This is a genomic window from Mesorhizobium liriopis (genome assembly GCF_024053505.1).
Taxonomy (GTDB): Bacteria; Pseudomonadota; Alphaproteobacteria; order Rhizobiales; family Rhizobiaceae; genus Mesorhizobium_B; species Mesorhizobium_B liriopis.
The window spans coordinates 169,520-225,671 of the sequence record NZ_JAMXQS010000005.1 but is presented as its reverse complement, the minus strand read 5'-3'; the positions used below and the strand labels follow the sequence as shown (position 1 = coordinate 225,671).

General features: G+C 60.6%; 59 protein-coding genes, 1 tRNA gene and 2 pseudogenes (2 of these 62 cut by a window edge). 28 read left to right on the top strand and 34 right to left on the bottom strand.

From position 1 onward, the window contains the following. The 6 genes from NGM99_RS11100 to NGM99_RS11075 form a co-directional block, all read right to left on the bottom strand. Positions 1 to 136, bottom strand: partial view of a DUF1684 domain-containing protein gene (locus NGM99_RS11100; RefSeq protein WP_252818889.1) — the start only. It extends 647 nt beyond the left edge of the window; only the first 136 of its 783 coding nucleotides appear in the window; it begins with the start codon at positions 134 to 136; its stop codon lies off the left edge, out of view. Continuing rightward, the gene (locus tag NGM99_RS11095) at positions 133 to 891 is read right to left on the bottom strand and encodes an ABC transporter ATP-binding protein (protein ID WP_252818887.1); all 759 of its coding nucleotides are present in this window, start codon (positions 889 to 891) and stop codon (positions 133 to 135) included. Before NGM99_RS11095 ends, NGM99_RS11100 begins: the two co-directional genes overlap by 4 nt. Next, positions 888 to 1,697 carry an ATP-binding cassette domain-containing protein gene (locus NGM99_RS11090; protein ID WP_252818885.1) on the bottom strand — a complete coding sequence of 270 codons (810 nt, stop codon included), beginning with the start codon at positions 1,695 to 1,697 and terminating at the stop codon, positions 888 to 890. The genes NGM99_RS11095 and NGM99_RS11090 overlap by 4 nt, the downstream gene beginning before the upstream one ends. Continuing rightward, positions 1,694 to 2,542 carry an ABC transporter permease gene (locus tag NGM99_RS11085; RefSeq protein ID WP_252818883.1) on the bottom strand — a complete coding sequence of 283 codons (849 nt, stop codon included), beginning with the start codon at positions 2,540 to 2,542 and terminating at the stop codon, positions 1,694 to 1,696. Before NGM99_RS11085 ends, NGM99_RS11090 begins: the two co-directional genes overlap by 4 nt. Beyond that, positions 2,539 to 3,480 carry an ABC transporter permease gene (locus NGM99_RS11080; protein WP_353937413.1) on the bottom strand — a complete coding sequence of 314 codons (942 nt, stop codon included), beginning with the start codon at positions 3,478 to 3,480 and terminating at the stop codon, positions 2,539 to 2,541. Before NGM99_RS11080 ends, NGM99_RS11085 begins: the two co-directional genes overlap by 4 nt. A gap of 86 nt (positions 3,481 to 3,566) precedes the next feature. Continuing rightward, a complete protein-coding gene (locus NGM99_RS11075; RefSeq protein ID WP_252818881.1) occupies positions 3,567 to 5,057 on the bottom strand; it encodes an ABC transporter substrate-binding protein in 1,491 nt (496 codons plus the stop codon). Positions 5,058 to 5,243: 186 nt separating this feature from the next. Between NGM99_RS11075 and NGM99_RS11070 the strand changes: the two genes are divergently transcribed. After that, a complete protein-coding gene (locus tag NGM99_RS11070) occupies positions 5,244 to 5,762 on the top strand; it encodes a gluconokinase (RefSeq protein WP_252818879.1) in 519 nt (172 codons plus the stop codon). Between the two features lie 122 nt (positions 5,763 to 5,884). Further along, a complete protein-coding gene (locus NGM99_RS11065; RefSeq protein ID WP_252818877.1) occupies positions 5,885 to 6,718 on the top strand; it encodes an MBL fold metallo-hydrolase in 834 nt (277 codons plus the stop codon). A 60-nt stretch (positions 6,719 to 6,778) separates the two neighbouring features. Here NGM99_RS11065 and NGM99_RS11060 read toward each other — a convergent pair whose 3' ends face one another. From NGM99_RS11060 to NGM99_RS11040, 5 genes are read right to left on the bottom strand one after another with little or no spacing between them, the layout of a single operon-like run. Next, complete coding sequence (locus NGM99_RS11060) at positions 6,779 to 8,293, bottom strand: ABC transporter substrate-binding protein (RefSeq protein ID WP_252818875.1); 1,515 nt, start codon at positions 8,291 to 8,293, stop codon at positions 6,779 to 6,781. Positions 8,294 to 8,318: 25 nt separating this feature from the next. After that, entirely contained in the window at positions 8,319 to 10,031 is a 1,713-nt protein-coding gene (locus tag NGM99_RS11055) for a dipeptide ABC transporter ATP-binding protein (RefSeq protein WP_252818873.1), read from the bottom strand. Next, the gene (locus tag NGM99_RS11050) at positions 10,028 to 10,879 is read right to left on the bottom strand and encodes an ABC transporter permease (RefSeq protein ID WP_435371422.1); all 852 of its coding nucleotides are present in this window, start codon (positions 10,877 to 10,879) and stop codon (positions 10,028 to 10,030) included. Before NGM99_RS11050 ends, NGM99_RS11055 begins: the two co-directional genes overlap by 4 nt. Beyond that, the gene (locus NGM99_RS11045) at positions 10,876 to 11,814 is read right to left on the bottom strand and encodes an ABC transporter permease (RefSeq protein WP_252818871.1); all 939 of its coding nucleotides are present in this window, start codon (positions 11,812 to 11,814) and stop codon (positions 10,876 to 10,878) included. The genes NGM99_RS11050 and NGM99_RS11045 overlap by 4 nt, the downstream gene beginning before the upstream one ends. Before the next feature lie 45 nt (positions 11,815 to 11,859). Then, positions 11,860 to 12,750, bottom strand: a complete 891-nt coding sequence (locus NGM99_RS11040; RefSeq protein ID WP_252818869.1) for a proline iminopeptidase-family hydrolase — start codon at positions 12,748 to 12,750, stop codon at positions 11,860 to 11,862. 127 nt (positions 12,751 to 12,877) lie between these two features. On the opposite strand from NGM99_RS11040, the gene NGM99_RS11035 reads away from it, so the two are divergent. Next, on the top strand, positions 12,878 to 13,651 hold the full coding sequence (locus NGM99_RS11035) for a helix-turn-helix transcriptional regulator (protein WP_252818866.1): 774 nt from the start codon (positions 12,878 to 12,880) through the stop codon (positions 13,649 to 13,651). A 68-nt stretch (positions 13,652 to 13,719) separates the two neighbouring features. After that, a complete protein-coding gene (locus NGM99_RS11030; RefSeq protein ID WP_252818864.1) occupies positions 13,720 to 14,616 on the top strand; it encodes a proline iminopeptidase-family hydrolase in 897 nt (298 codons plus the stop codon). A gap of 54 nt (positions 14,617 to 14,670) precedes the next feature. Here NGM99_RS11030 and NGM99_RS11025 read toward each other — a convergent pair whose 3' ends face one another. Further along, entirely contained in the window at positions 14,671 to 15,138 is a 468-nt protein-coding gene (locus NGM99_RS11025) for a hypothetical protein (protein WP_252818862.1), read from the bottom strand. Positions 15,139 to 15,410: 272 nt separating this feature from the next. Between NGM99_RS11025 and NGM99_RS11020 the strand changes: the two genes are divergently transcribed. Together NGM99_RS11020 and NGM99_RS11015 are read left to right on the top strand one after the other, a co-directional pair. After that, positions 15,411 to 16,466: a YdcF family protein gene (locus NGM99_RS11020; protein WP_252818860.1), complete on the top strand. Its 1,056-nt coding sequence runs from the start codon at positions 15,411 to 15,413 to the stop codon at positions 16,464 to 16,466. A 316-nt stretch (positions 16,467 to 16,782) separates the two neighbouring features. After that, positions 16,783 to 16,872 (top strand) — tRNA-Ser (locus tag NGM99_RS11015). Positions 16,873 to 17,238: 366 nt separating this feature from the next. Here the strand turns inward: NGM99_RS11015 and NGM99_RS11010 are convergent. The 6 genes from NGM99_RS11010 to NGM99_RS21765 form a co-directional block, all read right to left on the bottom strand. Continuing rightward, a complete protein-coding gene (locus NGM99_RS11010; protein ID WP_252818858.1) occupies positions 17,239 to 17,424 on the bottom strand; it encodes a hypothetical protein in 186 nt (61 codons plus the stop codon). Continuing rightward, positions 17,421 to 17,666 (bottom strand): hypothetical protein, encoded by a 246-nt coding sequence (locus NGM99_RS11005; RefSeq protein ID WP_252818856.1) that lies wholly within the window; start codon positions 17,664 to 17,666, stop codon positions 17,421 to 17,423. Before NGM99_RS11005 ends, NGM99_RS11010 begins: the two co-directional genes overlap by 4 nt. 148 nt (positions 17,667 to 17,814) lie before the next feature. Beyond that, positions 17,815 to 18,324 carry a hypothetical protein gene (locus NGM99_RS11000; protein ID WP_252818854.1) on the bottom strand — a complete coding sequence of 170 codons (510 nt, stop codon included), beginning with the start codon at positions 18,322 to 18,324 and terminating at the stop codon, positions 17,815 to 17,817. A 162-nt stretch (positions 18,325 to 18,486) separates the two neighbouring features. After that, a complete protein-coding gene (locus NGM99_RS10995) occupies positions 18,487 to 18,654 on the bottom strand; it encodes a hypothetical protein (RefSeq protein WP_252818852.1) in 168 nt (55 codons plus the stop codon). Positions 18,655 to 18,965: 311 nt separating this feature from the next. Further along, entirely contained in the window at positions 18,966 to 19,250 is a 285-nt protein-coding gene (locus tag NGM99_RS10990) for a DUF982 domain-containing protein (protein WP_252818850.1), read from the bottom strand. A 164-nt stretch (positions 19,251 to 19,414) separates the two neighbouring features. Further along, positions 19,415 to 19,723 carry a DUF982 domain-containing protein gene (locus NGM99_RS21765; protein ID WP_353937405.1) on the bottom strand — a complete coding sequence of 103 codons (309 nt, stop codon included), beginning with the start codon at positions 19,721 to 19,723 and terminating at the stop codon, positions 19,415 to 19,417. Between the two features lie 79 nt (positions 19,724 to 19,802). Between NGM99_RS21765 and NGM99_RS10980 the strand changes: the two genes are divergently transcribed. Next, positions 19,803 to 20,063: a hypothetical protein gene (locus tag NGM99_RS10980; protein WP_252818846.1), complete on the top strand. Its 261-nt coding sequence runs from the start codon at positions 19,803 to 19,805 to the stop codon at positions 20,061 to 20,063. Between the two features lie 464 nt (positions 20,064 to 20,527). On the opposite strand, the gene NGM99_RS10975 is transcribed toward NGM99_RS10980, so the two are convergent. The 8 genes from NGM99_RS10975 to NGM99_RS10940 form a co-directional block, all read right to left on the bottom strand. Continuing rightward, positions 20,528 to 20,782 carry a hypothetical protein gene (locus NGM99_RS10975; RefSeq protein ID WP_252818844.1) on the bottom strand — a complete coding sequence of 85 codons (255 nt, stop codon included), beginning with the start codon at positions 20,780 to 20,782 and terminating at the stop codon, positions 20,528 to 20,530. A gap of 453 nt (positions 20,783 to 21,235) precedes the next feature. Continuing rightward, complete coding sequence (locus NGM99_RS10970) at positions 21,236 to 21,904, bottom strand: OmpA family protein (protein WP_252818842.1); 669 nt, start codon at positions 21,902 to 21,904, stop codon at positions 21,236 to 21,238. Then, a complete protein-coding gene (locus NGM99_RS10965; RefSeq protein WP_252818840.1) occupies positions 21,901 to 22,341 on the bottom strand; it encodes a hypothetical protein in 441 nt (146 codons plus the stop codon). The genes NGM99_RS10970 and NGM99_RS10965 overlap by 4 nt, the downstream gene beginning before the upstream one ends. Positions 22,342 to 22,500: 159 nt before the next feature. Next, positions 22,501 to 23,184 carry an AprI/Inh family metalloprotease inhibitor gene (locus NGM99_RS10960; protein WP_252818838.1) on the bottom strand — a complete coding sequence of 228 codons (684 nt, stop codon included), beginning with the start codon at positions 23,182 to 23,184 and terminating at the stop codon, positions 22,501 to 22,503. Positions 23,185 to 23,217: 33 nt separating this feature from the next. Continuing rightward, positions 23,218 to 24,063, bottom strand: a complete 846-nt coding sequence (locus NGM99_RS10955; protein ID WP_252818836.1) for an alpha/beta hydrolase — start codon at positions 24,061 to 24,063, stop codon at positions 23,218 to 23,220. A gap of 6 nt (positions 24,064 to 24,069) precedes the next feature. Then, positions 24,070 to 25,551: an NAD-dependent succinate-semialdehyde dehydrogenase gene (locus NGM99_RS10950; protein WP_252818834.1), complete on the bottom strand. Its 1,482-nt coding sequence runs from the start codon at positions 25,549 to 25,551 to the stop codon at positions 24,070 to 24,072. 16 nt (positions 25,552 to 25,567) lie between these two features. Next, a complete protein-coding gene (locus NGM99_RS10945; RefSeq protein ID WP_252818832.1) occupies positions 25,568 to 26,800 on the bottom strand; it encodes an iron-containing alcohol dehydrogenase in 1,233 nt (410 codons plus the stop codon). 13 nt (positions 26,801 to 26,813) lie between these two features. After that, positions 26,814 to 27,830, bottom strand: a complete 1,017-nt coding sequence (locus tag NGM99_RS10940; protein ID WP_252818830.1) for an Ldh family oxidoreductase — start codon at positions 27,828 to 27,830, stop codon at positions 26,814 to 26,816. Between the two features lie 91 nt (positions 27,831 to 27,921). On the opposite strand from NGM99_RS10940, the gene NGM99_RS10935 reads away from it, so the two are divergent. From NGM99_RS10935 to greA, 17 genes are all read left to right on the top strand, one after another. Then, positions 27,922 to 28,632 (top strand): GntR family transcriptional regulator, encoded by a 711-nt coding sequence (locus NGM99_RS10935; protein WP_289852440.1) that lies wholly within the window; start codon positions 27,922 to 27,924, stop codon positions 28,630 to 28,632. Positions 28,633 to 28,841: 209 nt separating this feature from the next. Further along, positions 28,842 to 29,792, top strand: coding sequence for a substrate-binding domain-containing protein (locus NGM99_RS10930; protein WP_252818828.1), 951 nt, complete (start codon positions 28,842 to 28,844; stop codon positions 29,790 to 29,792). 61 nt (positions 29,793 to 29,853) lie between these two features. Next, positions 29,854 to 30,447: a DJ-1/PfpI family protein gene (locus NGM99_RS10925; RefSeq protein WP_252818826.1), complete on the top strand. Its 594-nt coding sequence runs from the start codon at positions 29,854 to 29,856 to the stop codon at positions 30,445 to 30,447. A gap of 231 nt (positions 30,448 to 30,678) precedes the next feature. Further along, positions 30,679 to 32,202, top strand: a complete 1,524-nt coding sequence (locus NGM99_RS10920) for a sugar ABC transporter ATP-binding protein (RefSeq protein WP_252818824.1) — start codon at positions 30,679 to 30,681, stop codon at positions 32,200 to 32,202. Next, positions 32,199 to 33,203: an ABC transporter permease gene (locus NGM99_RS10915; protein ID WP_252818821.1), complete on the top strand. Its 1,005-nt coding sequence runs from the start codon at positions 32,199 to 32,201 to the stop codon at positions 33,201 to 33,203. The genes NGM99_RS10920 and NGM99_RS10915 overlap by 4 nt, the downstream gene beginning before the upstream one ends. Positions 33,204 to 33,309: 106 nt before the next feature. Continuing rightward, a complete protein-coding gene (locus NGM99_RS10910; protein WP_435371425.1) occupies positions 33,310 to 34,212 on the top strand; it encodes a substrate-binding domain-containing protein in 903 nt (300 codons plus the stop codon). A gap of 605 nt (positions 34,213 to 34,817) precedes the next feature. Continuing rightward, on the top strand, positions 34,818 to 35,582 hold the full coding sequence (locus tag NGM99_RS10905; protein WP_252818817.1) for an SDR family NAD(P)-dependent oxidoreductase: 765 nt from the start codon (positions 34,818 to 34,820) through the stop codon (positions 35,580 to 35,582). 4 nt (positions 35,583 to 35,586) lie between these two features. Further along, positions 35,587 to 36,825, top strand: coding sequence for an enolase C-terminal domain-like protein (locus NGM99_RS10900; protein ID WP_252818815.1), 1,239 nt, complete (start codon positions 35,587 to 35,589; stop codon positions 36,823 to 36,825). A gap of 4 nt (positions 36,826 to 36,829) precedes the next feature. Next, entirely contained in the window at positions 36,830 to 37,945 is a 1,116-nt protein-coding gene (locus tag NGM99_RS10895) for an ABC transporter ATP-binding protein (protein WP_252818813.1), read from the top strand. Between the two features lie 30 nt (positions 37,946 to 37,975). Continuing rightward, positions 37,976 to 39,217 (top strand): ABC transporter substrate-binding protein, encoded by a 1,242-nt coding sequence (locus NGM99_RS10890; RefSeq protein WP_252818811.1) that lies wholly within the window; start codon positions 37,976 to 37,978, stop codon positions 39,215 to 39,217. Positions 39,218 to 39,274: 57 nt separating this feature from the next. Then, on the top strand, positions 39,275 to 40,228 hold the full coding sequence (locus NGM99_RS10885; protein WP_252818810.1) for a carbohydrate ABC transporter permease: 954 nt from the start codon (positions 39,275 to 39,277) through the stop codon (positions 40,226 to 40,228). Continuing rightward, complete coding sequence (locus NGM99_RS10880) at positions 40,228 to 41,106, top strand: carbohydrate ABC transporter permease (protein ID WP_252818808.1); 879 nt, start codon at positions 40,228 to 40,230, stop codon at positions 41,104 to 41,106. The genes NGM99_RS10885 and NGM99_RS10880 overlap by 1 nt, the downstream gene beginning before the upstream one ends. A 10-nt stretch (positions 41,107 to 41,116) precedes the next feature. Continuing rightward, entirely contained in the window at positions 41,117 to 41,878 is a 762-nt protein-coding gene (locus NGM99_RS10875; RefSeq protein WP_252818806.1) for a GntR family transcriptional regulator, read from the top strand. Then, positions 41,871 to 42,884: a hypothetical protein gene (locus NGM99_RS10870; RefSeq protein ID WP_252818804.1), complete on the top strand. Its 1,014-nt coding sequence runs from the start codon at positions 41,871 to 41,873 to the stop codon at positions 42,882 to 42,884. The genes NGM99_RS10875 and NGM99_RS10870 overlap by 8 nt, the downstream gene beginning before the upstream one ends. Beyond that, positions 42,877 to 43,776, top strand: a complete 900-nt coding sequence (locus tag NGM99_RS10865) for an SMP-30/gluconolactonase/LRE family protein (RefSeq protein ID WP_252818802.1) — start codon at positions 42,877 to 42,879, stop codon at positions 43,774 to 43,776. The genes NGM99_RS10870 and NGM99_RS10865 overlap by 8 nt, the downstream gene beginning before the upstream one ends. 14 nt (positions 43,777 to 43,790) lie before the next feature. Next, positions 43,791 to 44,828, top strand: a complete 1,038-nt coding sequence (locus NGM99_RS10860; protein ID WP_252818799.1) for a sterol desaturase family protein — start codon at positions 43,791 to 43,793, stop codon at positions 44,826 to 44,828. 441 nt (positions 44,829 to 45,269) lie between these two features. After that, the gene (gene greA, locus NGM99_RS10855) at positions 45,270 to 45,752 is read left to right on the top strand and encodes a transcription elongation factor GreA (RefSeq protein ID WP_252818797.1); all 483 of its coding nucleotides are present in this window, start codon (positions 45,270 to 45,272) and stop codon (positions 45,750 to 45,752) included. A gap of 157 nt (positions 45,753 to 45,909) precedes the next feature. Here the strand turns inward: greA and NGM99_RS10850 are convergent, their stop codons facing one another. Then, the gene (locus tag NGM99_RS10850) at positions 45,910 to 47,046 is read right to left on the bottom strand and encodes an MFS transporter (RefSeq protein WP_252818795.1); all 1,137 of its coding nucleotides are present in this window, start codon (positions 47,044 to 47,046) and stop codon (positions 45,910 to 45,912) included. Between the two features lie 541 nt (positions 47,047 to 47,587). Between NGM99_RS10850 and NGM99_RS10845 the strand changes: the two are divergent. Beyond that, positions 47,588 to 48,620, top strand: a pseudogene (locus NGM99_RS10845) (IS110 family RNA-guided transposase). Between the two features lie 384 nt (positions 48,621 to 49,004). Here the strand turns inward: NGM99_RS10845 and NGM99_RS10840 are convergent. Continuing rightward, positions 49,005 to 49,271: a hypothetical protein gene (locus NGM99_RS10840; protein ID WP_252818793.1), complete on the bottom strand. Its 267-nt coding sequence runs from the start codon at positions 49,269 to 49,271 to the stop codon at positions 49,005 to 49,007. Beyond that, entirely contained in the window at positions 49,264 to 49,668 is a 405-nt protein-coding gene (locus NGM99_RS10835) for a GFA family protein (protein ID WP_252818791.1), read from the bottom strand. Before NGM99_RS10835 ends, NGM99_RS10840 begins: the two co-directional genes overlap by 8 nt. Before the next feature lie 193 nt (positions 49,669 to 49,861). On the opposite strand from NGM99_RS10835, the gene NGM99_RS21935 reads away from it, so the two are divergent. Beyond that, a complete protein-coding gene (locus NGM99_RS21935; RefSeq protein WP_435371421.1) occupies positions 49,862 to 50,119 on the top strand; it encodes a DUF6894 family protein in 258 nt (85 codons plus the stop codon). 245 nt (positions 50,120 to 50,364) lie between these two features. On the opposite strand, the gene NGM99_RS10830 is transcribed toward NGM99_RS21935, so the two are convergent. From NGM99_RS10830 to NGM99_RS10815, 4 genes and pseudogenes are all read right to left on the bottom strand, one after another. Next, positions 50,365 to 50,673, bottom strand: coding sequence for a hypothetical protein (locus NGM99_RS10830; RefSeq protein ID WP_252818789.1), 309 nt, complete (start codon positions 50,671 to 50,673; stop codon positions 50,365 to 50,367). A 106-nt stretch (positions 50,674 to 50,779) separates the two neighbouring features. Beyond that, a complete protein-coding gene (locus NGM99_RS10825) occupies positions 50,780 to 50,992 on the bottom strand; it encodes a hypothetical protein (RefSeq protein ID WP_252818788.1) in 213 nt (70 codons plus the stop codon). A 65-nt stretch (positions 50,993 to 51,057) separates the two neighbouring features. Continuing rightward, positions 51,058 to 51,449, bottom strand: a pseudogene (locus NGM99_RS10820) (transposase); the annotation flags it as partial. 186 nt (positions 51,450 to 51,635) lie between these two features. Further along, the gene (locus tag NGM99_RS10815; RefSeq protein ID WP_252818786.1) at positions 51,636 to 52,346 is read right to left on the bottom strand and encodes a haloacid dehalogenase type II; all 711 of its coding nucleotides are present in this window, start codon (positions 52,344 to 52,346) and stop codon (positions 51,636 to 51,638) included. Between the two features lie 140 nt (positions 52,347 to 52,486). Between NGM99_RS10815 and NGM99_RS10810 the strand changes: the two genes are divergently transcribed. Both NGM99_RS10810 and NGM99_RS10805 read left to right on the top strand, forming a co-directional pair. Then, positions 52,487 to 53,149 (top strand): HutD/Ves family protein, encoded by a 663-nt coding sequence (locus NGM99_RS10810; protein WP_252819195.1) that lies wholly within the window; start codon positions 52,487 to 52,489, stop codon positions 53,147 to 53,149. Between the two features lie 83 nt (positions 53,150 to 53,232). Further along, positions 53,233 to 53,760 (top strand): methyltransferase domain-containing protein, encoded by a 528-nt coding sequence (locus NGM99_RS10805; RefSeq protein ID WP_252818784.1) that lies wholly within the window; start codon positions 53,233 to 53,235, stop codon positions 53,758 to 53,760. Positions 53,761 to 53,981: 221 nt separating this feature from the next. Here the strand turns inward: NGM99_RS10805 and NGM99_RS10800 are convergent, their stop codons facing one another. Further along, positions 53,982 to 56,152: the 3' portion of an error-prone DNA polymerase gene (locus NGM99_RS10800; protein ID WP_252818783.1), read on the bottom strand. The gene runs 1,135 nt beyond the window's last position; 2,171 of the gene's 3,306 nt are visible here — the last part of the coding sequence; the start codon falls outside the window, past its right edge — the gene reads right to left on this strand; its stop codon occupies positions 53,982 to 53,984.

The following is a 56,152-nucleotide window of genomic DNA, read 5'->3' as shown; positions in this document are numbered from 1 at the left end:
CTTCCGCGCTGCCGACCGACACCGTACCGTTTTCGAGCGGAAAGCGCCCGATGATGTTGATCCAGCCATCGGGCGCGGTGAGCGCCTGCAGACGGCGCGTCTTCCAGTCTTCCCATTCGGCAACGAGATCGGTCATGGCGTTTCTCCAAATGCAAGGCGCGGCACGGCGTCGAGCAGACGCCGTGTATATGGGTGTTGCGGGGTGCTCAGCACCTGTGCCGTATCGCCCACCTCCACGATCCGTCCCTTTTCAAGGATCAGAACGCGGCGACAAAGGGCGGCAACGGCGCCAATATCGTGGGACACGAAAAGCAGGCTCATCGTGTGGCCAAGGCTCTTGAACAGCTCCACGATGCGCAGCCGCGTCGAAAGATCGAGCGCGCTGACCGCTTCGTCCGCCAGAAGCAGGCGCGGGCGGCAGACCACGGCACGCGCGATCGCGATGCGCTGGCGCTGACCCCCGGAGAATTGGTGCGGATAGCGGTCCACCATCCCCGTATCGAGCCCGACCGCATCGAGCGCTTGTTCCACCATCCGGCGATGGTCGCCTGACACACGAAGCGAGCGCAACGGCTCGGCCACGATGGCGCCGACCTTCTGGCGCGGATCGAGCGACGAATAGGGGTCCTGGAAGACGACCTGCACCTGCCTGCGGAACTGGCGCATGGAGCTTCGGTCGCCGGGATCGAGCACCGCGCCGTCGAACCGGATCGTCCCGCCGCTCGGGCGCTGGAGCCCGAGAGCCAGGCGCAGCAGCGTCGTCTTGCCCGAACCGGATTCACCCACCAGCCCGACCGTTTCGCCCTCCTCGACGACGAACGAAAGGCCGGACAGGATCGCGCGTCCGCGCCCGTAGGCGAAATCGACTTGGGCCACATCGAGCAGGCTCATAGCCGCCTCCCGATCGCATCGTCGAAATGCCGTGCGGCCTGGAGCAGGCCCTTGGTGTAATCGTGGCTGGGCGCGGCAAGCACGGTGGCCACCGGTCCGCTTTCGACCGCCACGCCCTGGCGCATCACCACCACGCGGTCGACCGCACTCGCCACCACGGCGAGGTCGTGCCCGATGAAGAGCAGCGCCATGTCGCGCTCGGAAGCCAGACGATCGAGCAGTTGCAGGATTTCGGCCTGAGTCGTCACATCGAGCGCCGTGGTCGGCTCGTCGGCGATCAGAAGGGCAGGGCGGCAGGCGAGCGCCATGGCGATCGCCACGCGCTGGCGCTGCCCACCCGAGATCTGATGCGGAAAAGCGTGAGCCAGCCTTGCGGGATCGGGCAGGGCGACGTCGCGCAAAAGGTCAAGCACCGCAGAAGCGAGGGCACTCCCGCGCAGAGGGGCACCATCGCGCTTTGCACGACGCGCAAGGGGCTCGGCCACCTGCCTGCCGACCGTCATCAAGGGATCGAGGGCCGTCAGCGGTTCCTGGAAGACGATGGCGACGGCGGAGCCCCGCAAGGCGTTCAGCTCACGCTCGGCGGCCCCGATCACTTCACGGCCCGCCAGCCTGATCGAGCCATGGGGCAACAGTCCGCGCGGCAACAACCCGCTGACCGCGAGCGCCGTCAGCGACTTGCCCGAGCCCGACTCGCCGATTAGTCCGACCCGCTCGCGTGGGCCGATGGCAAGCGAAAGGTCTGAGATGAGCCGCCTGCCGCCAGCTTCGACGCTCAGGTCCTCGATGGCGAGAAGCGCGCTCATCGCTCGCTCCGCGCCGGGTCGTTTCGTTCGCGCAGGCCATCGGCCAGCAGGTTGATGCCGATCACCAGCGACACGAGCGCGATGCCCGGCGTGATCGCCCCGATGGGCGCGGAGAACACCGTGCCCTGCGCCTCCTGCAAAAGCCGCCCCCAGGATGCGTTGGGCGGCGGTGCGCCCAGACCCAGATAGGACAGCGAGGCCTCCGCAATGACTGCCAATCCGAATTGCAGAGCGAGATTGACCGACAGGCCGGGCCAGATGTTCGGCAGCACATGAATGCGCACGATGGCTGGCCATGAGGTGCCGGAGGTACGCGCGGCAGTGATATAATCCATCAGCAGCACGCGCTTGGCGAGAATGCGCGCCAGACGCGCGACGATGGGCGAGAGGCCAAGTCCCAGCGCGAGAATCGCCGTCGACAGGTTCGCCCCGTCGCTTGCAGCCACCACCAGCATGGCGATGAGCAGGGTCGGAAATGCGATCAGGATGTCGAGCGCGGCGGCGAGTGCGTCGTCGAGCCAGTTGCTGGCAAAGGCCGCGAGCAGCCCGAGCGTGGTGCCGAGCACCGCTCCGATGGCAACCGCCGCCGTGCCGACGGTCAGGGCGATACGCGATCCGATCATGATCTGGGTGAGTAGGTCGCGGCCCAGCCTGTCCGTTCCCGCAAGGTGAAGGAGGCTCGGTGCTTCCAGCCGCCGTCCGGCGAGTTCGGTCGGGTCGAAAGGCGTCCAGACGAGCGTCAGAAGCGCGACTACGAGGTGCAGGCCGACCAGTGCGAGACCGGCGACCAGCGTCCAGGATCGGGCCTTGCGTGAGAGGATGGCGGTGTCGGCAGGGATCGTCACGACGCCACGCTTTCCCGCAAGCGCGGGTCGAGCAGGCGCTGCACGATGTCGGCGGCGAAGCCCACGAGCAGCACCATCAGCGTCGAGACGAAGAGCACGCCCTGCACGTTCGGATAATCGCGCTGCTGGATGCCGAGCAGAAGCATGGAGCCCAGTCCGGGCAGGTTGAAAACGCGCTCCACGACCACGGCACCGAGAAACGTGCTCGCCAGTTCGATGCCGAGGATCGACACCACCGGCACGGCGCCATTGCGCAGTCCATGGCGGCGGAGGGCTTCCGGCAGGCTGGAGCCCAGTGCGCGGGCCGTGCGGATGTAGTCGCTGTTCAGCACATCGAGGGTGGCTGCCCGCACATAGCGCAGAACGGAGGCACCCATCACGAGGCCGATCGTCAGCACCGGCAGGACCATTGCTGTCAACGCGTCATCCCAATTGCGCCAGCCGCGCAAGGGGAAGTTGCCGGACGGCAGCCAGCGCAGGTTCACGGCAAACAGCGTGACGAGCAGGATGCCCACCCAGAACACCGGTACCGCGACGCCCAACTGCGACACGACCGAGATCATCGCGCCAAAAGGCTTGTCGGCCTTGACCGCTGCCACGATGCCGAGCGGCACGGCGAGCAGGAGGGCCAGCACGAAGCCGGCGAGGGTGAGCGGCAGCGTCACCGACAGGCGGTTCGCGATCTCGCCCAGAACAGGCGCGCGGCTGACGAAGGAGGCGCCGAAATCGAAGCGCGCGAGATTGACCAGGAAAAGCAGGAATTGCGCGAAAAGCGGCTGGTCCGAACCAAGCTGACTTCGCGCCGCCGCGACCTGTTCCGACGTGGCGCCGACGCCCAAGAGCGCATTGGCCGGATCACCCGGCAACAGACGCAAGAGCACGAACAGCACCAGTGCCGCCACGAAAAGCGAGACGACGAGAATGGCCGTGCGGCGGATGAAATAGGAGAGAATGTCTTGTCGTCCTCGAAACGCGAAGCGCCGGCCTATGACTCAAGCCGGCGCCCTGCAATGTGTAGCTCGCGTCAGTCCGCCTTGCGGATGCCCGACACGAAGAACTGCGCGTTGAGCCCGTTCACCGGATAGCCCGAAACCTTGGTGGTGGACACCACGATCTGCGGATAAAGGTAGAGCCAGTTGCTGGCCGCTTCCTCGGCGATGATCTGGTTTGCCTGCTTGAGCTTTTCGGTCTGCTCCCCCTCGCTCGCCGCCGTTTCGGACTGCGCGATCAGGTCCACGACCTTGGGATTGTTGTAGCCCCAGTAGAAGTCGGGATTGCCGTAAAAGACGATGTCGCGGTGGTTCACATGCTCCTGCAGCGTCGCCTGGAAATCGTGCTTCTGGTAGATCTTGGTGTACCACTCGTTCGCCGTGATGATGTTGAGGTTCACCTTCACATTGATCTTGGCGAGCTCGCTTTGCAGGAACTGGGCGACGATCGGGTGTGGATCGTAATCGGGCGTGTCGAGCGTGAACTCGAACCCGTTGGCCAGGCCCGCCTTGGCGAGCAGCGCCTTCGCGCCTGTCGGGTCGTAAGGGTCGATATTGGTCAGATCCACATACCACGGATCGGTCGGCGGCACGAAGGAGCCGATCACCTGCCCGTATGAGCCCCAGATGGATTCGAGCAGCCGCTTCTTGTCCACCGCACGCGCGAGTGCTTTGCGCACCTCGATCTTGTCGAAAGGAGCCACGCGGTCGTTATAAGCCAACAGCTCCTTGGTTGTCGAAGCGCCGTTCGAGACTGTGAATTCCGGGTTGTCGCTGAACTGCTGCAGCGCATCAGGGCTTTGCACCGAGGTGACGATGTCGACCGCATTGGTCAGAAGCGCGTTGGAAAGGGCGGTGGCGTCGGTGAAATACTGGAACACGGCCGCCTCGTTGGAGGGCTTGGTGCCCCAGTATTTGTCGAAGCGCTCCAGTGCGAGTGCCGAACCGCGCCGCCATTCGCTTAGCGTGTAGGGACCGGTGCCGTCTTCCTTGGCAGTGATGTCGCCCGCCGCGTCATTGACGATCCAGACATAGGACAGGTTGTAGGGCAGCGAGATCGAGCGTTGCGAGAGCTTGACGACGACCGTGCGATCGTCCGGCGTTTCGATTCCCGTGATGGTCGCAAGGCTCTTCTTGCGCGAGCTCTTCGAGGCTTCCGCCGTGACGCGCTCGATCGAGGCCTTCACGTCGGCCGAAGTCAGCGGCTCGCCGGAGTGGAATGAAACGCCCTCGCGCAGATTGAAGGTGTATGTCAGCCCGTCGTCGCTTACCTTCGTGTCGCTCGCCAGCACCGGCTCGACCTTGCCGTCGTCCGTCAGCCTGAACAGCGCCTCATAGACATTGCCGTTGAAGGCCTCGTTGATGCCCTGGCCCGCGCCCGCCGTGTTGTCGAGGTTCTGCGGCTCATAAAGCGAGCCGATGTTGACTGTGGCATCGGGATCGAAGTCCTGCGCGAAGGCCAGTGGGGACAGGCTGGTGGCGACCAGAAAGGCGGCGCTGAACAGCAGTTTGCGGGAATGGAGCATCGGCAAGAATCCCAAGTCGTGTGTGGACGCAAAAGTGCGTCGGGACAGGCGCCAAGACAAGCCGGATGGTTTCGCCTTGTCCCACTTTTACGCTAACCCATGCCATAGATTCTTGTGACCCGGGGAACAACGGCCATTCGCGCTGGATGTTTCGCGGCGACCCTCGATCCGCCGAAGGACCATCGCATGCCGGAACCAAGCCCCAAGCGCCCGCCGATCGTCGTGGTCATGGGCGTGACGGGCGTCGGCAAAAGCACGCTCGGCCGCGATCTCGCCGCCCATCACGGCTTCCGCTTCTTCGATGCGGACGATTTCCATCCTGAAGCCAATGTCGCCAAGATGCGCGCGGGCGTGCCTCTTACCGACGAGGACCGCAAGCCTTGGCTTGAGCGGCTGGCGGCACTTCTCGCGCAAGCGAGCGAGCCCACCGTGCTTGCATGTTCGGCGCTCAAGGCGAGCAATCGCGAAACGCTTCGGAATGCGGCACCCGGTCTGCTAGTCGTCCATCTCACCGGCTCGCGCGAAGCCATCACTAAGCGTGTCGGCGCACGGCGCAACCACTACATGCCATCATCGCTGGTGGACAGCCAGTTCGCCACGCTCGAAGCTCCCGCGCCCGAACCCCATGTGCTTGTGCTCGACTGCGACCTGCCGGTGGATGTCATGTCGAAGGCTGTGATGGAGCGGCTAGCCGTCTTGGAATGACCGACGGCCATGGAGCAATCTTCGGCCATTCCTTGCGAAGGGGGCGAGACGCAGCCTCGTCTCAGAAAGAAGGGAACCAGCCGAGGCAGCCGGCGTCAACCGCTGACGATCAGGAGGTTCGCATGACCGTTCAACTGCCGCTCAGCGAAAGTGCGCTTGCGCCTGACACGCAAAGCAAGGCGGAGGCACGTGAGATCGCGCCTGACCTCGCCTATCGCCGGCTCAAAATCGTCAATGTCGTCTTTCTTGGGCAACCGGGCGCGAACAATGACTGGCTGCTGATCGACACCGGCCTGCCGGGATCCAAATCCGATATCGTCTCAGTCGCCGAGGAGCGGTTCGGCAAGGGTGCGCGGCCGCGCGCCATTCTGCTGACCCATGGCCATTTCGACCATATCGGCACGGTGGAGGATTTGGCCGCGGAATGGGATGTGGACGTTTACGCCCATCCGCTCGAACACCCGTATCTCGACGGCACGCTTTCCTATCCCCCTGCCGACACGGAAGCCGGGGGCGGGCTGATGACGCTTCTGGCCCCGCTTTTCCCGCGCTCGCCCATCAACCTGGGGAAAAGGCTCAAACTGCTGCCGGACGATGGATCTGTGCCCTTCACCGAGGGCTGGCGCTGGATCGCCACGCCGGGCCATACGCCCGGCCATGTCTCGCTCTGGCGCGAAAGCGACCGCACGCTCATCGCGGGCGATGCCTTCGTGACGACTGGACAGGAATCGATCTACGAGGCGGCGACGCAGAAGCCCGAAATGCATGGACCGCCGCGCTATTTTACGCCCGACTGGAACGCGGCCGAGGTTTCCGTCAAGACGCTCGCGGGCCTTGAACCGGAACTGGCAGTCTCGGGCCACGGTCGCGCCGTGAAAGGCCCTGTCATGCGCGAGGCGCTGCACCGGCTGGCATCGGCGTTCCGCACGATCGCCGTGCCGGAACATCTGCGCTGAGGAACAGATCCATATTGCCCGATGGCGCCCGGACCAGCCGGGCACCATCAACGGAAAGCCTCAGTTCTTTTTCGTGTCTTCGAGCAGGAAGCGGCCGAGTGGGTTCTGAGTGAAGTTCTCGATGCCCTTGCGCGAGACGTTGATGTAGGGGCTGTAATAGAGGTCGATCCAGTTGACGTCCTCTTTCGCCATCCTCTGCAGGTCCACATACATCGCCTCGCGCTTGGCCGGGTCCATTTCGAGGCGGGCCTTGGCGACGAGGTCCTTTACCGCGTCGTTCTTGTAGCGGGTCATGTAGTTGTTGTTGGCGTCGTGCCCGATCACGAAGGTGGTCTTCTGGTCGGGGTCGAGGATGTCGTTGGTCCAGTAATTGACACCCACATCATAGTCGCCGGCGACCAGCATGTCCCATTCCTGGCTGGGGTCGACCTTCTGGATATTGACGGTGACGCCCGCCTTGGCGAGCTGCTGCTGGAGAAGCACGGCGGTCTGCTCGACCACCTCGTCGCCGGCGCGCACCACATAGTTCAGCGTCAGGTCCGACGCACCCGCATCCGCCAGCATCTGCTTGGCCTTTTCCGGATCGTAGGGGCGCTTGAGGTTGTCGGCGTAATAATAGAGCGCGCCCTTGGGTATGTAGGAATTGGCCACAGTGCCGAGGCCGAAGGTGACGGTGTCGACCACGGCCTGCTTGTCGATCGCCATGTCGAGCGCCTGACGGACTTCCTTTTTGGCGAGCGCGCCGTGCTCGTGGTTGATCAGGAGGTGATCCTCCCGCGTCGAGGGATCGAGATGAACGGTGAGGTTCGCGTCCTTCTGGAGCTCGGCCACGCGCGAGAAGGGGACGAAGATCGCCGCATCCAACTGGCCGGCCTGAACGTTGAGCATGCGGGTGTTGTCGTCGGGTACCGAGATCCATTCGACGCCGTCGAGGCTGACATGATCGGCGTCCCAGTAGTTCGGGTTCTTTTCGAGAATCACACGATCACCGCGCCGCCATTCTTTGAGCGCGAAGGCGCCCGAACCGACCGGCGCTTCGGCGAACGCTTCTTCGCCGACGGATTCGAGCACCTTCTGCGGCAGCACGGAAACGTTGGGTAGCGCCAGCGTCGAAAGGAAGGGGGCGGAGGGTGTTTTGAGCTTGACGACGAGGGTCTTGTCGTCGCTTGCCGTTGCCGTGTCGATCACCTTGTAGGAGTCGCTCCACAGCGAGCCCGGATTGTCGCGCACGCGCAGGAGACTGAAGGCGGCGTCGCCAGCCGTGACCGGTGCGCCATCGGAGAACTTGGCGTCGCGCATCTTGAGGGTGTAGGTGAGCCCGTCCTCCGAGACCGTCCAGCTTTCGGCCAGGCCGGGCACGAGCTTGGTTCCGGTAGGATCGACACGTACCAGCACGTCGAAGATGTTTGAGAACACCCAGTTGTCGATGTTCTGCGCGGTCTTGATCGGATCAAAGGTGGTCGAGTCCTCGCGCCGTCCGATGGTCAAGACGCCGGCCGCTTCCGCGATGCCGGCGCTGACCGACAGGCCGGTCATTACCGTGACCAGACCGATCCGCATCCATTGTTTCAGCATTGTCCTGTTCCCCTTTGTTTGTTGGCTATGTGGACGGTTGAAGAGAAAGCGACGACATTCCCCGCAAGCTATCCGCACGCCGCAAAGGCAGCGCGTGGAGCGGGCGGTCCGGGTCGATGTCGGGAATGGCGCTGATGAGTGCCGCCGTGTAAGCGTGGCTGGGCATGGCGAAGACGTCCGCCGAACGGCCCTCTTCGACGATCTTGCCGTGATGCATCACCACCACGCGCTCGCAAAGATTGCGCACGATGGCCAAGTCGTGGGCGATGAAAAGCAGCGTCAGGTTCATCTTGCGCTGGAGGTCGCGGAACAGGTCCACGATCTGCGCCTGGATGGTGACGTCGAGGGCTGCCACGCACTCATCCGCGATGATCAGCTTGGGATCGACGGCGAGCGCGCGGGCGATGCCGGCGCGCTGGCACTGCCCGCCGCTCATGGAGCGCGGCTTGCGGGTGGCGAAGTCGCGGTCGAGCCCGACGAGATCGAGCAACTCGTCGATGCGCGCCTTGATTTGCGCGGGCTGCACCTTGTTCTGCACGCGCAGGACCTCGGCCAGCGTCTCGCCCACCGTCATGCGCGGGTTGAGCGCGTTGTACGGGTCTTGGAAAACCATTGCCGCGTCCGTGCGCAGCTTGGCAAGCGTCGCGTTGCGCTGCGTGGCGAGATTGCTGCCTTCGAACGCGACATGGCCCGACGCAATCGGGTTGAGGCCCAGAATGGCGCGCGCGAGCGTGCTCTTGCCGCTGCCGGATTCGCCAACGATGCCCACCGTCTCGCCCGGCATCACCCGCAGGCTGACGCCGTTGAGTGCATTGAAGACGCGCGGTTGGCCCGAAAACAGGCCGGCGCCCGACGGGAAGGAGACATGGAGGTCGTCCACTTCGAGGAGGGGGCGCAAGGGGGAGGCAGCTTTGGCTTCCGTTGTCGTGACTGGCGAAAGCCTCGCCGGGATCGACGGATGGCTGGCGATCAGTGCCTTGGTGTAGGCGTGGCCGGGAGCCGCCAGAAGCGCGCGCTTGGTGTTTTCCTCGACGACTCTCCCACCCCGCATCACCGCGATGCGGTCGCAGGTCTGGGCGACCACGCCGAGATCGTGAGTGATCAGGATGATTGACAGGCGCGTGCGGTCGCGGATTTCAGTGAGAAGGCGCAGGATCTGCGCCTGGATCGTCACGTCGAGCGCTGTGGTGGGCTCGTCGGCGATGAGGATGTCGGGCTGGCAACTCAGGGCCACACCGATCATCGCGCGCTGGCGCATGCCGCCCGAGAACTCGTGCGGATAGCTCAGATACTGCCGCTTCGGATCGGGAAAACCCACCTGCGCAAGGATTTCGAGCGCAGCCTCCCGCGCGGCGGCCTTGCCAAGCCCCTGATGGAAACGAATGCCTTCCGCAATCTGGTCGCCCACGCGCATCACGGGGTCGAGATGGCTGGTCGGGTTCTGGAAGATCATGCCGATGCGCCCACCGCGCACGGCGAGCATGTCCGCCTCACTGGCCTGGAGAAGGTCCTGGCCTTCGAGGAGCACCGTGCCGCTGTCGATGACAAGCGCGCGGGAAGGTAGGAGGCGCACCAATGACCGGCAGAACAGGCTCTTACCCGACCCGCTTTCGCCCACGAGACCGAGGATTTCGCCGCGCCCGAGATCGAGTGACACGCGGTCGAGCAGAAGTCGCGGCGCGGCCTCGCTACGTACCGAAACAGAGAGATCGCGGACCGAAAGCAGGGTCGAGCTCATTCGGCCACTCCGAGCCGCTGTCCGAGCCCGTCGCCCAGAAGGCTGAAGCCGAAGGCGAGTGCGACGATGGACAGGCCGGGAAAGAGCGTAACCCACCAGGCGGTCGTCACGAAAGGCTGGCCTTCGGCGACCATCACGCCCCATTCGGCGACCGGCGGCTGAACGCCCAAGCCCAGATAGGAGATGGCCGCACCGTTGAGCAGCACCAGCACCGCATCCGACATCACGAACACGACCGAGCCGGCAATGGCATTGGGCAGGAGATGGCGGAACATGATGCGGAGACGCCCGAAGCCGAGGCTGGTGGCTGCCACCGCATAGTCCTGCGTCTTGAGCACCAGGATCTGCGCGCGCACGAGCCGCGCATAGGAAACCCAGCCGACCAGTGCCATCGCGATATAGAAGCTCGAAAGGCCGGGCCCGAGGATCGCGATGATGGACAGCATCAAAACCAGAAACGGAAAGGCGAGGATGATGTCGATCAGGCGCATCAGAAGTGCATCGACCACGCCGCCGAAAAAGCCTGCGACCGTGCCTACCACCGTGCCGATCAAGAACGGAAAGACCACACCGAAGAAAGCCATCTGCAGATCGATCCGTGTACCCCAGATCACGCGCGAAAGGATGTCGCGCCCGAAATTGTCGGTGCCGAAGGGATGGAGGAGCGAAGGCGCGGCGAGGCGCGCGGCGGCGTCCTGCGCAATCGGATCATAGGGGGCGATGAGCGGGGCAAAGAGGGCCGCGAGCACGAAGAGTGCGAGAATAGCAGACCCTGCGGCGAGCGCGCCGTTGGTGCCAAACGCCTTGCTCCAGCCGGGCGTGAAGGCGGGGCGTGCCAAAACGCTCACAGCTTGATCCTCGGATCGGCGGCAACCGTCGCGAGGTCGGCGAGGAAGTTCACCAACACCGTGGCGCAGGCGAAGGCCATGGCAACGCCTTGCACCACCATGTAATCGCGCGAGAAGATGGCGCGCACCAGAAGCTGGCCCATGCCGGGAATGGCGAACACGCTTTCCACCACCACCGTGCCGCCGATCAGCCAGCCGATATTGACTGCCAGAAGGTTGATGGTCGGCACCAGCGAGTTGGGGAACACGTGACGCCAGAACACGATGCGCTCGGGCATGCCCCGTGCGCGGGCGGCCGTGGCGATATCGGACGACAGCATCGCGATCATCGAAACGCGCAGGCTGCGTGTCAACACGGCCGATAGCGACAGCGCGATGGTGAGGCTTGGCAGCGCGATATGGGCGAGCTTGTCGGCAAGCGTGTTGCCATAGCCCGAAACGGGAAAAAGCGAGAGCTGGACGCTGAGCACGATGATCAGCATCAGCCCGAGCCAAAAGGGCGGAAAGCCGATGCCGAGCGTGGACACGATGCGCACCGCCTGGTCGGCCGCCTTGCCCTGGTTGCGCGCCGCAAGGGCGGCCATGGGGACGGCGATCAGCACGGAAAGCACAACGCTTGCCAGCACCAGAACCAGCGTTGGCTCGACCCGCGTGCCGATCAGGCGCAGCACGTCGATCTTGTAAAGGATCGAACGGCCCATCTGGCCCTGGGCGAGGTTCCTGAGAAAATAGAAGTATTGCGCGATCAGCGGCTCATCGAGGCCGTATTGCGCGCGGATATTGGCAATCGCCGTGGGAGTCGCGCGGGTGCCGAGGATCACGCGCGCCGGATCGCCCGGGATCAGCCGCACCAGAATAAAGGTGATGACGCTGATGCCGAACAGAACAGGCAAGAACTGCAGCGGCCGTGTAAGAACGAACCTATAGCGATGCATCGGTGCGCGATCCGTTGGTCGGATTCTCGAGCGCTTCCTCTAACCTCATTTTGCGCCGTGCCGTTCGAGGAAGTCCAGCAGGATCGGATAGTAGACAGCCGGATTCTCGTAGAACGGCATATGGCTGGCGTTCGGAATGACGTGGAGTTCGGGCGAGGGTAGCGCGAGCTTCATGCGCAGCGCGCAGGCCGGCGTCAGTTCATCATGCTCGCCCACCGTGATTAGCACCGGCGTCGTGATCCGGTGAAGGTCGGGGACGCGGTTCCAGTCTTTCAGATTACCGATGTAGAGAAACTCGTTCGGCCCCTGCATGGTCGCATAAGGGCCCATGTTCCAGTCGTCGAGCGAGCGCTTCACGGGCGCGGGCCATTCGGGTAGCCGGCAGACATGGCGATAGTTTAAGATGGTGACCGCACCGAGGTATTCGGGGTGGTCGTAAGAGCCTTGCGCCTCGTGCTTCTGCATCATGGCGACAGTTTCGGGGCCGAGCGCCGCACGCAGGCGCTCGAGCTCTGAGGCCAGGTGAGGCATGTCCGCCACCGTGTCCTCAAGGATCAGCGTTCTGATGTTTTCGGGGTAGGCCAGAGCATAGTCGATGGCGAGCCAGCCGCCCCAAGAATGGCCGAGCAGGTGCACGCGACCCAGATCGAGCGCCTCTCGCACCGCTTCCGTTTCCTCGACATAGCGTTCGATGGTCCAGAGCGCGGGGTCGGAAGGCCGGTCGGATGCGCCTGTGCCGAGCTGGTCGAAGGCGACCACACGATAGCCTTTGTCGATGAGGCAGGAATGCGCCTCGCGCAGGTAGTCGCAGGGTAGGCCGGGTCCGCCGTTGAGGCAGAACACGGTCTCGATGCCTTCGCCGAACGAATAGGCGACGACTTTGAAGCCGTCGACGACGACCTCGATACGGTCACTGGGAGCGATCTCGCGCCACATGGTCCTTTGTCTCCGCAAAGGTTTCGCCGGCCCCTCGCCGGTTCAGCGAATTGTTAGACGATGAGGCTGTCCAATCCAGCTATAAGAAGTGATAGGGTGCGCCCGACTCTTCTGGCCTGACGTGTGAATGCTGGACGATTTCGACCATTTTCGCCGGCAGTTCGCCGGTGACACGACGCTCGACGCGACGATCGACCATGCGCATGACGCGATGCGGACGATCGGCTTCGAGGCACTGATCTACGACTACACGCCGGTGCGCGCCGACCCGCAAGGCGAGGTCGTCATCCCTTCGCTCCTGAAGTTGCGGAACGTGCCCGAGGACATGCATGAATACTGGTGTGAGCGCGGCTATTTCCGCTGTGACCCGGTGCAGATCGTGGCGACCCGCTCCTCTGCCCCCTTCTTCTGGGACTACGACCCGAGCGCCGACACGGCCATCGGCACGTTGCTCGATGACCGCACCGAGCCCGTTGCGCGCTATTTGCGCGAGCGCGACATGTCGATGGGCGTGACCGTGCCGATCCATCTGCCCCATGGCGGCTATGCGACGGTGACCGGCGTTCGCTTCGGCCGTCCGCGCGACTTCGCGCGTGCGGCCCTGCGCAATGTCGCGGATTTCGGGCTTCTCGCGCATGTCTTCCACGAGCATGCCTGGGCGCTGATCGATGCGCGGCTGAAAGGTGTGGCGGCGCTCAAGCTGACCGAGCGCGAGCGCGAATGTTTGCGCCATTCGGCGCACGGACTGTCCGCCAAGGAAATTTCGCGCCTGATCGAGCGCTCGGTGCCCACTGTCGTGATGCATCTCAACAGCGCCATGAAGAAGCTCGGCGCGCGCAACCGCACCCAAGCCGTGGTGCGCGCCGCCCGATACGGGTTGCTTGAAGCCGATCCCCTATAAGTTCTGATAGCTGCCGCCTCCGCTGCCTCTTCGCTAGGCTTTCCCGAAACAAGAGGGGATTTCGATCGATGACGCCGCCGCAGGAAGGCTTTCTACCGTTTCGCGATTACCGGACCTGGTATCGCATCACCGGTTCGCTCGAGTCGGGCAAGTTGCCGATGGTCGTCGCCCATGGCGGTCCCGGCTGCACGCATGACTATGTCGACAGCTTCAAGGATATCGCAGCCCTCGATGGTCGCGCGGTGATCCACTACGACCAGCTTGGCAACGGCAACTCGACGCGCCTGCCCGAAAAGGGCCCCGACTTCTGGACGGTGGCGCTCTTTCTGGAAGAGCTCGACGCGGTGCTTTCCCATCTCGCCATCCAGGACCGCTACGCGTTTCTCGGCCAGTCCTGGGGCGGCATGCTGGGCGCCGAACATGCCGTGCTCCGGCCAAAAGGTCTCAAAGCGCTGGTAATCGCCAACTCGCCCGCCAACATGCACACCTGGGTCAGCGAGGCCAACCGCCTGCGCCGCGACCTTCCTGCAGAAATCCAGGCCATTCTGCTTCGTCACGAGGAAGCCGGCACGCTCAGCGATCCCGAATACATCGCGGCCTCCCGCGTCTTCTACGACCGCCATGTCTGCCGCCTGACGCCCTGGCCGGCGGAGGTCGCACGCACCTTCGCGATCATGGACGAGGACAGCACCGTTTATCGCAACATGAACGGCCCGACCGAATTCCATGTCATCGGCACGATGAGAGACTGGACGATCGAGGATCGCCTTCATCTGATCGAGGCGCCGACGCTGCTGATCTCCGGTCGCCATGACGAGGCCACGCCCGAAGTGGTGCGGCCCTATCGGGAAAAAGTGCCCGACATCCGCGCGATCGTCTTCGAGAATTCCTCGCACATGCCTCATGTCGAGGAAAAGGATGCGTGTCTCGGAGCCGTGTCGGAATTCCTGCGGGTCTATGATTGACCGTCTGCCGGAGAGCCGTGCCGGTCCACGCGCTCATGCGGGACTACTCCAGTCTCAGTAGTCGTCGTCATAATAGCCATCGTCGTCCCAGTCGCGACGGTGATCGCGTCGGTCATAGTCGTAGTCGTCATCGCTGCGCTCGTAGCGTCTTTCGCGCTGGCGCTGCTCATACTGCTCCTGGTCCCGACGGGCCTGCTCGATACGCCGCTCTTCCTGCCGGCGCTCTTCCCTCCGCTGTGCTTCGCGACGCTCCTGCCTGTCGCGTTGCTCTTCGCGGTCGCGCCGCGCTTCGCGTTCACGCCGCTCCTGACGGTCACGATCCCTGTCGCGCTCGTTCTGGCGGTCGCGGTCGCGATCCCGGTCGTCGCGCCGCTCTTCCCTGTTGCGATACGTGCTGAGCGGCCTGTCCTGACAGACGGAGCCGCCGTCGCGCAACTGCCGCTTCACGCAGGGCTCGGCGGAAAGAGCGGGTAAGGCGGGCAGCATCAAGCCTGCCATGAGTGCGATAAGGCCGCGTTTCATGAGATGCCTCCAGAGGTCATTGCCCTGATATAGGGCGCGCGAACCTGAAGGGGGACTGAACGAAGTCGGCTCGCGTCACGCTCTTGCTGAACCGAGGCTTCGGTCACCGCCGAACCATTCGCCGCGTCGCGGTGCAGGATAGTTTTTGAGCCGTCCGCTCACCTTGGGCCGGACTATCCGGGTTGGCTTTCCCGTCACCATGGGTGGACAGGCCGGCTCCGCTTTGATCTGACAGGGCTCGGCCCAGACCCCCAACCCGCCAGGAGGACACCATGATCCGCAAGCTGCTTGTCGCCCTTTCCGCGACGTTGATCTCGGCCTCCACCCTTTCCCCCGCCTTGGCCTTCGATCCCGCCGATGCCGCGCGCATCAAGACGCTGGTCGACACCGGCATGCAATATTACTGGACCGGCGGCGACGTGAAGAAAGCGGAAGCCGAGGTCTTCAAGGGCATCACGCTTCACGGCCGCTATGATGTGGTGGAGCAGTCGTTCCGGGAGGCCGCCAAGCTCGCGCCCGAGCGGTTGGATTTCCTGTTTGCCGTGGCATCTTCCCAAATCCTGCAGAAGAAAACCGACGAGGCAGCGCAAACCTATCGCGCGATCCTCGCCAAGAATCCTAATTCCTTCGAGGCCCAGGCCTGGCTCGAAGCTTTGGCGCGCGTCGGCGAGGACGAGACGCTGGCGTCACTCTCCCACCAGTCGCTTGCCGGCCTCGACGCGAGCCGCGCCGAGACCTACCGGCGTCGCTTCGTGCGCGTCGAGCAGATCATGGCGGAGAAGCACAACATCGATGTTCCGGTCGTTCCCGGCAAAACCACGATCGTTGTGCTCGGCTATGCGCTGGCGAAGGACGGGACCGCCGAAAAGCCGCTTCTCGACCGCCTCGACCTGGGCCTTAAAGCAGCCCAGGCCAACCCAGAGGCCCGCGTGATGGTGACGGGCGGCCAGCCGCAGGTGGGTGTGACCGAGGGCGACGTGATGATGAAATGGCTGGTGGAGCGCGGTGTGGACCGTGACCGCATCATGATCGAGGACAAGTCCAAGGACACGGTCGGCAATGTGCTCAATGTCGCAAATCTCCTGCGCCGCCACACGGCCGACACCGTGATCCTCATCACCAGTTCCAGTCACATGCGCCGGGCCCGCGCCGTGCTCGAGGAAGCCCTCGATCAGGCCGGCATCGCCGCACCCGTCTTGTCTGTGGTAGCATTGGACGCACCGACCCTCGGAGAGGCGGCGAAGGTAACGCCCGACGAGCGCCTGGTGGTCTATCGCGACCTCATGCGCGTCTCTGGCATGTGGGCCTATCCCGGCCTTCAGCAGTGAGTTCGCGGGGGGCTGGCTTTATCCCCAGGCATTCGCGCAAGGCGTAGAGTGGATCGATGAAGCCGAGCGCGGAAGGTGCCAGATCCGACGGCAAGGTGAGGGCTTCTCGAGCCGAGCCCTTGGCCGTCGGATAAGCTGCCGCCTCCACCGATCCGTGTATCGATGCGAATGGCAGAAGATGTGCCAACGCATGTTGACGGCGCAGCCGAGTTGAGGCTACAGAAGCGCGCGTCCAAGGACGTTCGCCCGCAAGCTGGCCACCAAGCGCGACCTCAACCACCGCGTCTTCCCGGTTTCGCGAACGTTACCAAGGCTTGGAGAGGTGGCTGAGTGGTTGAAAGCACCGCACTCGAAATGCGGCATACTCGCAAGGGTATCGGGGGTTCGAATCCCTCCCTCTCCGCCATTTCCAAGATGCAACAGGCGCAAACGCCGCATTCTTGGGAGTGGGCCGGCTTCAGTTGCACACTTCTACGCACAATCGAGCAGACGCTAGGCTTCTCTGTATCTGGCTCTCCCGTGGCGCGAAGAAATCTTCGTTTCGCCTGACAAATGTAAGTGCGCGCTTATAAATCTGGGGAAAGCATCCGAGAGCTTGGCCAAGGTCCCCCTCCCCAAGCAGCTCAGCGCTCCGGCGCCCATTGAGACTCTACCCCCCACGGAGCGGTGCCGGTCGCTGAGCACTCAATTGAGATGGAAAGGACAGGGGCGATGTTCGGGGGTCCGTCGCCCCAGTCGGCCCGGCACCATCTGCCCGATGTGCCGGGCCGCTTTATGCGACTGCCCCGAACGGAACCCAATCGCAGTTCTCAGGCATATCGCCCTCGTCCCACTCGTACCCGTTGGGCTCTAGGTCTGGGTCGGCATGGAGGCGGTCGAGAATGGCAATCAGCCGCTCAACCTCGTTCTCTATGGCTGCACGGTAGGCGCGCTGTTCGTTGGCGTAAGGCGAAATCATGCCGCCGCCTCCGATGTATTCCTTGGCCGCACTTGCTGCTCGATAACCGCGCCAAGAATAGCCGGCTCAGCCAGCCGCCCCAAGAAACCGACAATGGCGCGGGTCCAAGGCTCGCCCGCTTTGAAGCGGTCGGCCATTTCGCGAACAATCCAGCCCAGCGTCACCACGTTGCCGTTGGTTGGATGCTTGGCGAGGTAGGCCAGGTATTGAGACGCCAACTCCTCGCCCTTGCGGCAGTCCAAGGCGTAATCGCCGGTTATATCCGTTGACCACCATTCGATGCCGCCGCCGCCCTTCGTGGGTTCACGATGAACGTCCGCTCGTCCGATGGGTGCGGGCGCGGAGCGCGTGAGCGCTTAGCCTTCGCGGTGTTTGAAGTGCGGGGGTTTCTCAAAGGCCCCACTCCTTACCAGTTGTGGCGCGCACAACTTCCCGAACGATGCGGGTGAAATCAGCGATGCGGACAGCTTGGAAATCGAGGTCGGGGTAATCTTTCGCGTGTTCGCCCTTATCTATGCCCATATGCCGAACAGCTACTGCATAAGCCGCGAGCCCTTCCAACGTGGTCGGCGGCAGTTCTAGGGCGCGTTGGCCCAATGTGTTCAGTTGCACTTGCAGCAAGCCCGCCAGCTCAAAGGCTTGGTCGTAAGCAGCATATTCAGGAAGGGAATAGCCCTGGTCGGTTGCCCACATGTCGCGGCGCTTCCCCGCCTTGGTGCTGGCGTCATCCCACGCCGTCCACGTCGCGAGGCGGGCTCGGTCAACCTCAACAAACTGAGGGTAGAGCGCGGCCATCTTCTGACCGATGGCGATAAGCTTGGCGTCAGGGTGCCCCGAAAGCTCATGAAGGCTGGGAATAGGCAAGCCGCTGGCGCTTGCCGGAACGTGAGTGTTCGGCATCTGCATATCTCCGATGGTGAAAGGTGCCCTCCCGCCAATACGCGGCACACTTGGCGGGAGGGGTCGCGCTAGGACGCTGGCACGTCTTGCGCTGGGGAAGCGCTAGGCGCTGGCTCGGCTCTCGCCCGCCATGCGCTCACTCTGTGCAACAAGGTAGTGTATCTAGCGCTCTCGCCAGTCGCTCTCGGTGAAGGACACGTCGCGCGGTTCGTAATCGTAGCTCTCAAACAGCGCAGCCCGTGCCCAGATAGCGAGGCCTGTCAGCGTCGTGGGCGTGAGGCTGCGAATGCGGTTCGAGATATCAACCAACCGCTCGCAGGTGTCGTTCATCAACTCGCTGGCGGCGAAATAGCCCGTTTCGACGCCAATTTTGTGCGCGCGAGGCTCTGTTGGGTCGGTGAAAAGGTTCTGGTCCTCACAGGCCTTTCCCAATTCTTGAAAAGCAGACGACTCTTGGGTCGCCTGCCAAACAAAACGCCCGATCCGCTGGCGAGGGCGAGTTCCGCGACCCATTCTCTGGCAGCGAAGAGTGGTATGCTGCAGCTCCTACCGTGCAGGCGGCGGAGTAGTTGTCCGTGGCCGCAACCTTCTGCAAGGGAGTTGAGGGCGGCACGTCCACCGCCCTCTCAACGATCCCCCGATCAAACGTGGCTGTCTGTGCGCGCAGCGATCTGGGGCGGCACCAGTTCGTCCTCGACCAGGATGTCCTTCTTCTTCGCGAAGGCAACGAAGACGCCGCGTGCGGTCTCCGTATCGACGTCCCCGCACAGTGCCGCCTTGCAGGCGCGGATAGCGGCTTTCTGCTCAGGGCTGTTGCCGTTCCAATCCATCAGCATCTGGTAGGCGTCGATGACATTGTTCAGCTGTCTGGGAAAGCCAAGTCCCACCCAAACGCGGACGGGCTTTTCGAATGGTTTCGCGAACATAGTGACCTCCTTGGCTCTTGGGCCTCACATGTGGCCTGCGGGTTAGATAGGCGCCGCTTCACCGCGGCAGTCGCAGAATTTGTGAAGGGGATCGTCGGTCGTCAAGCGTCTCGAAGCCGGCAATGCGGGGAGGTGGCTTGATGAAAACCACCTCCACATCTCTCTCAGGCGCGGAGCTGTCTGCCAGCGCGCTCAGCGGTATCGATCACCACCGCATCCGGAAGATCATTGTTGTGTCGGAGGATGCCGGATGCGTCTGCGAAGAGCATGAAGGCCGAACGGGCCTCGTCGGCCGAGACCTCGCCATTCATGGCTTTGGAACATGCGCTGGAGGCTTTGATGAACAGCGGGCCTCGGCGGGCCGTGTTCCACTCATTCAGGAATTCGAATGCCTGACGGACGTTCGCGATGTCTTTTGGATAGCCGAATCCGACTAAGATCGAGATCGGTGTGTCGAATGCAAAGCAGTTCACGTTGGTAACCTCCCTGATTCTAACGCTGCGATTTTGTTAGCCTCGATGCGACGCCGCAATAACGTATGCGAATGCATCCTTGGCCCGGGCCAACGAGGGCTTGGAGGAGGCGTTCCATGCCGATCCTCGCCTTGACGTTGGCGGACAGACCGAGATCCGCTTCGCCGTCGACCGCAAGCGCATCTGCGAGATCATCAACACCAGCCGCGCGATCGTCGACAAGGACGGGCTCGAGCATGTGGTCAACGGCTACACGCGGACGAACGGCACGCGGCCTGGCCGAGAGGTCTATGACCGCACGATTACGATCCCTGAGACCGTGCCGCCGGGCAAGGCGTAGTACTACATTCGCCTGCGCTACGGCTGCAACGTTCTGAACTTCCGGGGGTGGCCTATCGTGGTCGAAAGCCCGCGTGTGCCGCTCACGGTTTGGCCGAAGGTGGACAAGGGCTGGGACTGCCGGCGAAGGTGGAGGCAGAGCCGGCAAGCTATGATGGGTGAAGGGCAGGGCGACAGGTCCGGTAAAAGAACTGGTCATTGTGGCTCGCGAGGCAGAGCAGACCTAAGGCCGTATTGTCGGGCATCATCACCAGGCGCATGCTGACTAAGTGGTTGAGCCGAAATGAGCACGCCACAAGGGGCTTCGAGGCCGCTGGGGGTTACTGCTTCGGAGCCCTTTCTTTGCAAGGCCCGGCGCCCGCGGATTTAACGGTCTGCTTGCTGACCTCTTGGCCTATCAACAGAGACTGATCTGTTCGAAGGGGAGCTATTGAGTTGGCAGCCAAGCCAAGCTCTGAATTTCGACTAGGCGCTCGTCACAGAACGCTTTTCGCGCGATGGCTCGATTACACCAACTCGATCGCTGAAGCCGACGATCCAGTTGTCATTTTTCGGAAAACCTACTTGAGCATGCTGCCAATTGGTTTGCTTGCCGCTGCACCAATCGTGGGAAATGGCGTAGGTATCTGGTGGGTGGCCGGCGGCGGCCACATCCTCCAGTTCGGCGCGTGCAGCCTTATCATTCTTGCAAACGTTATCAGGATCGCCGTGGCTGTTCACGACACGTGTTCCCGCGTGGAAAAGCTGAGGTCCGAGTGGGACCCTTGACCATCTACCCACGTAAAAACCGGGGCCCGGCGCCCGCCTTGGGGGTTGGTAGGGAAGACGCCGGGGTATCCGCCGGCCACAACTTGCAGGGAGTAGCCGGTTCTGAGACTGAATCAGATGCGAGCAGGCAAGCCAATCCTAACAAAAGGTGGCTTCGAGTTAGTGTAAGCCGAAAGAGCTACGTCGTTGCGCACAACGCGGACAGATTGGTCATCCTTGCGCGCTATGTTCGGAAGCCCCAAACGCTAAAGCGCCGGACGACGCAGTAAGGCAATTCGGCAGTTCAACAACGCGGTCGAGATGTTCAACGCCCGGGCGAGCTACTAAGATGGCGCGTCGCTGAAAGGCATCATACCATTGCTCAAGGACTGGCGACCACTCGATCCGGACTTTTGACAACTGAAACTATTCCACCGCCTTCACCAAGATTTCCACGCGGCGGTTCTTCTGGCGTCCTTCCGGATCGTCCTTCCCGTCTGAAGTTTCGTTGGCCGCAACCGGGCTTGCCTCGCCTCGGCCTTCTGTTTGCACTGTCTCGGCAGGAAAGTTGGCTTTGCCCGTCAGGTAGTCTTTCACGGCCGCAGCCCGGCGAAGTGAAAGCTTCATATTGTAGCTGTCGCTACCCTTGCTGTCGGTATAGCCGTCAACAAGGAACCGGGGTTGGGCGAAGCGCTGGCGCACATCGCTCGACATGGCCTCAAGCGCTTGGGTCGCCTTGGGGCGCAACGTCGCCTTGTCAAAGTCGAACAGGATGTCGGCCGAGAGCGTGTAGCGCACACCTCCCTCGACTTCCGTTACCTCCAGACCTTTGACAGCCGGTGGCGGCGGAGCAGGGGGCTTCGGTGCAAAGGCAAGTTCCTCGTCTGTCATGGCGGGCGAAACGAATTCTATCCTTGGCGCGGCATATCCGATGTTCGGCGAAGAAAAGCCGATCGAGGGTGATGCAAAACCAATGCCTGGCGCGCTCGCCGAGAAGTTTGGTGGGACGGTTGCGGGTGGCGCGTCTTGAGCCTGAGATGGCCTGGAAATCAGCAGCACAGTCGCCCCCGCCCAAAACAGGAGACGCACGCTCATTGCAGGGGCACGTCCATGATCGGCAATGTCGAACCGAAGCGGACCGCAAACGGACCAGGGCTTGTTGCAGGCGGTGCAAACCACGCCCATGCCTTGAACGTCTCACCCGAGTTCAAAGGGGCCTCGGGAGGCTGCGTGCACAGGCATTCGCTGGCAACCCCGATTTTGAAGCTGATCTTGTTGGGAAAATCGTAAAGCGTGATCTCGTCGAGACCGTAACCTACGCGTCCGATGCCAAGTTCAGCGAGGTTCACTGCAGTACTGCTGTTGTTGACGACCTCGTAGTCCAACTGAACAATCTCTTGTCCCGGCACGCGCTTGAGGTCGATGACTTTGGCGGAAATACCAGGTCGGAGCTCGACCGTCATCGACGCATTTTGAGCGAAGGCCGCCGAGACACCAATCAGTGACAATGCAACAACAAGCAGCGAGGGCATGCATCTCAGCATCGGCGAGCTCTCCAATCGGAACATGACGTAGCGTTACATAGTTGCGATTTTGGGACAAGCGCTGACGGGGGCTGGCGGAAATCCTTCTGCTTACGTCTGTAGCTCTCCCATCAACAAAGACGCCTGAGTGGGTCAGCGACACCTGCTTTAGTGTGCCCGCACCATCTCCAGAGGCTTGCCGGTTTCCGTCTTGGTGAACCTATCGGAGCCGGAAGGCTCGAAGCTCAGGGACGTTTCTGGCTTGCCGTAGAGCATCAAGGTGAAGTCTTCGACACGGGCGCTGTCGAGCTTGAGGCGCGCGACTGCCCCGTCGCAGGGCGAACCAGTCTTCACAGTCAGTTCTGTGTCATCGGATTGTGCATCCTTGTTCAGCACCAGCGGACATAGGGTTGGCCCACCGGGGCGCTGCAAAACCCAACTGCCGACGAGAGCCGGTGCAAAAGGCGCGTGGTCGACGCCTGATTTTGCCGGAACCATGAAATGGACAGGCGGCGTCTCGAACGATGTCTTCATGATCGTGGTTTCGTCTTCCGCAAATTCGAGGAGGAGACTTCCATCCGCGGCAAAGAGCCGAACGCCGGAATCATAATTCCAACTTGTGGCACGAGAAACTGTTGGCAACCGCGAAGCGCAATCGGAAGAGGGAGCAATCTTGAAGTGGTCGCCAACACGATCAGCTGACAGTGAAACATTGCAACCGGGCTTGCCATCGTCGGTGGCAATAAGCCATGCGCCGACGCTATCCTGGATATACGATGGTACGGGCTCCGCCCACGCTCGAGAGCCTGACATGCTCATGAGTATCGCAGCACCCATGATAAGTCGCTTCATTGCACCCCCACCGCGTAAGTAAGCAATAGTCGCTCATAATTGATTGGAAATGGGGTCGTTGACAAATCCTTCGAGGATGTAACTTGCTTCCGTTCCCGGTTTCCCAAGGTCACGAACACTGGTCATATGATCTGCTCCGGCGAGTTGATGGAACGTAGATCGGGATCCATTCATTGCGAGATGGGACGCAAAGGCTTTGGCTTGCTGATGAAATGGCAGCGTTTCCTTCTCACCAACGAGCACCGTAACGTCGCTTTGCTTGCTCAGCGAACGATTCAACGGTGAATATCGCTCCACTTCGTCGTCGGTCAGCGAAATCTCGGCCTGAAGAAAAGATTTCTGCAGTGGCTTCAGGTCGTAGATTCCTCCTAGAAGCAGAGTGCGGTTAGTTTGAATTCTGGGATCAGTATCTTCTAGCAGGAATGTTGCAAGATGTGCGCCGGCCGAGTGGCCGCTGACAGTTAAGCGAGAAGCCATTCCCCCAAACGACTCTGCTTTATCCTGCAGCCAGTTTTTCGCTGCCCGCACCTGAAGAATTAAAGTTTCCATACGAACTGCTGGCATCAGGGTATAATCCATGATCGCAGCAATGGCACCAGCGTTCGTTACCGTATCGGCCACATACGAATAGTCTTCCTTGGTGAACATTCGCCAGTATCCGCCATGTATGAACAGGTGGACAGGTCTATCGCCCGCAGCGGTGTCAGGAAAAAACAAGTCGATCCTGTCACTGGAGCCCGAGCCGAACGCAACGTTCAGGTGGCATCGAAGAACACTCCTTGTTCGACGGCTGCGCTCCCTGATTTCTTCGACAATGCCATCAAAATCCGGAACGTGATCTCGAATTCTGAACAGGTCTGTAGCCGTGGCGCGCTCCATGGAAAGTTAGATGCTGACAGCCAAGTATTTGGCTTCGAGGTATTCCAACACGCCATGAGCACCGCCTTCGCGCCCCAGACCGCTCTGCTTCACTCCTCCGAAGGGTGCTGCAGGGTCAGACATCAGCCCGCGATTGATGGCAACCATTCCGCTTTCAATGCGTCGAGCCACCCGCATTGCGCGTGATACGTCACGGCTGAAGATGTAACTCGCAAGTCCATATTCGGTGTTGTTGGCAAGGTTGATGAGCTCTTCCTCTGATGAGAAGCGGGTCAACGGTGCTACCGGGCCGAAAATTTCCTCGTGGGCCATCGCGGCGTCGAGGGAAACGTCCCCAAGAACTGTGGGCGGATAAAAATATCCCGACCCTGCAGTGATCTCGCCACCGCATATGCGCTTCGCACCACGTGATACTGCATCGGATACGAGGTGATCTATCTTTTCAACCGCCTTGCGGGTGATCATCGGCCCACACTCCGTCTCAGGGTTGACGCCCGGGCCGACTACAAGGGTATCCATGCGGGCGACGAGCCGACGTGCAAATTCGTCATAAATCTCTTCGTGAACGTAGAGCCTATTGGCGGCCGTGCAGGCTTCCCCAGCATTGCGCATCTTTGCCACCATCGCACCCTCGATGGCGACATCGAGATCAGCATCATCGAAGACAATCAGCGGAGCGTTTCCGCCCAGTTCCATCGAGCAGCTCAGAACGGAGTGGGCGGCTTTTGCCAAGAGGTGACGGCCAACGCCGGTCGATCCGGTGAAGGATAGCTTACGGACGCGAGGGTCACGCATGATTGCTCCCGTAACGTCGTCAGCCTTGGACGTCGTGAGAACGTTGACCACACCTGGCGGAACGCCAGCTTCTTCCAGAAGCGCTGCAAGGGCGTAAGCTGTAAGTGGTGTCTCGCTAGCCGGCTTGAGGATGACGGTGCAGCCTGCTGCAAGCGCGGGAGCTATCTTGCGGGTTGCCATGGCCGCCGGGAAATTCCAGGGAGTGATCAGCAGTGCTATGCCAATCGGCTCGTAATCCACAATGATCCGATTGGCGCCTGACGGAGCAAACCCAAAGTCGCCTTTGATGCGTACTGCCTCTTCTGCATTCCAACGGAAAAATTCGGCCGCGTAGGACACCTCACCCCTAGCATCTCGCAGAGCCTTGCCGTTCTCAAGTGAGATTAGCTGAGCCAGCATCTCGGCCCGGGCATTCATGAGTTCGAACGCGCGGCGCAGGATTTCCGAGCGAGTGCGTGGTGCGGTATTGCGCCAGCTGTCCGCCGCCGCTGAAGCTGCGTCGACTGCTGCGATGCCATCTTCCACACTCGCATCGGCAACATGAGCGAGCACGGTTTCGGTAGAGGGGTCAACCACTTGGATCGTCTCGCCACCAGCGGCAGCCCGCCACTCGCGATTGATGTACAAGCCTTCGCGATGATGGAAGCCAATTGATTCCAACGAGTGAGTTTCAGGCAGTGAATGAATATTCATAGATTGAAGCTTCCAATTAGTTCGCGATCTCAATCGCAGAGACTCCGCCGTCATAGGCAGCCTCGACGAGACGCCTCATAGATGAGAGGTCAAACGGACGAGGATTATTCTTGATGAGACGCTCAATTCCAAGCGCTTGCTCGGCCGTCCAGCCGATCTTGTCCGCCGGCAAGCCGAGCTCGCGAAGATTTGGCACGATGCCAATTGCCTTAAACAGACGGTTGACCTCTACAATCGCCGCGTCCGCCAAATCATCCTTAGCACGACCGCTGACGGAGACACCAAGAGCGATGGCGATCTCGGCTAGTTCATCCAGGCAAGCTGGCTTGTTGAAGCCCATCACATACGGCAGCACTGCCGCGACACCCATACCATGCGGTGTATGAGTTAAAGCGCCGGCCGGATACTGGATGGCATGAGCAGCGGCTGTTCCAGCTGTGCCGAATGCGCAGCCTGCCGCCAGCGCGCCCAACATGACATCGGCGCGCGCTGTCGCATCACTGCCATCCAGAACTGCACGCTCAAGGCTGCGACCCAGAAGCCGAATTGCCAAAAGCGCGAAGTGATCAGTCAAGGCACTCTTGCCTATGAAGACGTGCTCCTGAGCCAGCATTGGATCCGCTGGCCGCCTTTGTGCAGTGAATGCCTCGATCGCATGGGTTAAGGCATCGGCTCCCGCAATCGCGGTCAAGCCAGGGGGGCATGTTACTGTCAGAGCTGGATCGCAAACCGCAGCTGTAGGAATAAGATACGGGCTCGACACACCAACCTTCAGCGTACGGTCAGGGTCGGAGATAACGGCAACGGGTGTCGCTTCAGAACCTGTGCCAGCCGTCGTGGGAACGGCGATAACAGGCAGAATGGGGCCAGGAACCTTGAACTCCCCGTAATAGTCTTGGATCGCGCCTCCATGCGAAAGTAGCACGGCAGCACATTTCGCCATGTCCAGACAACTGCCGCCACCAACGCCGATTATCAAATCTGGGGCGAAGCCCCTCGCGTCATCTGCGCACTTGCCCACGCTGTCACGCGGAACATCAGGCAACACGCCATCATACACATGCACAGCGATATCGGAGTGATCAAGTATAGCAAGCAGCTCCTCGAACAGTTCGGTCGCTGCGAAGCGCGCATCTGTGCAGACAAGTGCGCGCCTTCCCCACTTAGCCGCAACGGCGCCGAGTGAAGCCCTTTGGTTTTCGCCGAACAGGATTTCGCCGGGCAGCCGGATAGCCGCGAAAAGATTCATGTCTAATGTTCCTCTATGCCGCAAAAGGTTGCAGCGGCGCATAGTCCTGAAGTCGCTGCCAGAGCTCGGCATCAATCTCGATGCCCGTGGCAAGGCTCTTCGCGCGTCTTTCACGCGAACCATCGCCAGGGATGCGGATAGCGCGTTCAGCGGCATCCTCCGATCTCCTAACATCGTCCAGAAAGTCCGCCAGCAACTCAATCAGGTTTCGAGCCCCGTTCGGCTGTATAGTCAAGAATACATCGCCTTTATTGCAAGGATGCTGCGCGTCGAGCGTACCTCTGATACCGGGTGCTGGAACGGAACCCACGATGGAAGCGACAAGAAGCTCGAACGCCAATCCCAATCCATAGCCTTTGGCGTCTCCGAAGGGGGCCAAAGCACCATGCTTTGCTGCCTCGGCATCGGTGGTTGGCTGCCCAAAGCGATCGCGGGCCCAATTTGGCTCCAGCGGCTTTCCTGAAGCGGCATAGTGGTGGACGCGACCCATCGAAACCACGCTCGTCGCCAGATCGAGCACAAACGGCTCTCGTGCAGTAGGAACGGCAATCGCGATCGGATTTGTTCCAAGCATGGCACGCGTTCCTCCGAAGGGGTGCACGAGCGCCTCGCTCGATGAAAGCGCGATGGCTACAAATCCTACGCGCGCAACCTTTTCGACATAGGGCGCGAGCATGCCCAAATGGTTGGCACGAGTGATAGCTGCAACGGCTATACCGGTTTCATTCGTGCGAGATATCAAGGCATCTAGTGCCTTGTCCGCCACTACTGGACCCAAGCCGTTTTCACCATCAACCTCGAGAATGGCTTGCGATCTCCAGCAGTGCGTCCCGGATTTAGACGGGTCGCACAACCCGTTTGCGATGCGTAGCAGGATGCGCGGGAGCCGCTGCAGGCCGTGGGATGAATGGCCGCGCAGTTCTGCTTCTACCAGAATCATTGCCTGACATGATGCGTCGGCTTGTGAGACGTCGAGTTCTCGAAGCCGCGTTTCAATTAACTCCCGCATCATGTCAGCGGAAACGATCATTTCTCTACCCTATAAAAAATCCTATACGATATAGGATTGTGGTTGGGCGAACTTCTTGCTAGACCGCTCCAATGTCAAGAGGATTTAACCGATGCGTGGCGCCATACCTCTGCAGGCTGGGTTCGGAGATGAAGGAGGAGATCGGTTTGCATCACTTCATCGGGCCACAAGCCGTGCCGATGATGTCTATGAGGCGATTTTTAGGCAGCTCATGGCGCTCAAGATCGCGCCTGGCGCCCGCATCTCGGTCGACGGATTGGTGCGCGAACTGAATGTCTCACAAACACCAATTCGCGAGGCGTTGAGCCGGTTGGAAGCTGAAGGTCTGGTGCAAAAGACCCATCTCATTGGCTACAGCGCTGCGCCGCAGATTACAAAGAGGGACTTCAACGAACTATACGAACTCAGGCTGTGCCTTGAACCTTTCGCGGCAAAGGCTGCCACAACCAACCTCGATGCTGATGTCCTGGTGGCGCTGAAGGAGGCGGCAACCCAGATGATGATGCGTGATGGGGGAGACGAGAGGATCCGCTACTCAAGCTTCGCCCGACTGGACGCTGTCTTTCACGACAAGATCTTAGAGACTGCCGGCAACCAGCTGATCCGCGAGACCCTGTGGCACCAGCACACTCATTTTCACATCTTTCGCTTGATGTTCCATGCTCGTGTCACCGACGAGGCGCTCGATGAGCATGCCAACATAATGGCGGCGTTCGAAGCCAGAGACCCCGGCGCGGCAGAAAATGCGATGCGTACTCATATTGAACGTTCGCGGAGCCGCCTTAGTCAAGTTTTCGAATGAAGAGTCCGGCAGCGAAGTGCGCATGGGGCTTCGAACAAGCATGGCGCACGTGTCGTGGTCTGCGCTGAGAAGCGAGCAGGCAAGGATTGGGCCGGTGGGGCGAGGAGTTGCCGGTCTGTAGCTCCTGGCAAAGAGAAGCCAGGCAAGCTTTCGCGATAGCGCCGCAAAGAGCCGTGCGGTGCAGTATTCAGAGGCTCGAGGAGGAGAACATGAAAAAAGCAAGTTTCCTAACTGTCGCCGTTTTCGGCTCTTTGCTGCTGGGGGGTGTTGCACTTGCCCAGGAAAAGAAAACAATCGCAGTTTCCATTCCAGCCGCCGATCACGGCTGGACTGCCGGTGTCGTGTATCATGCCACTGCAGCAGCCAAGGAAATCAACGCGGCTTTTCCCAACGTCAATGTGGTGGTGAAAACCTCTCCTTCCGCGAGTGCTCAAGTCAGCGCGATCGAGGACCTGTCCGCCAACAAGCAAATGGATGCGCTGGTCATCCTGCCGCACAGCTCCGAAGAGCTGACTTCGCCGGTCAAGGCCATCAAGGACAATGGCAGCTTCGTCACAGTGGTCGATAGAGGCCTGACTGACCCAACTATTCAGGATCTCTACGTTGCGGGAGATAACATTGCTGTCGGCGCCACGACGGGCAAGTTCCTTGTCGACAAACTCGGCGGCAAGGGCAACCTTGTTGTGCTCAGAGGAATTCCCACTGTCATTGATGACGAGCGCATCAAAGGCTTTCAGGACGCAATCAAAGACTCTGGCCTGAAGGTTCTCGATATCCAGTACGCCAACTGGAACAGCGACGAAGCGTTCAAGCTGATGCAGGACTACCTCGCCAAGTATCCGCATATCGATGCGGTATGGGCAAACGACGACGACATGCTGCTCGGTGTACTTGAGGCCATCAATCAGTCAGGGCGCAAGGAGATCAAGTTCGCGCTCGGCGGCAATGGCATGAAAGAGATCATAGAAAAAGTAATGGCTAACGATCCGGTCACCCCGATCGAGACGCCTTATCCGCCATCGATGATCAAGACAGCTATATACATGACGGCAGCGCAATTCGTCGGACAGGCGCCTGTGCGCGGAACAGTGAAGCTCGATGCGCCGCTGATCACCGCAGACAATGCCAAGGAATATTACTTTCCCGAATCTCCCTTCTGATTAACAATTTTGGGCAGGCAGATCGCCTGCCCACCCATTCATGCCAGATAAGGAAAATGTGATGCCGGGCAAAAAAATCTTGATGCTCACAGGTGACTTCACCGAAGAGTACGAAATATTTGTGTTTCAACAAGCGATGGAAGCCGTTGGTCATACCGTTCATGTGATTTGCCCCGACAAAAAGGCCGGAGACATACTTAAAACCTCACTTCATGATTTCGAGGGGCATCAGACCTACACTGAGAAGTTCGGGCACGATTTTGTCATCAACAAAACATTCTCAGAGGCAGAAAATAGTCTTGATCGCTACGATGCTGTTTACTGTGCTGGCGGCCGCGGGCCCGAATACATCCGTACCGACAAGCGCGTTCAGGCGATCGTGCGACATTTCCATGAAACCCAAAAGCCGATTTTCACCATTTGCCATGGCGTTCAGATCTTGATCGCCGTGGATGGCGTGCTGAAAGGAAAGAAGGTTGGTGCGCTGGGCGCATGCGAGCCTGAAGTGCGGTTAGCAGGCGGCGAGTACATCGACCTTTCGCCAACTGAAGCTTATGTCGATGGAACTATGGTGTCGGGAAAAGGGTGGACGGCGCTTGCAGCATTCATTCGTGAGTGCCTCAAGGTATTGGGAACGGAAATCGTCCACCATTAACCGTCGTATCGGTCAGTCTGGGATGCCGATCTGGCATCCCACGCAACAAAGGGCGATGACTAAGGTCCGGAATGGTCGCCCTAACTGATCGTGGTCCTTGCTTAACTGAGAAGGTTCCCAAATGACCGGTCTCTCCAAGCTTTATTTGTACCCCTACTCCGGGTGCCGCCGTTTTGGCGGCGAAAGCAGTTTCCAATCACGCCGGCTCGTTCCATGACGGATGCTCATTCTATGACGCATTCACCGCTTTTGGCAGCGAACAGCCTGTTTAAAGCTTTCGGGCCCATCGAGGTGCTGCGCAACATTGAGTTGGAGATATGTTCCGGCGAGGTTCATGCGATTATCGGCGAGAACGGCGCGGGCAAATCGACGCTTATGAAGCTGCTGTCGGGTCACTTGCAGCCGACGCGCGGTTCCCTCTCAATCAACGGCGAGAAAGTTGCGCTGGTTGGGCCAGTCGATGCGGAGAAGCGCGGCATTGTTCTGGTCCACCAGGAAATTTTGCTAGCGCCCGACCTCACTGTCGCCCAAAACATCTTTCTTGGCCGCGAACTGAAGCGTGGGTTCACCGTCGACGATCGCGCTATGAACGCGGGCGCCCGAGACGCAATGCGCAGCCTCGGTGCTGATATCGATCCGACGCGCGTGGTTGGCCGCCTTTCGATCGCGCAGCGCCAGTTAGTTCAGATTGCGCGTGCCCTGCTCGTGCCGCATCAGCTGGTTATCTTCGACGAACCAACCGCCTCGCTGACCCCGGTTGAAACGGAAGCACTTCTCAACGTTATTCACGGCATTCGCGCTAAGGGTGTGGCGGTGCTCTACATTTCGCATCGATTGGCCGAAGTTAAAGCCATCGCCGATCGTGTGACGGTGCTGCGCGATGGCCAGCTCGTCACCACGCGCGACGCAGCCGAGCTCGAGCCCGTAGACATGGCGCGTCTAATGGTTGGCCGCGATGTTTCTAAACTGTACCCCGACCACGCCGCGCGTGAGAGCGAGGAAAAAGTTCTCGAAGCCGAGCATTTCAGCGTGCCCGGCTATGTGAAGGACGCGTCGTTTTATTTGCGCAAGGGCGAAATCCTCGGTTTCGCTGGCCTGATCGGTGCCGGACGTACGGAGCTAATGGAGGGCGTCGTGGGACTTCGCCCGAGCCGTGGCACGTTGCGGCAGAATGGCATGTCAGTGCGCTTCAACAACGCCCGCGAGAGTATGGATGCTGGCATTGTCTATCTCAGTGAAGACCGCAAAGGGCGTGGCCTTTTGCTCGCGCAGGATTTACGAACAAATCTCACATTGGCCTCTCTCAAGAAATTCACGCGGGGACCGCTGATAGACAAAGCCGCCGAGACGGCCGCTCTCGATAATGCCATCGTCGAATTCGACATCCGCACCCGGCGCAAGGACCTGCTTGCCGGCCAGCTTTCGGGCGGCAATCAGCAGAAGCTGCTGCTGGCCAAGATGATGCTTCTCAGCCCGCGCATCGTCATTATCGATGAACCGACGCGCGGCATCGACATCGGCACTAAGGAACAGATCTACAAATTCATCGCCCGCCTGGCCGAAAGCGGACTTTCGGTGATCGTCATCTCGTCCGAGATGCCCGAACTGATCGGCATCTGCGACCGCATCTATGTGATGCGCGAAAGCCGCGTGGTGGCTGAAGTTACAGGCGAACGGATGAACGAGAGCGAGATCGTGGTTCACGCGACGGGCGCGACATTCGAGGAGGCCGCCCTCGTGGCGGAAACGGCATGAGCGAAACAACAATAACTGTGTCCGAGACGCGCCGGTCCTGGAAGGATGTCGACCTGCGTGCCGTGGCGCCCTTTGTGGCGCTCGCGGTGCTTCTGGCCTTCGGCACCATCGTCAACCCGAATTTCATCGGCATCGACAACCTCTTGAACGTGCTGACGCGCTCGGCCTTCATCGCCATCATCGCAGTGGGTGCGACCTTCGTGATTTCGGCAGGCGGCCTCGACCTCTCAGTCGGCTCGATGTCGGCCTTCGTGGCCGGCACCATGATCCTGTTCATGAACAGCGGCGCCGTCGAGGGCAACCTCGCAATGCTCGCGACTGCCATGGTCTTCGCGATGGGCGTTGGCGCGCTGTGCGGGCTGGCCAACGGTCTGACCACCACGATCGGGCGAATAGAGCCGTTCATCGTCACGCTAGGGACCATGGGCATCTTCCGGGCGCTCACGATCTACCTCGCCGAAGGCGGGTCGATAGCCATGCGTGCACCCGACCTGCGTGCGCTCTACCGCCCTGTTTATTTCGGCAACATCTTTGGCGTTCCAGTGCCGATACTCGTCATCATCGTGGTCGCCGTCATCGCGGCATTCCTTCTTTATCGCACATCCTTCGGCCGCCACGTGATCGCGGTCGGCTCCAACGAAGATGTCGCGCGCTATTCCGGCATCTCGGTCGAGCGCGTGCGCACGCTCACTTATATCATCCAGGGCCTTTGCGTGGCGATTGCCGTGCTCGTCTATGTTCCGCGTCTGGGGGCTGCGACGCCTACCACTGGCCTGCTTTGGGAGTTGCAGGCCATCACGGCGGTCGTCATAGGCGGTACGGCACTTCGAGGTGGCGTGGGCCGTGTCTGGGGCACCGTCTGTGGTGCAGTGATCCTCGAAGTGGTCGGTAACATCATGGTTCTGTCCGACCTTGTCAGTGAATACCTTATCGGTGCGGTTCAAGGTGCCATCATTATCGTCGCGATGCTGGTGCAGCGCTCCCTGTCGCGCCGGCGGTGAGGTAGAAGCGGAATTATAAGGCCCTCCGCGAGATCAACGGGCCCTCAATGGGAGTAAGGAAGCAATGAGGAAACTGCTTACCAGCCTTTGCGTCGCCACCGTCTTGATGACGGTGGGAGCGTTCGCCCAGGAGCAGAAAAATGTGACAATCGCGGTTTCAATCCCCGCCGCTGATCACGGATGGACAGGCGGCGTCGTCTACCACGCCGAACGCGCGAAAGTAGCGCTCGAAAAGCTGCATCCTGGGCTCAAAATCGTGGTGAAGACCTCGCCCGACGGAGCAAGCCAAGCCAATGCATTGGAAGATCTGACCACGCAAGGCATAGACGCGTTGGTCACGCTGCCTCACAATTCTGATGAGCTGACCGATCCGATCCGTCAGGTCAAAGACAAGGGCGTTTTCGTCACTGTAGTCGACCGGGCACTATCTGATCCGTCAATCCAGGACCTTTATGTGGCCGGCAACAATCCTGAACTCGGCCGAGTTGCTGGCCAGTATCTCAAGGACAATCTTGGTACTGGCGACGTAGTCGTCATTCGCGGCCTGCCCATCGTCATCGATGAAGAGCGCCAGAAGGGTTTCGATGAGGCAATCGCTGGTTCTAACATCAAGGTGCTCGACAAGCAGTTCGGCAACTGGTCGCGTGACGACGCCTTCAGGGTGATGCAGGACTACCTGTCCAAGTTCCCGAAGATCGATGCTGTCTGGTGCCAAGATGACGACATGGCTGTCGGTGTTCTCGAAGCGATCAAGCAGGCGAACCGCTCCGACATTAAGTTGGTGATCGGCGGCGCCGGCATGAAGGAGATGATCAAGAAGGTGGCCGACGGCGATCAGCTGATGCCGATCAACGTGCTTTATCCGCCTTCGATGATCGCGACTGCCTTGGAGCTGACCGTTGCTAACTTCTACGATCAAATCCCAGTTCGCGGTAGCTACGTTCTCGATGCCACCCTCGTCACCAAGGACAACGCCAACGAGTTCTACTTCCCCGACTCACCTTTCTAAAAGAGCGTCGGATATTTTTGTTTAAGAGGCGCTGCGGCGCCTCTTTGCTCAGCTAAGAAAACAGATAACCAGTTCATTTGTCTAGGTGAAGTGCCCCTCGGTGAACTCGATTAGCCGCTTAGAGCTCGTAAATGGACGCTCGTTTGTCTGACCGAGCCAAGCTAAATCCCGGAAAAGGCGTACGTCCACCGTTAGGCTCGGATCCGAACGAACGCATCAGCCATAGGAGCCGCCCGAGGCCACTATGCGTTCCCACGTGAGAGCTGCAACTTTGGGGACAGGTCATCTGCGGCAAGGCTGGAGTGTTTGGACAGGCTAGGGATCAGTGAATTCATTCCCCCGAAGTCTCAAATCCGGCATCGGCCCACTAATCCAACGATCGACACACCGCTCGATCTAAGCCGTTCCGATAGAGGATAGTCGGGTGTGGTTGGGTGGACAGGCATTCCATAGTGCTGACGATTTTTGAGCCAGTGGATGCGTAACGGCCATCACAGGCGCTGCAGACAACCCATCTAAAACTACTCGCATCACTCTCGTGTCCAAAGCGCCACTCGTTGACTACCATGGTAGAATACTATATTGCGAGTTTGGGTGAGGTGGAAATGCAGGTCGCGCTGGTTACCGGGGCAGGGAAAGGGATTGGGGCCGCAGTAGCCGAAAGGCTTGCGGAAAGCTTCGACGCCCTCGTCTTAATGGATCGCGACGCAGAAGCCGTTGAAAGCAGCGCAGCTCGCCTCTCGCCACGTACGATGGTCCAAATCATTGTGGGGTCGGTTGCAGACCCAACCGCCTGTTCAGAGGCCGTGGCCACTGCGGGAAGACTCGGTTCGCTCACAGCGCTTTCCCACAACGCCGGCATCCAGCGATACGGCACAGTGGAGACGACATCTGAAACGGTGTGGGACGAAGTGTTCGACACGAACCTTAAAGGTGCTTTTCTCATCTCACAGGCTGCTATGCCTCTGCTTCGCGAAGCCAAGGGTGCCGTGGTCCACATGGCCTCAGTGCAGGGCTTTGCCTCGCAGGCAGGCGTGGTGGCCTATTCGGCCGCTAAGCACGGCATGATCGGACTTGTGCGCGCCATGGCCGTGGATAGCGCCCCCCACGGGGTGCGCGTCAACGGCGTCGCTCCGGGCTCGGTCGACACACCGATGCTTCGCGACGCCATAGCGCTTGCCGACGATCCCGATGCCGTCTGGCGTGAGATCGATGCGATGCATCCGCTCGGGCGTCCTGCCAGGGCGGACGAGGTCGCCGAGGTCGTGGCGTTTCTTCTATCGCCCGCAGCGTCCTTCGTGACCGGCGAAGTCGTCAAGGTCGATGGCGGCATGATGGCCCGCATCGGCGGTTCTCCAAAGAAGGAATAGGGTCTTGGGCATCGCCGATATCCGCGCAACAACGGTCACGGTGCCGCTCGAAGCGCCGCTGCGCCATTCGATGGGCGCACATTGGGGACGCTTCGTGCGCACTGTCGTGGAAGTGGTGGACGACGAAGGCCGCTCGGGCTGGGGGGAACTAGGCGGCGGCGGAGAGTCGGCGGAAGCCGCCATCCGCGGCCTTCTTCCATACCTTAAGGGGCATGACCCGTTGCAGCTCGAACAGCTGCGCTGGAAAATCATGAACCCAACGGCCAGCCTGTACAACAACCGGACCCAGCTCCATGCGGCAATCGAGATGGCCTGCATGGACTTGGCTGGCAAGCGGCTCGGCATCCGCGCCTGTGACCTGCTCGGCGGCGCGCTTCGCGAGCGCGTGCCATTTGCCTCCTACATTTTCTACCGCTATCACGATGAGGCGGGTGCCCGCGGCGGCGAAACGACGGCCGATGAAATTGTCGTCCATGCGCGAGATCTCAAGGCGCGCCACGGTTTCACCACTCACAAGCTTAAGGGTGGCCACTTCGCGCCCGACCACGATGTGGAAGTGATGGAGGCACTTGGCGAGGCGTTTCCCGACGATCTCCTGAGGCTCGACCCCAATGGCGCTTGGAGCGTCGAGCAGGCTATCCGCGTCGGCCAAGCGATCGAGAAGCTCAAGAATGACTATTTCGAGGACCCGACATGGGGACTGGAGGGGATGCGGCGTGTCCGCCAGTTTGTGCGTATCCCGACCGCCACCAATACAGTAGTCGTCAACTTCGAGCAGCTTACCCAATCCATCCGCCATGACCTGGTCGATGTAGTGCTGCTCGACACGACATTCTGGGGCGGCCTGCGCCAGGCTCACAAGGCGGGTACCGTGCTCGAGACCTTCCAGTATGGTGCCTCGGTCCACTCTTCTGGCGAACTCGGCATCCAGCTCGCCTCCATGTTACACTTGGGTGCGGCACTTCCTAATCTCGGTTTTGCAGCGGATGCGCATTACCATCACCTGACCGACGACATCATAGTGGGCGGCAGGCTGCCTTATCGCGACGGCATGATCGATCTGCCCTCCGGCCCGGGCCTCGGCGTCGAGGTCGATCGCGAGAAGCTCGCGCGTTATGCCGAACTGTTCCGTGAGTTGGGCGGTTACACCTACGACCGCGATCCCGGCCGCCCCGATTGGTTCTCGACGGTTCCTGAAACGCGCTACGCCGACCCAGGCCTCAAGCGAGCGAGGCTGCGCTAGAGCCATGGCACAAGTTAGCCTGCGCGATCTCGTCAAGGTCTATGGCCGCCAGCCGGCGGTCCGAGGCATCGACCTCGATATCCAGGATCGTGAGTTCGTGGTCTTCGTCGGACCGTCCGGCTGCGGCAAGTCGACTACGTTGCGCATGATCGCGGGGCTTGAGAACATCTCGCATGGCGAGCTCCTGATTGACGGCCAAATGGTCAACGACCTGCCTTCGCGTCAGCGGGGGGTGGCCATGGTGTTCCAGACCTATGCGCTCTACCCGCACATGACCGTGCGCCAGAATATGTCGTTCGGTCTGCGGCTCGCGGGGCTGCCCAAGGCCGAGATCGAAGAACGCGTCGCCCGCGCCGTTTCCGTTCTTGAGCTTGGCCCCTATCTCGACCGCAGGCCGTCCCAGCTTTCCGGTGGCCAGCGTCAGCGCGTTGCTATGGGCCGCGCCATCGTGCGCGAGCCCAAGGTTTTCCTTTTCGACGAGCCGCTTTCCAATCTTGACGCCAAGCTGCGCAACCAGATGCGCATCGAGATCAAGCGTCTTCAGAAAGCGCTCAACGTTACCACGATCTATGTCACCCACGACCAAGTGGAAGCCATGACGCTGGCCGACCGGATTGTCGTGATGAAGGACGGCCTGATCGCCCAGGTTGGAACACCGATCGAGCTGTATGAGGCGCCGGCCAACCAGTTCGTCGCAGGCTTTATTGGGGCGCCCGCCATGAATTTCTTTGCCGGCCGTGTCGAAGCTGGTGAGCACGACGGGCTCGTTTTCCGCTCGAATGCCTTTGATGCTGTTCTGCCAACTGGGCGGTTCGCGAGACTCGAGATCGGCCGCCCGGTGGTGGCGGGTCTGCGGCCCGACGACGTTGTGCCGGTCGGACACGGCGTTCCGCCCACTGGAGGCATTGCGGCCACCGGCATCGTCATCTTGTCGGAGGTGCTGGGCGGCGAAAGTCAGATTCTGCTGCGCTTGGGCGAGGCCGAGGTCATGGCAAAAATGAGCCAGCCGCGCCCTGTCGAAAGCGATGAGCGCCTGCCACTTCAGCTCAACACCGACAGGCTTCATCTATTTGATGCGGAGACCGGCGCGAGCCTGCGCGCGTCGGCCGATGCTCGTTGAATGGACATTCGAAACGGGAGGAATATCACCATGCAGAGCAGACAATGGATCACCGGAGCCTTGGCAGGCGTTGCCATGGTGCTCGGCATAAGTGGCGCGAGTGCTGCGGACGTGCCGCTTTATCACGACAAGGGCTTCTGGTCGCAGCAATTCCAAGTGGTAGGCGACGCAGCCGGCGAGAAGACGGGCGTCCGCATCGTTCAGAACTCCTATGCCCCGCCGGAGCAGTACAAAGCCTTCGTGCAGTCCTCGATCGCATCCGGCTCGCCGCCAGACCTCTTCACTTGGTGGACCGGCCAGACCATGAACGAACTCGTCGCTACCGGACAGGTCGCGCCTCTCGACGACGTTTGGGAGAAGCTGGTCGCGTCAGGAGAATACGACCAGTCAACCCAAGATCTCTTCAAGGTGGATGGCAAGACCTATGCCGTACCGTTTTCGGTCGCGCGTTGGGTTGTCCTCTACAACAAGAAGATGTTTGCCGACCAAGGTCTGAGCGAGCCCAAGACTTGGGAAGAACTGATGGCGGCCGCTGATAAGCTGAAGGCCGCCGGTATCACGCCTTTTAACGCCACCGTACAGGAAGGTTGGCGTGGGTTTATCTGGTTCTCGGAGCTGATGATCCGCACCGATCCGGAGGCCTATAAAGGGCTGTTTAATGGCACCGTCGCTTATGACAGCCCGGCCGTCGAAAAGGTCTTCCAGTTGTGGTCGGACATGTATGCTAAAGGCTACTTCACCGACCCCCGCTCCAACGAAGAACCGCAGGATTTCGCACGTGGCAAGGCCGCGATGTATCTAATCGGCGAATGGGGTGAGGGCTTGGTGGACGCAGCCGGCCTGAAGCCCGACGCTGATTTCGGCGCCTTCATAATGCCGAACATGGACCCCAAGCTCCCCTCCGCCGTGGTGGTCGAGGCCGGACCGATGGTGGTCTCGGTTGCCGGCAAAGAAAAGCCCGATATCATGACGGCGCTCAACTTCTGGACCTCGGTCGATGGCGCCAATGTGTGGTCAAAGGCTTCGGGCAACTTCATCGGCAACACCAAGGCCGACGCGCCGAACCCGACGGTCGCCAAGATCTCGGCCGACATGAAGACCAACAACACGGTCGCCATGCAGCGCTGGTGGGAAGCCGTGCCCCCCGATCTCCAGGGCGAACTCGTGGCCGAGCTTAACGGCTTCCTGCTCAATCCCACCATGGACAACGCCAAGATGATCATGGGTCGGATGCAGGCGCTGAACGCAGACTATTGGGAAGCGAAGCAGTAGGCTTCAGCCAAAGGCAAGGCGGCGCCCGTCGCCTTGCCACTATATCTGGAGACGATGTTGAGCGCATTGAGCGAAAGCGACCAGAAGCTTCTCGAACGCATCGGGACCGATCGCATCGCAATGCGCGAGCGCAAGACCCGCCGTCGCAATTTCGCGACAGCTCTCCTCTTCATGGCACCAGCGCTTCTGCTTGTCTGTGGAATGCTGCTCTATCCTGTACTCTTCAACATCTGGCTGAGCTTCACCGATTGGCGCAAGTTTAAAGGCCTCGACACCTTCGTGGGCTTTCAGAACTATAAGCGCCTGTTCGGCCAGATCTATTTCGCGGAAGCTGCCTTCAACACGATGATCTGGGTGGTTGCGTCGCTTGTCGTTCCCGTGATTTTAGGGCTCGGCATAGCCATTCTCCTGCGCGGTGTGCGCTTCGAGAACGCATTCAAGAACTTGATCTTCCTGCCCCGTGTGCTCGCACCGACGGCAGTTGGAGTGATTTGGTTCTACGTTTATGCACCAACCGGCCTGCTCAACTACCTCCTCTCGCTCGTCACAGGCGAGACTGTCTCGGTCGGGTGGCTTTATCAGGCAAACACGGTCACTCCGGCCATCATTGCCACCCATGTCTGGCAGACGGTTGGCATTGTCATGGTGCTCCTGCTGCTCGGGCTCTCGGCCGTGCCGCGTGACCCTGTCGAGGCCGCCCAGATGGACGGCGCTAAGCCTTGGCAGACATATTTTCACGTGATCCTGCCGATCCTTACGCCCACGCTCGTAGTGGTCACAATCATCTCCGTACTTGCTGGCTTCACAGCTTTCGACCTGCTCTGGGTGATGGGGTCCACCTATCCCAGCCAGCGCACGCTTTCGCTTGTGGTGTTCATGTACTTCGAAGCCTTCCAGAAGGGCGGCTGGGCGTTCGGTGGGGCTATTGCGGTGGTAATCGGCGTGCTGGTGCTCCTCGTCACTTGGATCCAGGCGCTGCTTCAGGCACGAGCCGAGCGGATGGTGCGCTGATGGCAATCGCTCTCGATCGCCACAACTATGATGCCATCGCGCGCGCGGAAGCGACGCGGCGCAAAGGCGGTTGGATCGTGCTCGGCGTTGCCCTCCTCGTCAGCTTAGTTTGGCTAGCGCCCTTCTACTATCTGATCGTGTCCGCCTTCAAATCGAGCACAGAATATGCGGCTGGACACCCGCTCGCCCTGCCTCAGGGGTTGTCGCCTATTGTCGACAACGCCATACGCGTCTGGACCGACGCCAAGTTGGGCTGGGGCTTGGTTAACTCTGCGCTCTATGGGTTGGTGGGTGCAAGCGTAGCTGTGTTCGTTGCTGCCATGGCCGCCTTCGGGCTGACACGGCTCGACTTTTCGGGCCGCACCTTCTGGTTCATGCTGATCTTCTCGGGTACGGTCTTTCCGTTCCAGATGTATCTTATCCCGCTTTTCTTCACCTACCAGCAGATCGGCCTCCTCAATACGAGGGCGGGCATGATCCTGTTCTACTGTGCGATCTGCGTGCCATTCCCCGTACTGGTACTGCGCAACTTCATGGCGGGGCTGAACCGCGAGATGGACGAGGCTGCGCGCATGGACGGGGCAAACGACTGGCGCGTGTTCTTCTCGATCGTCCTGCCCAATGCCAAGGGGCCGATGCTCGCGCTGTTCCTCCTCCAGTTCACTTGGATATGGAACGATCTTCTGTTCTCGACTGTGCTCGGCAACACTCCAGAAATCCGCTCGGTGATGAACGCGCTTCAAGTATTCCAAGGCGCCTATACATCGGCGGGACCCAACATTGCGATGACGGGCGCGCTGATGGCATCCATCCCGACCGTGCTGCTTTTCTTTATCCTGCGCCGGCATTTCATGGCTGGGCTGAGCGTTTCGGCATGAGGCCCCGACGATGAGCCTGAACGACGCCCTCCTCGTCCTCCCGCAAGTTCCGGCTGCGCAAGCGCGACGGTCCGGTGTCGCCACTACCCAACGCGTCTTCTCACTCCTCTTGCATCGTATCCTGACCTTTGACCTGAAACCCCTAGACGAGATTTCAGAGGGTAGTCTCGCTGAGCAATTGGGGGTGAGCCGCACGCCCGTGCGCGAGGCGCTTGCTCGGCTCGCCAAGCTCCAACTGGTCGACATCTTTCCGCAACGTGGCACGGTGATCGCGCCTCTGCGCGTTGCCGATCTCAAGCGCTCGCAATTCTTGCGCGAGAGCTTGGAGCTTGGACTCTTGCGCCGCGCGCTTCGTGCTGCCGACCGCGCCGCCTTGGTCGGCACGCTGCGCGGCGAGATCGCCGTTCAGCGAACCATGGCGGATATCGGCGACGAAGGGCGCTTCTATGGGTCCGACGAGCTATTCCATCGCTGCATCGCATCGAGCGCCGGCCTTTCTGAGATTTGGGCTGATATCTCTGACGCCAAGCTACATATGGACCGCTTCCGCCATTTGATGCTCGCTTCCGTCGAGACATTGCCGGTGGTGGTTGCCCAGCACGAGCGAATTGTGGACGCGATCGAGGCCGGCGACAGGGCCGGCGCCGAAGAGGCGCTCAAGATACACCTCCGGCGCATCTTTGCCTTTCTGCCCCCGGCCTTCGCAGCACACCCCGAATATTTCGAGAAAGGGGGGCTGGCCGTGGTCGATCCCTTCTGGTTCGATGACTGAAACCCGGCGCGGGCTCGCTTGGGAATTCGGCGTGCTCAGCGTGGAACGCCGCGGAGCGATGCTCGGCCCTGTCCTCTTCACCTTGCCCGATGGACGCCAAGTCGCGCCCTTACATGTGGCGCGCTGGTTCGCCCATCCCGAAGCCGCCAACCTGTCCGGGTTGATGCCACGTCTGCGCGGCGACTGGGCTTGTGTTCCCTTCGGCTTCGACGCGGACCGGGAGGCCTCCGGCGACTGGCCAGCGTCGCGAGCGGAAGACGGCCTCGACGAGGGGCATGGCTTCGGCGCGAACCACGACTGGCGCTTTACCGACGGCCCATCCGGCACGCTCGCGCTCACCATCGAATATCCCGCCTCCCACCCCATCTCCCACCTTGAGCGCCGCATAGTTCCCGATCCGCTGGCCCCTGCCATCGAACTTGAACTCGTCGTTCACTGCCGTACCGACTGCGAATTGCCGGTCGGCCTGCATCCTTGCATCCGCCTGCCAGAGGCTGTTGGCGCGTTCGAAATCCTTCTGGATGCGGACGCTGAGGTCGCCACCTATCCAGGCGCTGTTGACACTACATCGATCTTCGCGCCGAACTGCTTCGCAAAGACGTCGGCTGTGCCGTTGAAGATGGGCGGGACGCTCGATATTCGGCGCCTGCCTCTGCTGCAACAGACGGAAGAACTCGTGCAGGTGCTGCAAAGCCCCGGCGCGGTAACGCTCGTCAACCACGCGGAAGCCTATCGCGTCCACCTGTCCTGGGAGGCGGAGGCTTTTCCGTCGCTCTTGCTGTGGATTTCCAACCGGGGCCGCGCCCACTTCCCCTGGGATGGGCGCCACTTGGCGCTCGGTGTCGAACCCGTCTGCGCGGCCTTTGATCTCGGTACCGCCATCGGCAGAGCCCCCAATCCGCTTAACGCGCGCGGTACCCCGACCGCCCATGCTTTTCGGGCGGGAGAGACCTGGACGACGCGTCACCGCATCGCAGTTGCGCCAGCGGGAGAGAACCTTGGCTGAACCCCTTGTTCGCCAACTCCTGCCCGGCACGGATGTGGTGGGCGAAAGCGTAATTTGGGACGAGCGCCGTGAATGCTTGTTCTGGGTCGACATCGTTGGTCGTCGAATCCGCCGCTTCGACCCACAGAGTGGTGCCGAACGGCACTGGGAGTTAGCCGAATTCCCAACCTCCATCGGCCTGCGCACAGATGGCGGCGCCGTGGTTGGCTTGACGCGCGAGGTGGCACTCTGGGACTTCGAGGGGCCGTTCGTGCCGCTCGCCACGCCTGAGCCAGGATGGCCGGGAAACCGACTTAACGAGGGCTGCGTTGCACCTGACGGCTCCTTCTGGGTCGGCACAATGGAGAACAATCTAACAGCTGCAGGCGCCCCCCGCGCAACATCAGGCAAGGCGGGACGCTACTACCGGATCGACCGGGATGGTGCGGTGACGCTCCTCTCGCCCGAGACCTTTGGCATCACCAACGGCATGGCTTGGCTGCCCGATGGCCGTTTCGTCACTGCGGACACGATAGAGAATGCGATTTACGCTTTCGACATTTCCCCGGACGGGAAATCCTTAAGCAACCGCCGGTCTTTTGCCGAACCCTTTGGACGAGGTCGGCCCGATGGATGCTGCACCGATGCCGAGGGCGGCATCTGGACTTGCCGCGTAGTCGGCGGCTATTCTGTGACGCGGACAATGGCCGACGGCACTGTCGACAGGGTGATCGACCTGCCCTGCTCCTGGCCGACAAGTTGCACTTTCGGTGGGCCGGAGCTTGCCACCCTCTTCGTTACCTCGGCGCGCTTCACCATGAGCGAGGCGCATCTGAGGGAAAACAAGCAGGAGGGCGCGCTTTTTGCCTTTGAGCCCGGCGTCAGGGGCATGCCCGAGAACCGTTTCGCCTGAAAGGGAGGCTAGCTGTGGATGATCTCGCATTCGGCACGCGCGACAAGCGTGGAAACTGGAAGCCTAGCAAAGCGATCGAGTACCCACGGGTCTTCGTTTGGCCGGTTGATTTCCGCGCAATTCTGGGCTGGGTTCCCGAATATCTTGCGCCTTGGAACTTTCTCTACGCTGCGATTGGGGTGGCCTTTTGGCTGTGGCTTACGCCGTCGATCGAGACGATGCGAGAATTTGCGCCCGGCTGGATTGCCTTCATTCTCAGTCGCAATATTGGGCTCGTGCTCGCCTTCTACGGCTGGTTCCACTTCCGACTCTATCGTCAGAAGCGGCAGGGCACGAAGTTTAAATACAATGGCAAGTGGCTCGACACTGACAATCCCGCATTCCTCTTTAAGAATCAAACGGTCGACAACATGATCTGGACGCTCGCCTCGGGCGTGCCAGTCTGGACCGCCTTCGAAGTGCTCTCGTTGTGGCTCTTTGCCAACGAATACATTCCCTATGTGACTTGGGCCGATCACCCGGTCTGGATCGTGGTGTTGATGCTCTTGATCCCGCTCTTCCGCGAAGTCCATTTCTACCTAGTTCACCGGCTGATCCACTGGCCGCCACTCTACCGGGCAGTCCACAAGCTGCACCATAACAACGTCAATCCCGGCCCTTGGTCGGGCCTTGCGATGCACCCGGTCGAGCATTTGCTCTACTTTTCAGGTGTCATGATCCACTGGATCGTGCCATCCAACCCAGTGCATGTGATCTTTCACCTCGTGCATTTGGGTCTGGCGCCCGCCCCGGGCCATGCCGGGTTCGACAAGGTGCTCACTGGTCCTGAAGACTCGGACAAGCATTTCGACATTCACGGCTACAGCCACTACCTCCACCACAAGTATTTCGAGTGCAACTATTCTGACGGCGCACTCCCGCTCGACAAATGGTTCGGCTCCTTCCACGACGGCAGCGACGAAAGCCATGAGCGCATGAACGAACGCTTTATGAAAACCGCTAAGCGCCGCCAGGAAAAGCAGGCAGCGCGCCCCGCTCGACGAAAGGGATAGCCATATAACCGTCTTGATATTTAGCTGGAGAAGGTTAGCTGCCAGTTTCCTTCCCTCTACCACCGCTCCTCCTCGAATCATTCTCCAGCGCTGATCGTCTCGCTGCAAACCCCGCAGAACTGCGGGGCTCAGCAATTTATGCTGTGTGTTGGGGTATAGCACGAACAAGCGTATTCGGCTCTCTCTGCGGCGATGTTCTCCGAGGCTGTGTGCTAGGCCGTTCTGACACACAGCTTTGCATGCGCTGTTTTCAATGACGTTTTTGCCTTTGGAGTTTCGTGTCAGTTTGTGGTCTGCCCGCTAGGCGGAGAGGAGAGAGGACCGACTTTCGTATGGCGTTCATGCAGTCTTTGATCGCCAAGCTGATGGAGCCAGATCGTTCGAGATAATGTATGTGGAAGGCTGAAGGGTTAGCGAGTGCCAACCCAGCATGGTGTTTGAATGAGTGTCGCATTCCAGAAAGAAGAGAGTGCCGAAGCGGCTTCGGAAGCCGTTCTTCCGGCACGGCCGATCTCGGATCGGATCAATCTTGTGACCGAGGCCGGCCTTCGGATGCTTCACGATGAACTAGCACGTGCCCAAGAGGCTCTGGACGCTGCCAACCTCATTGACGACGTCAACGAGAAGCGCCGACAGGCGGCAGGACCAATGCGTGACGTGCGCTACTATGCCGAGCGCATCCGGACGGCCCAATTGCAGCACTTGCCTGCCTCCTATGATGTGGTTGCTTTCGGCCACACCATCACTTTCGCGCGCGATGATGGGCGTACCCAAACCTTCCGCATCGTTGGCGAGGATGAAGCGAACCCCTCGCATGGCTCGATCTCGCATGGGTCGCCCGTGGCGCTGGCTTTGATCGGCAAGGCTGTCGGCGACGTCGTGCGAGCCGGACGGCGTGAGCTGGAGATCGTGGCCATCGCATAAGCATGCCCGGAAACAAAGTACAGGATAGTAGTGGCTGGCTGTCCGCAGCTAAACATGCGAGGAGCTGAAGATCTCCTCCAGCCGAGGTGAACACTGCTTTTTGAATTTGGCCTAGGCTGCAGCATCGCAGGCATACCCATGCCAGTGGCCACGCCTGTTAGGCCGCAGGCTCATGTCCGGCCTGTCCGGCTGTGGCCACAGCAACTACCACCGTGACCGCGGCCATCACAAACGTAATGACAATGAGAGCGAGCGACAGGGAAGTCACCGTCAACATCGCACTCGCAAAAATTACACCCAGCGAGCTGGCAGTGCGCAAAAGTGCAAATACTTCCGGACGTCTGTCTGGCGGGGCAAGCGTATCGAGAACGAGCGAAAAGTATGTGCCCAGGGGTGCGAGAACCAAACCCATCAAAACGGCACCGACAACTGTTATGACCAAAGACAGATTGAGCGCAGCAAGCGCTGATCCTGCAGTCATGATCGCCAACTGGGTCAGCACGGCTCGACGCGATGCCATTCTGTTCTGTATACTGATCCAGACGCCTCCTGCCACAGAAGCCAAGCACAAGGGCACCGTTAACAAGATGGCAAGAGCGGGCGGATAACCAAAGTTCAAAGCGAGAGCGACCGCACCGATCTCGATCGCTGCGATGGCTGCACCGTCGGCAGCAGCACAGATCAGCCACAGGAACATCGCAGGAGAGAGAACCGAGCCGCCTCCGAGAGATGCGCTATCAGTCATAACTACGTCCGAACGGGGTGCTAGCAGAGCCGGAAGGCCACCCAGAATGGACAAGGCCAGGATGCCCCAGACGGGCGAGATTGATCCAAGACCCGATGCAAAGACAGGTGAGGCAACAAATGTCACTTCGTTGAGCGTTGCAGCGATGCCAAGCGCGCGTGGCAACCGGTCTGGCGGGGTGAAGCCGTTTAGAAGGGCCCGCAAATATCCATAGGCTGCACCGTTCACCGAGCCTGCAATCGCAGCAAGCAGGATGAGCCAGAGGAAGTCGGCACCGGTTGCCACGCAAACGCTCATCAGTGCGAATGCAACGGTGCGGAAGCCAACCAGGGTCCTGAGAACCCATGTGGACGGAAGCTTGCGGCCCAGTCGCGTGATGGGGATGGCACCCAATACCTGAGCGAGCGTCATTGCAAAGATCATGGCAGCACCGCCGCTGGTATCGCCGGTGAGGCTCAGTGCCGCAAGGGAGAAGGCAACGGGCCCCGCTGCCTGTGGCACGGTCAAGGTGGCATAGGAAATGAACCAGCGAAGCAACGACCAGGACATGCAACGACCCTGTTTGGGGCCGGGCCGTTCCCGGGCATTCATTCCCATGGTGGGGGAGGACGTTACCTCACCCTCGAAGTCCTAGCGACACATCCGATCACGTCAACAGGCGAATGCGGTGTATGCCTGTCTAAGGTCAACGATACGGGGATAGATGGACCGAAGGCAGAACCTCGGTCTCATATGGGAATAGTCGAAAGCAGCCATTCCGCTTCCGACCTCTTTAGAGGCGCTCATGAGAGCATTTGTTGTGGGCAGTGGTAGAAAGCTCCAAAACGACGACACCAGTCATCGAGGCGCAGATCTTGCAGGACCCAACTATCTTGCTTGCGATGGCCGCACCCCTTGCAACCTCAGCACCATTCACAGGCTGGCTACACCCAGATGCAGTGTTCGTTGCGTCCAACCTGGGGGGTATCTCGCGGCAGGCGTGCCGGCAGGATGCTGTAACGGGGCCTGCATCGCGTAATGCCCTTACCGCTTGCAAGATTAAGGGCAAGCTGTCGCCGTTCCCGTATCGGATCCACAGGAGGACCACGGGATGAAACTGTTTGTCGGCTTAGATGTGTCGCTGGCGAAGACTGCGATTTGCGTGATCAGCGAGCATGGGAAGATCGTGAAGGAGGCGCAGGCAGCCAGCGAGCCTGAAGCGCTTACCCGCTGGATCAGGGAATTAGACGGCACCCTTTCTGCCATTGGCCTTGAAGCCGGCCCCTTGTCGCAATGGCTGCATCGAGGACTGACCGAGGCAGGACTTGATGTCGTATTGATGGAAACGCGTCAGGTGAAAGGAGCCCTGAAGGCAATGCCGATCAAGACGGACCGGAGGGACGCCGAAGGCATTGCGCGCCTGCTTCATCTCGGCTGGTTCAGACCCGTTCATTGCAAGTCTGTCTCGGCGCAGGAAGTGCGCGCTTTGCTTGGTGCCGGCCAAGGCGGTGCAGCAAGGCTTCATCGCGTTGGAGCTCTCCCTGCGAGGACTGCTGCGGAACTTCGGGTTGAGGGTCGGCGCTATCTCCCGTGGCAGGTTCGAGCACCGCATCCGGGAGCTGGTGGAAGGCAACCCAATTCTGTCCGCCGCGACAGAGCCGATGCTTCGGGCGCGGGCATCACTTCAGCAGGAGCTTGCCGGCCTGGAACGCCGTGTCCGTCAATTGGCGCAAGATGATCGCGTTTGTCACCGTCTGATGTCGATGCCCGGCGTGGGCGCGGTTGTGGCGCTGACCTACCGTTCAGCCGTTGATGATCCCTCCCGGTTCCTATCGTCGAAGAAGGGTGGGCCATGGGTTGGCCTCACGCCTTCACGCAACCAGTCAGGGGAACGCGACGTCTTGGGCGGGATCACAAAAGCGGGGGACGTCAATCTCAGACGTGCGCTTTGCCAGGCCGCGACTGTCATGATGCACCGTGGTCGCTCGACGTGGCTGAGAATATGGGCCGCACAGGTCGCTCGCCGTCGAGGAGCGAAGCGGGCTATGGTTGCTCTGGCCCGGCGCATCGGTGTGATCCTGCATCGGATGTGGGTTGATGGCACCAGCTTCCAATCCGAGATCCGGGTGCCGCATGCAAACTGACCGCCCGAACGCCCCGTTGCCTGCCTGACCGCAGGCCTTCGAGGTCCCGCGAGCGACGCGGTTCCGATGAACCAGCATCATGTTAGCGGCCTTCGCGCCGACCACGGACCGAGGCATGCACCCGAGGAATCTCAGCTGAAGGCCGCGTCACCAGCAGGATAGCTGAGATCGATCAAAGCTCAGCCGTACCATAGTGGCCGACAACGCATGCCCAGAACCCCTTGACTGAGACGGCCCCCTTACCGAAGTCCTGACCCTAGGCTCGTCTTCGGTCGGGTCTGGGGCTTTGTGCTGTTTAAGATCGGGCAATGTGGGGATGCTACACTCTCACACATCCTGCTTGAGGTCGCTGCCGTCGTGAGATCAAAACTGCCATTCTTCGTCTTATGCGCGATTTGCATCGCGTTCGGCGTCGCAGCGATCTGGCTTGAGCATTTGGGGATTTTCATCTTCGCCATTGCCGGTCTTGCTTTTGCATATACGCTTGAAAGGTTTAGGGCCGGTCAGCCACTGCCGCCGAGCGAAGCTGGGTTCAACGGGGGCGGTGAGTTCATTCCGTTCGATATAGACAGCGGTGACGGGGGCGGTGGGCACTGAACGCCCACGGTCGATGCATCGCTCGCCTGGAGCAATTGCCATGATGTCAGTCACGAGGCCGCCCAGGCAAACCTCCAACTTCCCCAAGCCACGGCACCGATGACGAGCACCATATCTGACGTCGCGGAGGCAGATCGCGGCGCTGATCAATAGTCCCGGTCCGGATGCTAATCTCGCGAGCGTCCACATTCTCGCCGGTCGTATAGATGGGCGACCCGCATTCGGGGCAAAAATACTGCAGGCGCCGACGTCCGTTGTCGGCCGTTTTCGCGTACAGCTTCAATGCGCCTCGTATGATACGAAGATCGTCAGGCTTCGCGCCGACTGTGACGCGATAGTCTGTGCCTGTCAGCCGCTGGCAGTCAGTGCAGTGGCAAACGATGACATCGTCAGGATCAATCTCGGCTTCGTACGCGAGTTGACCGCAATGACAGCTTCCAGTGATCCGCATCCGTGATCCCGATCGAAAGGCGGAAGCATATTCGCGTGCACCTCGCATGCAAGACCGCTCCGTCACTGGCTCCGGCTGGCCGGAGCACCTTGCATCAAAACTCGCCTTTCTCGTTAATGCCGGGGAAACCCTGACGGCAGCTCGTAGCTGACACCCCTGACATGCTGGCTATCGTGCTTCCAACTCGCATGAGGTGCTGAAAGCTGTGCCGCCAGCTCACCGAACAAGCCCGTTCTTCTTTCACGTCCGCCATGGTCGGTTTGAGCCTGACAACGAGGGCAGGCAGATATGCTCGCGCAAGGAAGCTCGGCGCGAAGCGCTCAAGCGCGTTGGCGAGATGCTGGCCAAAACAGGCACAGACCAATGGGACGGCAATGAGTGGCAGATGTTTGTGACGGACGAAAATGATCGGGTGACGTGCACCATCACTCTGAAAGTGGAAGATCGTTGATGCGAGCAGCGCTCTCGATCCGTACTAGTCTATGGTCAGGCCTACAGTTTGAATTGAACGGCCACGCTGATGGCAATCATCAAAATGAAGGCGCCGACGAGGGCGAAAAACAGAGCACGCAGCATCGGGTCAGGCACGAAACAGATGTGCACGGAAGTTGCGGCAGGTACATAGAAGCCGCTTGTCTGAGTGGGGCGTGTTGTTCAGAGACAAAGCTTGGCATCCCTCTGTGAACTCCTCGACACTCATGCTGACTTCGAGCTCGCCCGCTGCGCCTCGCGCTCGCGACGCTTCAGTGAGCTGATAACCACACGCGCAAAAGGCATATTGCCAAGGCGCTTTGCGATCTGCTCAGCCATTGGAATGGCTTGGTCGCCGTAACGGCGTTGCATGATGCCGACAATAAGATGAAGGTCGCGACGCAACTGCATGGGGTCGCTGTCATCACGTTCTGCCTCGGCAGCAGTCGCAATCATTTCGAGGAGTTGGACATAGTCTGCTGGCAGCCCAGGCAAGTCAGTGGCCTGCCGCAACGCGTTCGCGATCGTGTTCATTGAGCAGCACTCCTCCCAGCGCGCTTGAAGGAGTTGCCTATACGATCGGCTAAAACACGACATTGAAATTTGAGTGCGGACCCTAAGGGAAAAGCCGACGTCCGGCTCACCCTATTCGAGGATCGGTCTTGTTTCGCCAGCGGTCGTCGTTTGCATGAGACGAGGATGTTGACTTGATTTCATCCTCGACACCCATGGTCACCATCTCCAGCAAGTAAAGAAGGAAAGGGGCCTTGGCGACGGTGGCCAGATGCTTGGCATCAGCTACGGTCTTGCGCAAAGTTCTCAAGACAGACTTCCGATCATTCTCGTCGTGCATTGCCTTCTCACCCGTGCAACAAACGTTAACATGTGACAGCTGGGGAGCGCGGAAGCTAGGGCCTGTTAGCGCCTGATCCAATCGAGGGCTGCAGCGAGGGAGAGGATGCCGAGGAAGCTGGCGGCGGTTTTTTCGTATCGGGTGGCAACGGCGCGCCATTCTTTCAGCCGAGCCCAAGGACTTTCGACCCGGTTGCGGTTGTCGTGGATCCAGTCCGGGCAGGCGATGGGCGCCTCGTGGCGAAGCGGCGGGATGGCGAGCCGGACGCCCATGTCCCAGATGTGCTGGTGGAACGCGTGGCTGGTGTAGCCACGATCCGCCACCAGACATTTGGACACGCGGACAATCGACTTAAGAGCGGGGTCGCGTGCGGGAGTTCATGCGCCTGTCCGGGTGCCAAGCGGAAGGCGATCGCACGCCCGGCGTCGTCCGCCATCACGCAGGCCTTGATAACATAACTGCGTGTCCGAAAAACCTGCAGCAGGCCAATCACCATGGCTCGAGATAAGGCTCGCACCCACCGTGTCTCCTACTATGTAGCTGCTTCCGACTGCTTTGCAGCCGGCTAGGATCAGGATTCAATCAGCTTAACGGCCGCAACTGCTTTCGCCCCAAGTGGACTACTTCTCGCACTTGACCAACATCACTTTGGCAGGAGCAACGCAGCGGCTCCATTCAAGTCTGGCACCTCCGCGTAGGGCAGCCAGTCGGGGTTGCCACGCTGCCCGAGCCGGTTTACCCAAATACCGCGCACTCCAAGGTCGTGACACGCCTTCATGTCGAGGAACATGCCCATAGCGACGTGTACTGTCTCGTCTTTCGTCACCCCCATCGTACGGTAGCCGTACTCGAATATCTGCCGTGCCGGTTTGTAGGCTTGCGCGCGCTCGGCGGTGATGACGAAATCGATGGGCACGCCGATGCGCGCCACGTTGTGGACGATGAGGTCGTCATCCGAGTTCGTGAAGATCGCGAGCTTGTAGCGCTCGCTGAGACGTCGCAGTGCATCCGAGACCTCGGGATGCGGACCCATCGTCGGGATCGCGGTCGCGAGCCGTTCAACGTCGCCTTCGTTGGGGGCGAGACCGAGCTCCACCATGGCCGCACGGAAGGCCAAGCGCAGGATGTCCTTGTAAATCCGGTGGGGTCGCTCAGCTTCGAGACGGCGCGAGTGCTGCGAGAAGGTGTCGAGCACGTTGGACGCGCTCTGGGTGCCGCGGCCCTGCGCGACCAGCACCACCCCGATCTCGCGAAGCAAAACCTCGTTCCACTGCACGAGCGTGCCGTAGCAATCAAAGGTGATGACCTTTGGCGTGGGATCGAGCTTGAACATGGGGACATCGAATTCTGGCATTAGGGAGTCCATGGTTGCAGCGGAGCCTAAGCTAACTATGTTCGGGACTCGGTCACGGCCAGAAAGCGATGGTGGTCGCGAGCGCTACGCCTGCCCTGATGGCGGCACTCAGCACAGCTGACGAGACAGCCAGCGTGGCCATGCTTGACAGCACTATGATGCGCCCGCGCGCAGAAGTTGCGGCTGCCGGAAATTTGGGGGAACTGAGGGAAACCACGACTATGCGCGTGCTGCAGCCATCCGAGTACAGGCGCATGCCTTGGAAGAACGGCGGCGGGGAAACCGCAGAGATCGCGGTTGGCCCAGCGGGTGCCTCGCTCAACGGCTTTGGCTGGCGGGTCAGCATGGCTTGGGTGGCTCAGGACGGGCCGTTCTCCAGCTTTCCTGAAGTGGACCGGACATTGGTGGTTCTGGAGGGCGATGGGATCGAACTGAGCGTCGAGGGCGAAGACGCCGTGACGCTCACTAGGCTTTCGCAACCTCATGGCTTCGCAGCCGACGCACCGACGCGAGGCCGGCTGCTCGGCGGGCCGATCATTGATCTCAACATCATGACCCGGCGCGGACACTTCACGCACCGCATCCAACACATATCCATCGTAGCGTCGACAGAGCTCGTCGCGGAATGGGAAACCAATCTGCTCTTCGTCAATGGTGACTGCGGGATCGCATGGAGCGGGAAGAGTTTCGCACTTGCACGCTTCAGTGCGCTCGTCGACTTACCGAAAACGAGTCTTCTGCGCTTCGCGTCAGATGAGCCTGCTGACGTCTTCCTGATCGGAATCGACCCGGTCGTGCCGTGAAAGTCAGCCTCGAAGTCGGCCATTGTACGGCAGCTGGTGCCAGGGGTTGTATCCAAGCGATGAGTGCAGTCGCAAGGTGATTGGTGTGCTGGCGCGGAGCGGTCACACATATCGACGATGACGCTATTGCAGCACTCTCACGCTCCTATGCAAGTATCCTGCCTGGGGACGCTGCCATTCTCGACCTGATGTCGAGCTGGGTCAGCCACCTGCCCAATGATCGCACGTTCGCAGAAGTCGTGGGCCATGGCATGAATGCCGAAGAACTTGCCGCCAATCCGCGTCTCTCCGAATGGTTCGTTCAGGATCTCAACTCCGATCCCGTTCTACCCCTGCTCAGCGCGAAGTTCGATGCGGTGCTTTGTTGCGTGGGCGTGCAGTATCTTCAGCAGCCTGTTGCCGTGTTTTGCGAAGCCAGACGCGTTCTTCGTCCTGGCGGCTTGGTTGCCGTGTCCTTCTCCAACCGGTGTTTCTCCACCAAGGCGGTTGCTGTTTGGCAGGCGCTCAACGCGGAAGGCCAGGCAGCACTCGTGCGGCTCTACCTGGAGCGAGCGGGCTTTAATGCCATAGACATCCTGTTCTGCGCGATGGGCACAATGGCGATCCGTTGACTGCCGTGGTCGGCAGAACGCAAGCAGCGCCCTCCGCGGTGCGCCCATTCGATCATCGATGAATGAAGACGCAGTTCAAGGCTGACATGGCTTGGTAGAGGGAAGGAAACTGGAGGCTAACCTCTTCCAGTTGTGACGCATCCCTTTGTCCCTTTGCGATTGCCATTCACGCTGGCGGTGATCGGAGTGGCGGCATCATGATCGAGGTGTTGATTGTACGCTCATCGAAACTCCCGCGCCTTCAGCTTGATGGTCTCGAGCGACAGATCGGGAATGTAGATGTCCCGCACCTTGTGAGGTTCGTGCATCTGGGGCGCTGGTGGCTGAACCGCTTCCAGTGCCCGCTGCTCGCGTCCACGCTGATCCGGTGAACCGCCATGGTGGAACTCGTCGCCCCGGCCGTGTGGCAGCGGGAACGGCGCATCCTGCTCGCTCAGACTGGCAAGTGTGGCTGACATGTCGGTCAGCTTGCGCACCACGACGTGCACGACCTCGCCTTCCCGCTGCACATAGCCTTCGACACCCAGCATGCGTGCCGCCAGCACCACGCGCCGATGTGCTTCAAACACCTTCGACCAGACCACGAGATTGGCGATGCCCGTTTCGTCTTCGAGCGTGATGAACATGACGCCCTTGGCCGATCCCGGCTTCTGCCGCACCAAGACAAGTCCGGCGAGCTTCACCGAGCGTCCGTTGCGCAAGGTGTTGGCCCGTCCGCAATCAGTCATGCCCTGCTGCGCAAGCTCGGGCCGCAGGAAGGCGATGGGATGCTGGCGAAGCGTGAGGCCGGTGTGGGTGTAGTCCTCCACCACCTCGCGGCCGGCCGTCATGGGCATGAGCACAACGGCGGGCTCCACAAGCTCGGGCACGGTCTCTTGCTCTTCGCCCCGCATGGCCGAGAACAGCGGCAAGGGATCGTTGCGCAACCCTTTGATGGCCCAGAGCACGTCACGGCGGCCGAGCTTGAGCGATGGCCGGAACGCATCGGCCTTGGCCAGCTTCAACAGGCTCGCACTCGGCACGCGCGTCTGTCGCCACACATCCTCGATGCTGGTGAACTTGCCGTGGCCTCGTGCGGCGACGATCTTGGCCACGTCGTTGTTCGACAGTCCACGCACTGTGCGCATGCCAAGCCGCACCGCGAACTCGCCTTCGGCATCGCGTTTCGGTTCCAAGGTGCAATCCCAATGCGAGGCGTTGATGCAGACCGGCAGGATTTGAACGCCATGCTCGCGGGCATCCCTGATGATGGAAGCCGGGGCATAGAAGCCCATCGGCTGGGCATTCAGAAGGGCGGCACAGAACACGTCCGGGTGCCAGCATTTGATCCATGACGAGGCATAGGCGATCAGCGCAAAACTCGCCGCGTGGCTTTCGGGAAAGCCGTAGGAGCCGAAGCCTTCCAACTGGCTGAAGGTGCGGTCGGCGAACTCGCGGGTATAGCCGCGTTCGACCATGCCGTTGATGAGCTTGTCCTTGAAGTGGCTGACCCCTCCGGTGAACTTGAAGGTCGCCATTGCGCGCCGCAACTGATCGGCCTCGGACGGGGTGAAGCCCGCACATTCGATGGCGACCCGCATCGCCTGTTCCTGGAACAGCGGCACGCCCAATGTCTTGCCGAGCACGCGTTCGAGTTCGGGCTTGGGATACTCGACCGGTTCCTTGCCTTCGCGGCGGCGCAGGTAGGGATGCACCATGTCGCCTTGAATGGGGCCGGGGCGAACGATGGCGACCTCGATCACCAGATCATAGAAGGTGCGCGGTTTGATGCGGGGCAGCATCGCCATCTGCGCCCGGCTTTCGATTTGGAAGGTGCCGAGCGTGTCGGCCTTGCGGATCATCGCATAGGTGCGCGGGTCTTCCGGTGGGATCGATGCGAGATCGAGCACAGTGCCCTTGTGCTTGGCGAGCATGTCGAAAGCGTGCTTCATGCAGGTCAGCATGCCGAGGGCAAGGCAATCGACCTTCATGAACTTGAGCGCGTCGATGTCGTCCTTGTCCCATTCGATCACCTGACGGTCGGCCATCCGTGCAGGTTCGATCGGCACGAGTTCATCCAAGCGGTCGCGCGTCAGCACGAAGCCACCCGGATGCTGGGACAGATGACGGGGTGTGCCAATCAGTTGGCGGGCGAGATCGATGGCAAGCCGCAGGCGGCGATCCGCAAGGTTGAGGTTGAGTTCGGCCGCATGCTTTTCCTCGACACCCTCTTCCGACCAGCCCCAGACCTGTGAGGCGAGGGCACTGACCAAGTCGTCTGGCAGACCAAGCGCCTTGCCTACGTCGCGCAGGGCACCACGTGCCCGGTAGCGGATGACGGTCGAGCACATAGCCGCGTGATCGCGGCCGTAGGTGTTGAAGACCCACTGCATGACGACCTCGCGCCGGTTGT

Coding starts and splice junctions, on each gene's coding strand:
- NGM99_RS11095 (WP_252818887.1), bottom strand. CDS start 891: ATGAGCCTGCTCGATGTGGCCCAAGTCGATTTCGCCTACGGGCGCGGA.
- NGM99_RS11090 (WP_252818885.1), bottom strand. CDS start 1,697: ATGAGCGCGCTTCTCGCCATCGAGGACCTGAGCGTCGAAGCTGGCGGC.
- NGM99_RS11075 (WP_252818881.1), bottom strand. CDS start 5,057: ATGCTCCATTCCCGCAAACTGCTGTTCAGCGCCGCCTTTCTGGTCGCC.
- NGM99_RS11070 (WP_252818879.1), top strand. CDS start 5,244: ATGCCGGAACCAAGCCCCAAGCGCCCGCCGATCGTCGTGGTCATGGGC.
- NGM99_RS11065 (WP_252818877.1), top strand. CDS start 5,885: ATGACCGTTCAACTGCCGCTCAGCGAAAGTGCGCTTGCGCCTGACACG.
- NGM99_RS11060 (WP_252818875.1), bottom strand. CDS start 8,293: ATGCTGAAACAATGGATGCGGATCGGTCTGGTCACGGTAATGACCGGC.
- NGM99_RS11055 (WP_252818873.1), bottom strand. CDS start 10,031: ATGAGCTCGACCCTGCTTTCGGTCCGCGATCTCTCTGTTTCGGTACGT.
- NGM99_RS11045 (WP_252818871.1), bottom strand. CDS start 11,814: ATGCATCGCTATAGGTTCGTTCTTACACGGCCGCTGCAGTTCTTGCCT.
- NGM99_RS11040 (WP_252818869.1), bottom strand. CDS start 12,750: ATGTGGCGCGAGATCGCTCCCAGTGACCGTATCGAGGTCGTCGTCGAC.
- NGM99_RS11035 (WP_252818866.1), top strand. CDS start 12,878: ATGCTGGACGATTTCGACCATTTTCGCCGGCAGTTCGCCGGTGACACG.
- NGM99_RS11030 (WP_252818864.1), top strand. CDS start 13,720: ATGACGCCGCCGCAGGAAGGCTTTCTACCGTTTCGCGATTACCGGACC.
- NGM99_RS11025 (WP_252818862.1), bottom strand. CDS start 15,138: ATGAAACGCGGCCTTATCGCACTCATGGCAGGCTTGATGCTGCCCGCC.
- NGM99_RS11020 (WP_252818860.1), top strand. CDS start 15,411: ATGATCCGCAAGCTGCTTGTCGCCCTTTCCGCGACGTTGATCTCGGCC.
- NGM99_RS11010 (WP_252818858.1), bottom strand. CDS start 17,424: ATGATTTCGCCTTACGCCAACGAACAGCGCGCCTACCGTGCAGCCATA.
- NGM99_RS11000 (WP_252818854.1), bottom strand. CDS start 18,324: ATGCCGAACACTCACGTTCCGGCAAGCGCCAGCGGCTTGCCTATTCCC.
- NGM99_RS10995 (WP_252818852.1), bottom strand. CDS start 18,654: ATGAACGACACCTGCGAGCGGTTGGTTGATATCTCGAACCGCATTCGC.
- NGM99_RS10990 (WP_252818850.1), bottom strand. CDS start 19,250: ATGTTCGCGAAACCATTCGAAAAGCCCGTCCGCGTTTGGGTGGGACTT.
- NGM99_RS10970 (WP_252818842.1), bottom strand. CDS start 21,904: ATGAGCGTGCGTCTCCTGTTTTGGGCGGGGGCGACTGTGCTGCTGATT.
- NGM99_RS10965 (WP_252818840.1), bottom strand. CDS start 22,341: ATGCCCTCGCTGCTTGTTGTTGCATTGTCACTGATTGGTGTCTCGGCG.
- NGM99_RS10960 (WP_252818838.1), bottom strand. CDS start 23,184: ATGAAGCGACTTATCATGGGTGCTGCGATACTCATGAGCATGTCAGGC.
- NGM99_RS10955 (WP_252818836.1), bottom strand. CDS start 24,063: ATGGAGCGCGCCACGGCTACAGACCTGTTCAGAATTCGAGATCACGTT.
- NGM99_RS10950 (WP_252818834.1), bottom strand. CDS start 25,551: ATGAATATTCATTCACTGCCTGAAACTCACTCGTTGGAATCAATTGGC.
- NGM99_RS10945 (WP_252818832.1), bottom strand. CDS start 26,800: ATGAATCTTTTCGCGGCTATCCGGCTGCCCGGCGAAATCCTGTTCGGC.
- NGM99_RS10940 (WP_252818830.1), bottom strand. CDS start 27,830: ATGATCGTTTCCGCTGACATGATGCGGGAGTTAATTGAAACGCGGCTT.
- NGM99_RS10935 (WP_289852440.1), top strand. CDS start 27,922: ATGCGTGGCGCCATACCTCTGCAGGCTGGGTTCGGAGATGAAGGAGGA.
- NGM99_RS10930 (WP_252818828.1), top strand. CDS start 28,842: ATGAAAAAAGCAAGTTTCCTAACTGTCGCCGTTTTCGGCTCTTTGCTG.
- NGM99_RS10925 (WP_252818826.1), top strand. CDS start 29,854: ATGCCGGGCAAAAAAATCTTGATGCTCACAGGTGACTTCACCGAAGAG.
- NGM99_RS10920 (WP_252818824.1), top strand. CDS start 30,679: ATGACGCATTCACCGCTTTTGGCAGCGAACAGCCTGTTTAAAGCTTTC.
- NGM99_RS10915 (WP_252818821.1), top strand. CDS start 32,199: ATGAGCGAAACAACAATAACTGTGTCCGAGACGCGCCGGTCCTGGAAG.
- NGM99_RS10910 (WP_435371425.1), top strand. CDS start 33,310: ATGACGGTGGGAGCGTTCGCCCAGGAGCAGAAAAATGTGACAATCGCG.
- NGM99_RS10905 (WP_252818817.1), top strand. CDS start 34,818: ATGCAGGTCGCGCTGGTTACCGGGGCAGGGAAAGGGATTGGGGCCGCA.
- NGM99_RS10895 (WP_252818813.1), top strand. CDS start 36,830: ATGGCACAAGTTAGCCTGCGCGATCTCGTCAAGGTCTATGGCCGCCAG.
- NGM99_RS10890 (WP_252818811.1), top strand. CDS start 37,976: ATGCAGAGCAGACAATGGATCACCGGAGCCTTGGCAGGCGTTGCCATG.
- NGM99_RS10880 (WP_252818808.1), top strand. CDS start 40,228: ATGGCAATCGCTCTCGATCGCCACAACTATGATGCCATCGCGCGCGCG.
- NGM99_RS10875 (WP_252818806.1), top strand. CDS start 41,117: ATGAGCCTGAACGACGCCCTCCTCGTCCTCCCGCAAGTTCCGGCTGCG.
- NGM99_RS10870 (WP_252818804.1), top strand. CDS start 41,871: ATGACTGAAACCCGGCGCGGGCTCGCTTGGGAATTCGGCGTGCTCAGC.
- greA (WP_252818797.1), top strand. CDS start 45,270: ATGAGTGTCGCATTCCAGAAAGAAGAGAGTGCCGAAGCGGCTTCGGAA.
- NGM99_RS10850 (WP_252818795.1), bottom strand. CDS start 47,046: ATGTCCTGGTCGTTGCTTCGCTGGTTCATTTCCTATGCCACCTTGACC.
- NGM99_RS10835 (WP_252818791.1), bottom strand. CDS start 49,668: ATGCGGATCACTGGAAGCTGTCATTGCGGTCAACTCGCGTACGAAGCC.
- NGM99_RS10830 (WP_252818789.1), bottom strand. CDS start 50,673: ATGAACACGATCGCGAACGCGTTGCGGCAGGCCACTGACTTGCCTGGG.
- NGM99_RS10825 (WP_252818788.1), bottom strand. CDS start 50,992: ATGCACGACGAGAATGATCGGAAGTCTGTCTTGAGAACTTTGCGCAAG.
- NGM99_RS10815 (WP_252818786.1), bottom strand. CDS start 52,346: ATGCCAGAATTCGATGTCCCCATGTTCAAGCTCGATCCCACGCCAAAG.
- NGM99_RS10810 (WP_252819195.1), top strand. CDS start 52,487: ATGCTTGACAGCACTATGATGCGCCCGCGCGCAGAAGTTGCGGCTGCC.